The organism is Kosakonia sp. 1610 (assembly GCF_050435845.1).
Taxonomy (GTDB): domain Bacteria; phylum Pseudomonadota; class Gammaproteobacteria; order Enterobacterales; family Enterobacteriaceae; genus Kosakonia; species Kosakonia cowanii.
The window spans coordinates 115,344-173,014 of the sequence record NZ_JBNDKZ010000004.1 but is presented as its reverse complement, the minus strand read 5'-3'; the positions used below and the strand labels follow the sequence as shown (position 1 = coordinate 173,014).

General features: G+C 55.9%; 53 protein-coding genes, 1 tRNA gene, 1 other RNA gene and 3 pseudogenes (2 of these 58 cut by a window edge). 33 read left to right on the top strand and 25 right to left on the bottom strand.

What is annotated here, in order from left to right:
• The 6 genes from epd to ABIC80_RS13885 all read left to right on the top strand — a co-directional run.
• Window positions 1-230 carry the final stretch of an erythrose-4-phosphate dehydrogenase gene (gene epd / locus ABIC80_RS13910; RefSeq protein ID WP_429177526.1) on the top strand. It extends 790 nt beyond the left edge of the window, so 230 of the gene's 1,020 nt are visible here — the last part of the coding sequence; its start codon lies beyond the left edge, outside the window; the stop codon is at window positions 228-230.
• A 47-nt stretch (window positions 231-277) separates the two neighbouring features.
• Window positions 278-1,441, top strand: coding sequence for a phosphoglycerate kinase (gene pgk / locus ABIC80_RS13905; RefSeq protein WP_042718328.1), 1,164 nt, complete (start codon window positions 278-280; stop codon window positions 1,439-1,441).
• Between the two features lie 86 nt (window positions 1,442-1,527).
• Window positions 1,528-2,607, top strand: a complete 1,080-nt coding sequence (gene fbaA, locus ABIC80_RS13900) for a class II fructose-bisphosphate aldolase (protein WP_023480871.1) — start codon at window positions 1,528-1,530, stop codon at window positions 2,605-2,607.
• Window positions 2,608-2,795: 188 nt separating this feature from the next.
• Complete coding sequence (mscS, locus tag ABIC80_RS13895; RefSeq protein ID WP_200134943.1) at window positions 2,796-3,656, top strand: small-conductance mechanosensitive channel MscS; 861 nt, start codon at window positions 2,796-2,798, stop codon at window positions 3,654-3,656.
• A gap of 139 nt (window positions 3,657-3,795) precedes the next feature.
• The gene (gene argO, locus ABIC80_RS13890) at window positions 3,796-4,431 is read left to right on the top strand and encodes an arginine exporter ArgO (protein WP_042718324.1); all 636 of its coding nucleotides are present in this window, start codon (window positions 3,796-3,798) and stop codon (window positions 4,429-4,431) included.
• A 93-nt stretch (window positions 4,432-4,524) separates the two neighbouring features.
• Entirely contained in the window at window positions 4,525-5,283 is a 759-nt protein-coding gene (locus tag ABIC80_RS13885) for an oxidative stress defense protein (protein ID WP_023480810.1), read from the top strand.
• Window positions 5,284-5,322: 39 nt separating this feature from the next.
• On the opposite strand, the gene argP is transcribed toward ABIC80_RS13885, so the two are convergent.
• Complete coding sequence (gene argP, locus ABIC80_RS13880; RefSeq protein ID WP_023480875.1) at window positions 5,323-6,216, bottom strand: DNA-binding transcriptional regulator ArgP; 894 nt, start codon at window positions 6,214-6,216, stop codon at window positions 5,323-5,325.
• Window positions 6,217-6,378: 162 nt separating this feature from the next.
• Between argP and rpiA the strand changes: the two genes are divergently transcribed.
• Complete coding sequence (rpiA, locus tag ABIC80_RS13875; protein ID WP_023480899.1) at window positions 6,379-7,038, top strand: ribose-5-phosphate isomerase RpiA; 660 nt, start codon at window positions 6,379-6,381, stop codon at window positions 7,036-7,038.
• Between the two features lie 265 nt (window positions 7,039-7,303).
• Window positions 7,304-8,536 (top strand): phosphoglycerate dehydrogenase, encoded by a 1,233-nt coding sequence (gene serA, locus ABIC80_RS13870; protein WP_023480742.1) that lies wholly within the window; start codon window positions 7,304-7,306, stop codon window positions 8,534-8,536.
• A gap of 41 nt (window positions 8,537-8,577) precedes the next feature.
• Here the strand turns inward: serA and ABIC80_RS13865 are convergent, their stop codons facing one another.
• From ABIC80_RS13865 to zapA, 3 genes are all read right to left on the bottom strand, one after another.
• Window positions 8,578-9,174, bottom strand: a complete 597-nt coding sequence (locus ABIC80_RS13865; protein ID WP_429177524.1) for a 5-formyltetrahydrofolate cyclo-ligase — start codon at window positions 9,172-9,174, stop codon at window positions 8,578-8,580.
• Window positions 9,175-9,195: 21 nt separating this feature from the next.
• Window positions 9,196-9,379, bottom strand: a non-coding RNA gene (gene ssrS, locus ABIC80_RS13860) — 6S RNA.
• Window positions 9,380-9,421: 42 nt separating this feature from the next.
• The gene (gene zapA / locus ABIC80_RS13855) at window positions 9,422-9,751 is read right to left on the bottom strand and encodes a cell division protein ZapA (protein ID WP_429177522.1); all 330 of its coding nucleotides are present in this window, start codon (window positions 9,749-9,751) and stop codon (window positions 9,422-9,424) included.
• A gap of 227 nt (window positions 9,752-9,978) precedes the next feature.
• Here zapA and ABIC80_RS13850 point away from each other — a divergent pair, with 227 nt between their 5' ends.
• The 8 genes from ABIC80_RS13850 to ABIC80_RS13815 all read left to right on the top strand — a co-directional run bounded on the left by ABIC80_RS13850 (window position 9,979) and on the right by ABIC80_RS13815 (window position 20,025).
• Entirely contained in the window at window positions 9,979-10,557 is a 579-nt protein-coding gene (locus ABIC80_RS13850) for a YecA family protein (RefSeq protein WP_023480800.1), read from the top strand.
• A 26-nt stretch (window positions 10,558-10,583) separates the two neighbouring features.
• A complete protein-coding gene (gene pepP / locus ABIC80_RS13845; protein WP_200134947.1) occupies window positions 10,584-11,897 on the top strand; it encodes a Xaa-Pro aminopeptidase in 1,314 nt (437 codons plus the stop codon).
• Window positions 11,894-13,072 (top strand): 2-octaprenyl-6-methoxyphenyl hydroxylase, encoded by a 1,179-nt coding sequence (gene ubiH, locus ABIC80_RS13840; protein ID WP_429177520.1) that lies wholly within the window; start codon window positions 11,894-11,896, stop codon window positions 13,070-13,072. The genes pepP and ubiH overlap by 4 nt, the downstream gene beginning before the upstream one ends.
• A 10-nt stretch (window positions 13,073-13,082) precedes the next feature.
• Entirely contained in the window at window positions 13,083-14,285 is a 1,203-nt protein-coding gene (gene ubiI / locus ABIC80_RS13835; protein WP_128482141.1) for an FAD-dependent 2-octaprenylphenol hydroxylase, read from the top strand.
• A 422-nt stretch (window positions 14,286-14,707) separates the two neighbouring features.
• The gene (gene gcvT, locus ABIC80_RS13830) at window positions 14,708-15,802 is read left to right on the top strand and encodes a glycine cleavage system aminomethyltransferase GcvT (RefSeq protein WP_429177518.1); all 1,095 of its coding nucleotides are present in this window, start codon (window positions 14,708-14,710) and stop codon (window positions 15,800-15,802) included.
• 24 nt (window positions 15,803-15,826) lie between these two features.
• Window positions 15,827-16,216, top strand: coding sequence for a glycine cleavage system protein GcvH (gene gcvH, locus ABIC80_RS13825; protein WP_023481002.1), 390 nt, complete (start codon window positions 15,827-15,829; stop codon window positions 16,214-16,216).
• Between the two features lie 131 nt (window positions 16,217-16,347).
• Window positions 16,348-19,221, top strand: coding sequence for an aminomethyl-transferring glycine dehydrogenase (gcvP, locus tag ABIC80_RS13820; protein ID WP_429177516.1), 2,874 nt, complete (start codon window positions 16,348-16,350; stop codon window positions 19,219-19,221).
• A 60-nt stretch (window positions 19,222-19,281) separates the two neighbouring features.
• A complete protein-coding gene (locus ABIC80_RS13815; protein ID WP_429177514.1) occupies window positions 19,282-20,025 on the top strand; it encodes an SDR family oxidoreductase in 744 nt (247 codons plus the stop codon).
• A 214-nt stretch (window positions 20,026-20,239) separates the two neighbouring features.
• Here ABIC80_RS13815 and ABIC80_RS13810 read toward each other — a convergent pair whose 3' ends face one another.
• Together ABIC80_RS13810 and ABIC80_RS13805 are read right to left on the bottom strand one after the other, a co-directional pair.
• The gene (locus ABIC80_RS13810) at window positions 20,240-21,673 is read right to left on the bottom strand and encodes a 6-phospho-beta-glucosidase (RefSeq protein ID WP_270221491.1); all 1,434 of its coding nucleotides are present in this window, start codon (window positions 21,671-21,673) and stop codon (window positions 20,240-20,242) included.
• Between the two features lie 116 nt (window positions 21,674-21,789).
• Complete coding sequence (locus tag ABIC80_RS13805) at window positions 21,790-22,518, bottom strand: MurR/RpiR family transcriptional regulator (protein ID WP_429177640.1); 729 nt, start codon at window positions 22,516-22,518, stop codon at window positions 21,790-21,792.
• A 226-nt stretch (window positions 22,519-22,744) separates the two neighbouring features.
• Here ABIC80_RS13805 and trhA point away from each other — a divergent pair, with 226 nt between their 5' ends.
• Complete coding sequence (gene trhA / locus ABIC80_RS13800; RefSeq protein WP_263753980.1) at window positions 22,745-23,404, top strand: PAQR family membrane homeostasis protein TrhA; 660 nt, start codon at window positions 22,745-22,747, stop codon at window positions 23,402-23,404.
• A gap of 50 nt (window positions 23,405-23,454) precedes the next feature.
• Here trhA and ygfZ read toward each other — a convergent pair whose 3' ends face one another.
• The gene (gene ygfZ, locus ABIC80_RS13795) at window positions 23,455-24,435 is read right to left on the bottom strand and encodes a tRNA-modifying protein YgfZ (protein ID WP_200134952.1); all 981 of its coding nucleotides are present in this window, start codon (window positions 24,433-24,435) and stop codon (window positions 23,455-23,457) included.
• Between the two features lie 246 nt (window positions 24,436-24,681).
• Here ygfZ and sdhE point away from each other — a divergent pair, with 246 nt between their 5' ends.
• Window positions 24,682-24,948, top strand: coding sequence for an FAD assembly factor SdhE (gene sdhE / locus ABIC80_RS13790; protein ID WP_023480982.1), 267 nt, complete (start codon window positions 24,682-24,684; stop codon window positions 24,946-24,948).
• Entirely contained in the window at window positions 24,929-25,345 is a 417-nt protein-coding gene (locus tag ABIC80_RS13785; protein WP_042718300.1) for a protein YgfX, read from the top strand. Before sdhE ends, ABIC80_RS13785 begins: the two co-directional genes overlap by 20 nt.
• Before the next feature lie 17 nt (window positions 25,346-25,362).
• On the opposite strand, the gene fldB is transcribed toward ABIC80_RS13785, so the two are convergent.
• Window positions 25,363-25,884, bottom strand: a complete 522-nt coding sequence (fldB, locus tag ABIC80_RS13780; protein ID WP_429177512.1) for a flavodoxin FldB — start codon at window positions 25,882-25,884, stop codon at window positions 25,363-25,365.
• A 99-nt stretch (window positions 25,885-25,983) separates the two neighbouring features.
• Between fldB and xerD the strand changes: the two genes are divergently transcribed.
• The 11 genes and pseudogenes from xerD to ABIC80_RS13725 form a co-directional block, all read left to right on the top strand.
• Window positions 25,984-26,880, top strand: a complete 897-nt coding sequence (gene xerD / locus ABIC80_RS13775; protein WP_023480693.1) for a site-specific tyrosine recombinase XerD — start codon at window positions 25,984-25,986, stop codon at window positions 26,878-26,880.
• A 24-nt stretch (window positions 26,881-26,904) separates the two neighbouring features.
• On the top strand, window positions 26,905-27,615 hold the full coding sequence (dsbC, locus tag ABIC80_RS13770; RefSeq protein WP_042718296.1) for a bifunctional protein-disulfide isomerase/oxidoreductase DsbC: 711 nt from the start codon (window positions 26,905-26,907) through the stop codon (window positions 27,613-27,615).
• Between the two features lie 5 nt (window positions 27,616-27,620).
• Window positions 27,621-29,354, top strand: coding sequence for a single-stranded-DNA-specific exonuclease RecJ (gene recJ / locus ABIC80_RS13765; protein ID WP_124967330.1), 1,734 nt, complete (start codon window positions 27,621-27,623; stop codon window positions 29,352-29,354).
• 91 nt (window positions 29,355-29,445) lie between these two features.
• Window positions 29,446-30,544 (top strand): peptide chain release factor 2 gene (gene prfB, locus ABIC80_RS13760; protein WP_124967331.1). Its coding sequence is split into 2 segments (ribosomal slippage): window positions 29,446-29,520 and window positions 29,522-30,544, totalling 1,098 coding nucleotides; the frame shifts between segments, so codons are not numbered across the junction.
• A 9-nt stretch (window positions 30,545-30,553) separates the two neighbouring features.
• On the top strand, window positions 30,554-32,071 hold the full coding sequence (gene lysS, locus ABIC80_RS13755; protein ID WP_076769171.1) for a lysine--tRNA ligase: 1,518 nt from the start codon (window positions 30,554-30,556) through the stop codon (window positions 32,069-32,071).
• Between the two features lie 117 nt (window positions 32,072-32,188).
• On the top strand, window positions 32,189-32,920 hold the full coding sequence (actS, locus tag ABIC80_RS13750; protein WP_128482148.1) for an amidase activator ActS: 732 nt from the start codon (window positions 32,189-32,191) through the stop codon (window positions 32,918-32,920).
• Between the two features lie 92 nt (window positions 32,921-33,012).
• A tRNA-Gly gene (locus tag ABIC80_RS13745) sits at window positions 33,013-33,086 on the top strand.
• A 514-nt stretch (window positions 33,087-33,600) separates the two neighbouring features.
• Window positions 33,601-34,298 (top strand): annotated as a pseudogene (locus ABIC80_RS13740) (hypothetical protein).
• Window positions 34,298-34,726 carry a hypothetical protein gene (locus ABIC80_RS13735; protein ID WP_288882074.1) on the top strand — a complete coding sequence of 143 codons (429 nt, stop codon included), beginning with the start codon at window positions 34,298-34,300 and terminating at the stop codon, window positions 34,724-34,726. The pseudogene ABIC80_RS13740 and the gene ABIC80_RS13735 overlap by 1 nt, the downstream one beginning before the upstream one ends.
• Window positions 34,727-34,802: 76 nt before the next feature.
• Window positions 34,803-34,955 (top strand): hypothetical protein, encoded by a 153-nt coding sequence (locus ABIC80_RS13730; RefSeq protein ID WP_429177510.1) that lies wholly within the window; start codon window positions 34,803-34,805, stop codon window positions 34,953-34,955.
• A 36-nt stretch (window positions 34,956-34,991) separates the two neighbouring features.
• Window positions 34,992-35,213 (top strand): annotated as a pseudogene (locus ABIC80_RS13725) (recombinase family protein); the annotation flags it as partial.
• Between the two features lie 107 nt (window positions 35,214-35,320).
• Here the strand turns inward: ABIC80_RS13725 and ABIC80_RS13720 are convergent.
• The gene (locus ABIC80_RS13720) at window positions 35,321-36,337 is read right to left on the bottom strand and encodes a hypothetical protein (RefSeq protein WP_429177509.1); all 1,017 of its coding nucleotides are present in this window, start codon (window positions 36,335-36,337) and stop codon (window positions 35,321-35,323) included.
• A gap of 111 nt (window positions 36,338-36,448) precedes the next feature.
• Window positions 36,449-36,947, bottom strand: a pseudogene (locus ABIC80_RS13715) (hypothetical protein).
• A gap of 241 nt (window positions 36,948-37,188) precedes the next feature.
• Here ABIC80_RS13715 and ABIC80_RS13710 point away from each other — a divergent pair.
• Window positions 37,189-37,653, top strand: coding sequence for a helix-turn-helix domain-containing protein (locus ABIC80_RS13710; protein WP_429177507.1), 465 nt, complete (start codon window positions 37,189-37,191; stop codon window positions 37,651-37,653).
• 168 nt (window positions 37,654-37,821) lie between these two features.
• Window positions 37,822-38,583, top strand: coding sequence for a hypothetical protein (locus tag ABIC80_RS13705; protein WP_429177505.1), 762 nt, complete (start codon window positions 37,822-37,824; stop codon window positions 38,581-38,583).
• A gap of 302 nt (window positions 38,584-38,885) precedes the next feature.
• Here ABIC80_RS13705 and ABIC80_RS13700 read toward each other — a convergent pair whose 3' ends face one another.
• A complete protein-coding gene (locus ABIC80_RS13700; protein WP_420028319.1) occupies window positions 38,886-39,356 on the bottom strand; it encodes a hypothetical protein in 471 nt (156 codons plus the stop codon).
• A 47-nt stretch (window positions 39,357-39,403) separates the two neighbouring features.
• Window positions 39,404-39,727 carry an NIPSNAP family protein gene (locus ABIC80_RS13695; RefSeq protein WP_326899887.1) on the bottom strand — a complete coding sequence of 108 codons (324 nt, stop codon included), beginning with the start codon at window positions 39,725-39,727 and terminating at the stop codon, window positions 39,404-39,406.
• 140 nt (window positions 39,728-39,867) lie between these two features.
• On the opposite strand from ABIC80_RS13695, the gene ABIC80_RS13690 reads away from it, so the two are divergent.
• On the top strand, window positions 39,868-40,512 hold the full coding sequence (locus ABIC80_RS13690; protein WP_429177503.1) for a LysE family translocator: 645 nt from the start codon (window positions 39,868-39,870) through the stop codon (window positions 40,510-40,512).
• 60 nt (window positions 40,513-40,572) lie between these two features.
• Here ABIC80_RS13690 and ABIC80_RS13685 read toward each other — a convergent pair whose 3' ends face one another.
• The 13 genes from ABIC80_RS13685 to ABIC80_RS13625 form a co-directional block, all read right to left on the bottom strand.
• On the bottom strand, window positions 40,573-40,998 hold the full coding sequence (locus ABIC80_RS13685; protein ID WP_312199358.1) for an IrmA family protein: 426 nt from the start codon (window positions 40,996-40,998) through the stop codon (window positions 40,573-40,575).
• Window positions 40,999-41,013: 15 nt separating this feature from the next.
• Window positions 41,014-41,493 carry a hypothetical protein gene (locus tag ABIC80_RS13680; RefSeq protein WP_232045216.1) on the bottom strand — a complete coding sequence of 160 codons (480 nt, stop codon included), beginning with the start codon at window positions 41,491-41,493 and terminating at the stop codon, window positions 41,014-41,016.
• Window positions 41,494-41,541: 48 nt separating this feature from the next.
• Window positions 41,542-42,027 carry a hypothetical protein gene (locus ABIC80_RS13675; protein ID WP_429177501.1) on the bottom strand — a complete coding sequence of 162 codons (486 nt, stop codon included), beginning with the start codon at window positions 42,025-42,027 and terminating at the stop codon, window positions 41,542-41,544.
• A gap of 10 nt (window positions 42,028-42,037) precedes the next feature.
• The gene (locus ABIC80_RS13670; RefSeq protein ID WP_076769169.1) at window positions 42,038-42,745 is read right to left on the bottom strand and encodes a hypothetical protein; all 708 of its coding nucleotides are present in this window, start codon (window positions 42,743-42,745) and stop codon (window positions 42,038-42,040) included.
• A gap of 22 nt (window positions 42,746-42,767) precedes the next feature.
• Window positions 42,768-44,309, bottom strand: coding sequence for a formylglycine-generating enzyme family protein (locus ABIC80_RS13665; RefSeq protein WP_429177499.1), 1,542 nt, complete (start codon window positions 44,307-44,309; stop codon window positions 42,768-42,770).
• The gene (locus ABIC80_RS13660; protein WP_312277504.1) at window positions 44,299-45,531 is read right to left on the bottom strand and encodes an ABC transporter permease; all 1,233 of its coding nucleotides are present in this window, start codon (window positions 45,529-45,531) and stop codon (window positions 44,299-44,301) included. The genes ABIC80_RS13665 and ABIC80_RS13660 overlap by 11 nt, the downstream gene beginning before the upstream one ends.
• Window positions 45,512-46,198, bottom strand: coding sequence for an ABC transporter ATP-binding protein (locus ABIC80_RS13655; protein WP_233631612.1), 687 nt, complete (start codon window positions 46,196-46,198; stop codon window positions 45,512-45,514). Before ABIC80_RS13655 ends, ABIC80_RS13660 begins: the two co-directional genes overlap by 20 nt.
• The gene (locus ABIC80_RS13650) at window positions 46,198-48,150 is read right to left on the bottom strand and encodes a vWA domain-containing protein (protein WP_288882097.1); all 1,953 of its coding nucleotides are present in this window, start codon (window positions 48,148-48,150) and stop codon (window positions 46,198-46,200) included. The genes ABIC80_RS13655 and ABIC80_RS13650 overlap by 1 nt, the downstream gene beginning before the upstream one ends.
• Window positions 48,151-48,159: 9 nt before the next feature.
• The gene (locus tag ABIC80_RS13645; RefSeq protein WP_429177497.1) at window positions 48,160-49,152 is read right to left on the bottom strand and encodes a hypothetical protein; all 993 of its coding nucleotides are present in this window, start codon (window positions 49,150-49,152) and stop codon (window positions 48,160-48,162) included.
• Between the two features lie 6 nt (window positions 49,153-49,158).
• The gene (locus ABIC80_RS13640; protein ID WP_429177495.1) at window positions 49,159-51,825 is read right to left on the bottom strand and encodes a putative virulence factor; all 2,667 of its coding nucleotides are present in this window, start codon (window positions 51,823-51,825) and stop codon (window positions 49,159-49,161) included.
• Window positions 51,825-54,827 carry a virulence factor SrfB gene (locus ABIC80_RS13635; protein WP_346440133.1) on the bottom strand — a complete coding sequence of 1,001 codons (3,003 nt, stop codon included), beginning with the start codon at window positions 54,825-54,827 and terminating at the stop codon, window positions 51,825-51,827. The genes ABIC80_RS13640 and ABIC80_RS13635 overlap by 1 nt, the downstream gene beginning before the upstream one ends.
• On the bottom strand, window positions 54,828-56,225 hold the full coding sequence (locus ABIC80_RS13630; RefSeq protein ID WP_429177639.1) for an SrfA family protein: 1,398 nt from the start codon (window positions 56,223-56,225) through the stop codon (window positions 54,828-54,830).
• A 233-nt stretch (window positions 56,226-56,458) separates the two neighbouring features.
• Window positions 56,459-57,671, bottom strand: the 3' portion of a protein-coding gene (locus ABIC80_RS13625; protein ID WP_429177493.1) for a VWA domain-containing protein. It continues 68 nt past the right edge of the window; only the last 1,213 of its 1,281 coding nucleotides appear in the window; the start codon falls outside the window, past its right edge — the gene reads right to left on this strand; the stop codon is at window positions 56,459-56,461.

Here is a 57,671-nt window from a genome sequence, read left to right as displayed (position 1 = left end):
TGCAAAAAGCAGCGCAGGGAACATTTCATGGTATAGTTGACTATACGGAATTACCGTTGGTCTCAATTGATTTTAACCACGATCCGCACAGCGCCATTGTCGATGGCACGCAAACCCGGGTCAGTGGTTCGCACCTGATTAAAACCCTTGTGTGGTGCGACAACGAATGGGGCTTTGCTAACCGTATGCTCGACACAACGTTAGCAATAGCTGCAGTGAGTTTCAGGTAAGGCACGCGAGTGTCTACAAAACTTAAGAATCATCGAGAGGATTCACCATGTCTGTAATTAAGATGACCGATCTGGATCTGGCTGGTAAACGCGTTCTAATCCGTGCGGATTTGAACGTACCGGTTAAAGAAGGGAAAGTGACCAGCGATGCGCGTATCCGTGCTTCTCTGCCGACCATCGAACTGGCGCTGAAACAGGGCGCGAAAGTGATGGTAACGTCTCACCTGGGTCGCCCGACCGAAGGTGAATACAACGAAGAATTCTCTCTGCTTCCGGTAGTTAACTATCTGAAAGACAAACTCTCCAACCCGGTTCGCCTGGCAAAAGATTACCTGGATGGCGTAGAAATCGCTGCCGGTGAGCTGGTCGTGCTGGAAAACGTACGCTTCAACAAAGGCGAGAAAAAAGACGACGAAACGCTGGCGAAGAAATATGCCGCGCTGTGCGACATCTTTGTGATGGACGCCTTTGGTACTGCGCACCGCGCGCAGGCTTCTACTCACGGTGTCGGTAAATTTGCTGATGTCGCGTGTGCAGGTCCGCTGCTGGCAGAAGAGCTGGACGCGCTGGGTAAAGCGCTGAAAGAGCCGGCTCGCCCGATGGTGGCTATCGTTGGCGGTTCCAAAGTTTCCACCAAACTGACCGTGCTGGATTCCCTGTCCAAAATCGCTGACCAGCTGATTGTTGGCGGCGGTATCGCTAACACCTTCGTTGCGGCCCAGGGTCATAACGTTGGTAAATCCCTGTACGAAGCGGATCTGGTTGATGAAGCCAAACGTCTGCTGAGCACCTGTGATATCCCGGTTCCGACCGATGTGCGTGTGGCGACCGAGTTCTCTGAAACCGCTAACGCGACGCTGAAATCCGTTAATGACATCAAAGATGATGAGCAAATTCTGGATTTGGGCGATGTTTCCGCGCAGAAACTGGCTGAAATCCTGAAAAACGCCAAAACTATTCTGTGGAATGGTCCGGTTGGCGTCTTTGAGTTCCCGAACTTCCGTAAGGGTACTGAAATCGTGGCGAACGCCATCGCTGACAGCGACGCGTTCTCCATCGCAGGCGGCGGCGATACGCTGGCTGCTATCGATCTGTTCGGTATCGCTGACAAGATCTCCTACATCTCCACTGGCGGCGGCGCATTCCTCGAATTCGTGGAAGGCAAAGTTCTGCCGGCAGTAGCCATGCTCGAAGAGCGCGCTAAGCAGTAAGATCAGCAGGGCGGGGTTACCCGCCTTAATTTCAGCGCGCTATAAGGCACGCATTTTTCCAGGCCAAAGATACAGGACTACGTAACATGTCTAAAATTTTTGATTTCGTAAAACCTGGCGTGATCACCGGTGATGACGTTCAGAAAGTGTTCCAGGTAGCTAAAGAAAACAACTTCGCTCTGCCGGCAGTTAACTGCGTGGGCACTGACTCCATCAACGCCGTTCTGGAAGCCGCTGCGAAAGTTCGCGCACCGGTTATCGTACAGTTCTCCAACGGCGGCGCTGCGTTCATCGCGGGCAAAGGCGTGAAGACTGACGTTCCTCAGGGCGCAGCTATTCTGGGTGCTATCTCTGGCGCGCATCACGTTCACCAGATGGCAGAACACTACGGTGTGCCGGTTATTCTGCACACTGACCACTGCGCGAAAAAACTGCTGCCGTGGATCGACGGCCTGCTGGACGCCGGTGAAAAACACTTCGCTGCGACCGGCAAACCGCTGTTCTCTTCTCACATGATCGACCTGTCTGAAGAGTCTCTGGAAGAGAACATCGAGATCTGCTCTAAGTACCTGGAGCGCATGTCCAAAATGGGCATGACCCTTGAGATCGAACTGGGCTGCACCGGCGGTGAAGAAGATGGCGTCGACAACAGCCATATGGACGCATCTGCTCTCTACACCCAGCCGGAAGACGTGGACTACGCTTACACCAAGCTGAACGCCATCAGCCCGCGTTTCACCATCGCGGCTTCCTTCGGTAACGTTCACGGCGTTTACAAGCCGGGTAACGTTAAACTGACCCCGACTATCCTGCGCGACTCTCAGGAGTATGTTTCCAAGAAACATAACCTGCCGCACAACAGCCTGAACTTCGTGTTCCACGGCGGTTCCGGCTCTTCTGCTCAGGAAATCAAAGACTCCGTAAGCTACGGCGTTATCAAAATGAACATCGATACCGATACCCAATGGGCAACCTGGGAAGGTATTCTGAAGTACTACAAAGATAACGAAGGCTACCTGCAGAGCCAGCTGGGCAACCCGAAAGGCGAAGACCAGCCGAACAAGAAATACTACGATCCGCGCGTATGGCTGCGTGCAGCGCAGACCAGCATGGTGACGCGTCTGGAGCAGGCATTTAAAGAGCTGAACGCAGTAGACGTTCTGTAATTTACGCCGCTCTTTTCCGAAAAGGCCCGCACTTTGCGGGCCTTTTTTATTGCGAATTCAATAAGCTGCTATAGGTGCGAAAAGTTTAACTATTTGGCGAAAGCGCCTCTTTTTGTTTACCCTTTAGGGGGCTGTCCTTTTGGCAAGGGGCGTTTTTTCCGTTTTGGAACAATAGAAGGAAGCACAATATGGAAGATCTTCACGTTGTCGATAGCATCAACAACGCGGGCTCCTGGCTGGTAAATAACCAGGCGCTGCTGTTGAGCTATGCCGTAAATATCGTGGCGGCGATCGCCATCATCATCGTCGGTATGATTGTGGCGCGCGTTATTTCGAACGCCCTTAACCGGGTGATGCGTGCAAGACACATTGACGCCACCGTTGCGGACTTCCTCTCCGCGCTGGTGCGCTACGGTATTATCGCGTTTACCCTGATTGCCGCGCTGGGTCGCGTCGGCGTACAAACGGCGTCGGTGATCGCGGTGCTCGGTGCCGCTGGCCTGGCTATTGGTCTGGCACTGCAAGGATCGCTCTCGAACCTTGCGGCGGGCGTGCTGCTGGTGACCTTCCGTCCGTTCCGCTCTGGCGAGTATGTTGATCTCGGTGGCGTTGCCGGCACGGTATTGCAGGTGCAGATTTTCTCGACCACCCTGCGCACGCCGGATGGCCGTATTATCGTCATCCCGAACGGTAAAATCATCGCGGGCAACATCATTAACTTCTCCCGCGAGCCGGAGCGCCGTAACGAGCTGATTATCGGTGTGGCCTATGATTCGGATATCGACCAGGTCAAACGTATTCTGAACGAGATTATCCAGGCCGATGAGCGCATCATCAAAGATCGCGAGATGACAGTACGCCTCAACGAACTGGGCGCGTCATCGATCAACTTTGTGGTGCGTATCTGGAGTAAAAGTAGCGATCTGCAAAACGTCTACTGGGATGTACTGGAGACCATCAAGCGCCGTTTCGATGAGGAAGGGATTAGCTTCCCGTTCCCGCAAATGGATGTGAATTTAAAACGGGTTAAAGAGCAACCTGACGAGTAAGCACAAGGCCGACACTGTCGGCCTTTTTTATCGCTATCGCCATTAGCCTGGTTAATGGCAGATTAAAATTATCAATTTCACCTAATAATCCCCGCGCGTTATAGTCAGCTTCCTGCAATAAACTGAATGGAAATTTGACGTGTTATCTTATTATTTACAAGGGCTTATGCTGGGCGCTGCTTTAATTTTGCCGCTGGGGCCGCAAAACGCATTCGTCCTGAACCAGGGCATCCGCCGACAGTATCACCTCATGACGGCACTGCTCTGCACTCTGAGCGATGTTGCGCTGATCTGCGCCGGGGTATTCGGCGGCAGTGCGTTACTGATGCAGTCGCCGTGGCTGCTGGCGCTGGTGACCTGGGGCGGAGTACTTTTTCTGTTGTGGTACGGCTTTGGCGCGCTGAAAACCGCCTTTTCCCCTGATATCGATCTGGAAAATGCCGATGCGCTTCGCCAGGGGCGTGGGCAGATCATCGCCACCATGCTGGCCGTTACGTGGCTCAATCCCCATGTCTATCTCGATACCTTTGTGGTGCTCGGCAGTCTTGGCGGGCAGTTAGCGGAGATGCCGAAGCGCTGGTTCGCCCTCGGCACCATCAGCGCCTCTTTTCTCTGGTTCTTCAGCCTTGCGCTGCTGGCCGCCTGGCTCGCGCCGCGTTTGCGCACCGCCACGGCGCAGCGGGTTATCAATATTCTGGTCGGCCTGGTGATGTGGTTTATCGCGCTGAAACTGGCGGTGGAAGGTGTTAACCATTTGCAAGGATTATTCAGTTAAGGTAAGTCCGATGGACAATCAGGCGTAAGTGGCTAAGCTTGCTGCCAGGCGTCCGTCCAACGGGACGTAATTGAGTAACATGGAGGAGTACCTGTGAAACGTAAAGTGATAGCCCTGGCGGCGATGGTGGGTTTCAGCGCAATGGCGGTACAGGCCAGTGAATTGCCGGATGGCCCGCACATTGTCACAACGGGTACGGCAAGCGTGGATGCGACCCCGGATATCGCCACCCTGGCGATTGAAGTGAACGTCGCCGCGAAAGATGCGGCCTCAGCCAAGAAGCAGGCGGACGATCGCGTTGCGCAATACCTGAGCTTCCTGGAGCAAAACGGCATCGCCCGTAAAGATATCAACTCAGCGAACTTACGCACCCAGCCCGATTACGACTACCAGAATGGCAAAAGCATTCTGAAAGGCTATCGCGCTGTGCGCACCGTGGAAGTGACGTTGCGCGAGCTGGATAAGCTTAACTCACTGCTTGATGGCGCGCTGAAAGCGGGTCTGAACGAAATCCGCTCCGTCTCGCTGGGCGTTGCGCAATCGGAGTCCTTTAAGGATAAAGCCCGTAAAGCGGCGATTGATGACGCGACTCGCCAGGCGCAGCAGCTGGCTGCCGGTTTCAATGCCAAACTCGGCCCGGTTTACAGCGTTCGTTACCATGTCTCTAACTATCAGCCGAGCCCGATGGTGCGCATGATGAAGGCCGATGCGCCAGCAGAGTCTGCGGCGCAGGAGACCTACGAACAGCCGACCATCCAGTTTGACGATCAGGTCGATGTAGTCTTCCAGATTGAGCCTAATCAGGCGCAGCAACAGCAGCAGCAACCGCAGTCCACGCCAGCCGCGAAGTAACGCTGGCGTCCCTCTCCTCATTCGGGGAGAGGGGCTCTCTTAATCCTGTCGCAGTACCCGATGACCGAACGCCAGCAGCGCGTCGGTGACGTTGCGCATCATCCGGCTTTCCGGCGCAAAGCGGTGCCAGTAGAGCATACGGCGCTGCAGCAGGCCCGGCGTCAGGTCGATAAGCTCACCGCTCGCCAGCTCTTTCTCGATTTGCAGATGTGGGATCATGCAGCAGGTCGTTCCCTGGCGCGCCAGCTGCACAAAGGCTTCCGATGAGTTAACGATATGGCAGGGGACGCTGCCGGGCGGCAGATCGAAATATTGCTGCAAAAAGGCCTGATGCATATCGTCGAGATGGTCAAACGCCACCGCAGGCGCTTTCAGCAGCGCAGAGCGCGTTACGCCGTTGGGGAAGTAGCGTTCGGCAAACTCTTTTGAGCCAACAAACAGGTAATCGAGGGCGCCCAGTTTATCCACCAGGCAGCTTGGCAGCGCCTGTGGCTGAATACTCACCGCGCCAACCACTTCACCGCGACGCAGGCGCTCCTGGGTGCGGGTTTCATCTTCCACCTGCAAATTGAGGCGAATCGGGGAGTCGACCAGCACCGGCGCCAGCGCAGGCAGCAGCCAGGTTGCCAGACTGTCGGCGTTGACCGCAAGCGACAGCAGCAGCGGTGTGGAGCCGGTTTGCTCGTCGCCAAGCCACTCCTCTTCCAGTAGTTCAACCTGACGCAACAGCGCCAGCAGTTTTTGCCCCTGCTCGGTGGGGCGCGGCGGTACGGTACGCACCAGCAATGGCTGCCCGAACATGTTCTCCAGTTGCTTGATACGCTGTGACACGGCGGATTGAGTAATACAGAGCTTTTGCGCAGCACGCTCAAACCCACGCTCACGAATAACTGCATCAAGTGCCTGTAGTGTTCTGTAATCCGGACGTTTCATTGCTCGGGCAATCTCCTGAAAAATAGTCTTTCGCACTATGACATAAATTTCCCGTCGTGGCAGACGAAAATGGTTGTCGCGTATTGTGACACAGGTCACAGGGACTTTTCGGCAGAGCCTATTTATAATGCGCCTGAAATTTCACACCACAGGCGAACGACCATGACGCAGGATGAACTCAAAAAAGCAGTGGGCTGGGCAGCACTTCACTATGTTGAACCCGGCACCATTGTCGGCGTAGGCACCGGCTCCACCGCGGCACACTTTATTGACGCGCTGGGTACTATGAAAGGGCAGATTGAGGGCGCGGTTTCCAGCTCGGACGCTTCTACCGAGAAGCTGAAAAGCTTAGGCATTACCGTTTTCGATCTTAACGCTGTCGATCGCCTGGGGATCTACGTCGACGGCGCGGATGAGATTAACGATCAGATGCAGATGATCAAAGGCGGCGGCGCGGCGCTGACTCGTGAGAAGATCATCGCCTCAGTGGCGGATAAGTTTATCTGTATCGCGGATGCCTCCAAGCAGGTGCCGATCCTCGGCAAATTCCCGCTGCCGGTTGAAGTGATCCCGATGGCGCGCAGCGCGGTCGCGCGCACGCTGGTCAAGCTGGGCGGCCGCCCGGAGTATCGCCAGAATGTGGTGACGGATAACGGCAACGTCATCCTCGATGTCTATGGTCTGGAAATTCTCGATCCCATCGCGATGGAGAACACCATCAACAATATTCCCGGTGTGGTCACGGTGGGTTTATTCGCGAATCGTGGGGCTGACGTGGCGCTGATTGGCACCCCGGATGGCGTCAAAACCATCGTGAAATGATCTGACCGGGAGGCAGCGGTCTCCCGGTAAAAATCTGACATCGTTAAATTCGGTGATATCTGTCACGTTTTTCCCCTTCATCTCGCATCCCTGCCGCGAGCTTCTGCTTTTCCAGCATTTTTCTCTGCCATTTCCCGCTGGATGACATTTCTTCAGAGCGGCGACGCAAACGTTCATATTGCCGCGATAGTTTTTTTTGATATGTTGGCTAACGCGGTTTTCCTCCGCACAACATCACAGTCAGACATAAAACAGGGTCGGGTAAATGGCAAAGGTATCACTGGAGAAAGACAAGATTAAATTTCTGCTCGTCGAAGGGGTGCACCAGAAAGCGGTCGAAAGCCTCCGTGCGGCGGGTTATAACAACATCGAATTTCACAAGGGCGCACTGGACAGCGAGCAGTTGAAAGAGTCCATCCGCGACGCCCACTTCATTGGCCTGCGATCCCGTACTCAACTGACTGAAGATGTCATCGCCGCAGCGGAAAAGCTGGTCGCCATCGGCTGTTTCTGCATCGGCACCAACCAGGTGAACCTGGAAGCGGCAGCCAAACGCGGTGTGCCGGTCTTTAACGCCCCCTTCTCCAACACCCGTTCCGTGGCGGAGTTAGTGATCGGCGAACTGCTGCTGTTGATGCGCGGCATTCCGGAAGCGAACGCCAAAGCGCACCGCGGTATCTGGAACAAGCTGGCGGTCGGCTCCTATGAAGCGCGCGGCAAAAAGCTCGGCATCATTGGCTACGGCCACATTGGTACCCAGCTCGGTATTCTCGCTGAATCACTGGGGATGCACGTCTTCTTCTACGATATCGAGAACAAACTGCCGCTCGGCAACGCCACGCAGGTGCAGCATCTCTCCGATCTGCTCAACATGAGCGACGTGGTCAGCCTGCACGTGCCGGAAAACGCTTCAACGAAGAATATGATTGGCGAAGAGGAGCTGGCGCTGATGAAGCCGGGCGCACTGTTGATCAACGCCGCACGCGGCACGGTGGTTGATATCCCGGCGCTGTGCGATGCCCTGAAGCGTAAGCATCTGGCGGGCGCAGCGATTGACGTCTTCCCGACCGAACCGGCGACCAATAGCGATCCGTTCGACTCACCGCTCTGCGAGTTTGATAACGTTATTCTGACGCCGCACATCGGCGGTTCAACGCAGGAAGCGCAGGAGAACATCGGCCTGGAAGTTGCCGGTAAGCTGATTAAGTACTCCGATAACGGCTCAACGCTCTCGGCGGTAAACTTCCCGGAAGTCTCCCTGCCGCTGCACGGCGGTCGTCGTCTGCTGCATATCCATGAAAACCGCCCTGGCGTGCTGACGGCACTTAACCAGATTTTCGCCAGCCAGAACATCAACATTGCGGCGCAGTATCTGCAAACTACACCGCATATGGGCTATGTGGTGGTTGATATCGAAGCGGAAGAAGAGGTTGCGCAGACCGCGCTACAGAGCATGAAAGCGATTCCGGGCACCATTCGTTCCCGTCTGCTGTTCTAAGTTGCGTTAGTTGTTCCTCTCCCGTCCGGGAGGGGAACAACCTACCACTCCCACACCGTTGAAGGCGTGACCACCGCAGGCAGCGGAATATCCCACTCCTCTACAGGCAACTTCTCTACGCGCTGGCAATCATGGGCATAACCGACCGGCTGCACGCCATACGCGCGCCAGTTTTGCAGCGTTCTGTCGTAGAACCCGCCGCCCATGCCGAGGCGCTGCCCCTGTTCATCAAAGGCGACTAACGGCGTGATCAGCACGTCAAGCTGGCTTAGTGGAAGCACATCACGCACATCCAGTTTCGGCTCCTGAATTTTCAGACGATTGGTCACCAGTTCGCTGTGCGGATGGTAGTGCAAAAAGAGCAGATTGCCGGGACTGAAAGGGTGTAATACGGGAAGATAAACGCGTTTGCCGCTTCGCCACAGTTGTTCAATCAGCGGTTGTGTATCGAGTTCGCCGTCAAAGGAGAGAAACAGGGCAACGGTATGTGCCATCACAACAGGCGGCCAGGCCATCATGCGCAGTGCGGCTTGTTCAGCGAATTGGCGCTGCTGGGCGCTGGTGATTTCTCGTCGGCGTTGACGAATCTGTTTGCGGATTGCTTGTCGTGACGGAAGTGAATCGGGCAGTTGCGTCATGGTCGTTACTGGTAGAAGAGGGGAATCTCCGAGATGCCGCCGCAGGCTGTAACCCTTGAACCCTTGGTTCAAGGTGAATGTGTCGTCATGATTTTAAGGCTTCTCGGACGGACCGAGCATGCTCACCAACCATGGATCGCCACACTCTGTTGGTATGAAATATCGGCTCAGGGGACTGGCCCGCTTGCAAACATCTCAGAGAATTTTTTAACTTCACTGTCAATCTACCATAGTTGACCTTGAAGTATTATTCAAACTTCGGCCCCGGTCTTTCCGTTATGCGACCCTGATCAAGTAAAGCCTGTTCAATGGTCTGCTGTAATATCTTAATACGCTGCTCCATGCTGGCGGCGTAATCACGGGTTTTTGCCTTTTCCTGAGCAAGCTCGTAGCTGATATTCAGCGCGGCGATAAACACCAACTGCTCAGTATTTGTGACTCTAGTGCGAACCTTCAGATCTTGCAACCGCTGATTCAGATCTTCCGCAGCCTGATTCAGCGCATCTATCTGCTCAGGCGGGCAGTTCACGCGGAGTGAACGGCCAAAAATTTGGATATCGACGGGTTGTGCAGACATGCCACCTTCCTGCTGTTTGACTGCGCTCTGCCTTCGCATTCGAGCCCTGGGCTGCGAAGGGGCGACACTATAAGCGACCCTGGTCAGTACTTTCAACTATTTTACGTCTATACCTTAAGTAATCCGCGTACATGCAATGGCATGTAACGTGAACCATCACGGGTATATCACCAGGGTCCAAAGTGGTAGCATACCATGAATATTTCCCCCAACGACGACGAATGCGCATGTCTATACAGAACGAAATACCTGGTTACAAGGAAGTAGGCCAGTTACTCAACCAACAAGGCGTGGGATTGCATCCTGCTGAAATGCATGGGCTGATCGCGGGGATGCTCTGCGGCGGCAACAAAGACACCTCATGGCAGCCGCTGCTGCATGATTTAACCAACGAAGGGCTGGCCTTCGGCCACGAGCTTGCCCAGGCGCTGCGTGCAATGCATGCCGCCACCAGCGATTCGCTGGAAGATGATGGCTTTCTCTTTCAACTCTATCTGCCGGAAGGCGACGACGTCAGCGTCTTCGACCGCGCCGATGCGCTGGCAGGCTGGGTGAATCACTTCCTGCTGGGTCTTGGCGTCTCACAGCCGAAGCTCGACAAAGTGACCGGTGAAACCGGCGAAGCGATTGACGACCTGCGCAACATCGCGCAGCTGGGCTACGACGAAGACGAAGATCAGGAAGAGCTGGAGATGTCTCTGGAAGAGATTATCGAGTATGTCCGCGTTGCGGCGCTGCTCTGCCACGATACCTTCACGCGCCAGCAGCCGACCGCACCGGAAGTGCGTAAGCCCACACTACACTAATTAGTTTTTTACATGGAGGAGGTGTCATGACACAGCTTGAGTTTCTCCGTCGTCGCCAGGCTTTACTGGCGCAGATGGTTCCGGGTAGCGCGGCGTTGATCTTTGCCGCGCCGGAAGCGACCCGCAGCGCAGACAGTGAATACCCCTATCGCCAGAACAGCGATTTCTGGTATTTCACCGGTTTTAACGAGCCGGAAGCGGTGCTGGTGCTGATCAAAAGCGATGACACCCACAACCACAGCGTGCTCTTCAACCGCGTGCGCGACAAAACCGCTGAAATCTGGTTTGGTCGCCGCCTCGGCCAGGAGGCCGCGCCGGAGAAGCTCGGCGTCGATCGCGCGCTGGCGTTCCCGGAGATTGACGAGCATCTCTATCAGTTGCTCAATGGCCTCGATGCGGTCTATCACGCGCAGGGCGAATACGCTTACGCGGATACCATCCTCTTTGCTGCGCTCGACAAGCTGCGCAAAGGCTCGCGCCAGAATCTGAAAGCGCCCGCCACGCTGACCGACTGGCGGCCCATCGTGCATGAGATGCGCCTGTTTAAATCCGCTGAAGAGATTGAAGTGCTGCGCCGCGCGGGCGAAATTTCTGCGCTAGCCCATACCCGCGCGATGCAGGTGTGCCGCCCGGGCATGTTTGAGTATCAGTTGGAAGGCGAAATTCAGCATGAGTTCAACCGCCACGGCGCGCGCTTTCCCTCCTACAACACCATTGTGGGCGCGGGCGAAAACGGCTGCATCCTGCACTACACCGAGAACGAAAGCGAAATGCGCGCGGGCGATCTGGTGCTGATTGACGCGGGCTGCGAATACAAAGGCTATGCTGGCGATATCACCCGCACCTTCCCGGTCAGCGGCAAATTCACCCCTGCGCAGCGTGAGATTTACGACATTGTGCTCGCCTCGCTGGAACGCGCGCTTGAACTGTTCCGCCCCGGCACCTCCATTCAGGAAGTGACCGGCGAAGTGGTGCGCATCATGGTGAGCGGGCTGGTGAAGCTCGGCATTTTGCAGGGCGACGTTGAAGAGCTGGTTGCACAAAGCGCTCACCGCGCCTTCTTTATGCATGGCTTGAGCCACTGGCTGGGGCTGGATGTGCATGATGTCGGTGTTTATGGCCAGGATCGCTCCCGCGAGCTGGCGCCAGGCATGGTGCTTACCGTTGAGCCGGGGCTCTACATCGCGCCGGATGCCGATGTGCCGGAGAAGTATCGCGGTATCGGCATTCGCATCGAAGATGACATTGTCATCACCGACAACGGCAACGAAAACCTGACCGCCAGCGTAGTCAAAAAAGCCGATGAGATTGAAGCGCTGATGGCGAAGGCGCGCGCATGAGCGTGATCATCGTTGGCGGCGGCATGGCTGGCGCAACCCTTGCGCTGGCGATTTCACATCTGACACAGGGCAAGCTTGCCGTTCATCTGGTGGAAGCCAACGCGCCCGGCGCGCAGGATCATCCCGGTTTTGACGCACGTGCGATCGCGCTGGCGGCGGGCACCTGCCAGCAGCTGGCGCACATCGGCGTCTGGCAGGCGCTTGCCTCCTGCGCAACGCCCATCTCAACCGTACACGTCAGCGATCGCGGCCATGCCGGTTTCGTCACGCTGACGGCGGAAGAGTACCGGCTTGATGCGTTAGGCCATGTGGTTGAGCTGCACGATGTCGGTCAGCGGCTCTTTAAGCGGCTGCAAAACGCGCCGGGCGTTACGCTTCACTGCCCGGATCGCGTCGACCACTTTACCCGTAGTGAAGAGCAGGTGACGGTGACGCTGCAAAGCGGCAAGCAGCTCACCGGCGAACTGCTGGTGGCGGCAGACGGCTCGCGCTCATCGATTGCCGGGCAGCTCAATATCGACTGGCAGCAGTCGCCTTACGACCAGGCGGCGGTGATTGCCAATGTCACCACTTCCGTAGCCCATCAGGGGCGCGCCTTTGAGCGCTTTACTGAACATGGCCCGCTGGCGATGCTGCCGATGTCGCAGGGGCGCTCTTCGCTGGTGTGGTGTCACCCGCGTGAAAAACAGCAGCAGGTGGCGAGCTGGTCAGACGAACAGTTTTGCGATGAGCTGCAAAAAGCCTTCGGCTGGCGTCTTGGCCGCATCCTGCATGCCGGGAAGCGCAGCGTCTACCCGCTGGCGCTCTCCACTGCCAGCTCATCCGTCTCCCATCGCGCCGTGCTGGTGGGAAATGCGGCGCAGACGCTGCATCCCATTGCCGGGCAGGGCTTCAACCTTGGCATGCGCGATGTGATGACGCTGGCGGAAACCCTTTCGCACGCCTTTATCGAACAGAGTGATGTGGGAAGCTATCCGCTGTTGCTGCGTTATAACCAGCGTCGGCAGGCAGATAAAGCTGCCACCATCGGCGTGACGGATGGGCTGGTGCATCTCTTCGCCAACCGCTGGGCGCCGCTGGTCGTTGGGCGCAACCTCGGGTTGATGGCGATGGAACTATTTACCCCGGCGCGTGATGCGCTGGCGCAACGAACCCTCGGTTGGGTCGCCCGTTAAGGAGCTAAGAGTGCAGAGTGTTGATGTTGCGATTGTCGGCGGCGGCATGGTGGGTCTGGCATTAGCCTGCGGCCTGCAAGGGAGCGGGCTGCGCGTGGCGGTGCTGGAACAAACGGTTCCCGAGCCGCAGGCTGCGGATGCCCCTCCGGCGCTACGCGTCTCGGCGATTAACGCCGCCAGTGAAAAATTGCTGACGCACCTTGGCGTCTGGTCAAACATCGTTGCCGGGCCGGTCGGCTGCTATCACGGCATGGAAGTGTGGGAGAAAGACAGCTTCGGGCGCATCTCCTTTGACGATCTGAGCATGGGTTACAGCCATCTGGGCTACATCATTGAGAACACGCGCATTCACCACGCGTTGTGGGAGCAGGCGCAGCAGTGCAAAGATGTCACGCTGATTGCGCCAGCCGAGTTGCAGCAGGTCGCCTGGGGGGAGAACGAAGCGTTCCTGACCCTGAAAGAGGGCACTATGCTGACGGCGCGACTGGTGGTGGGTGCTGACGGCGCTAACTCGTGGCTGCGCAACCGTGCGGATATTCCGCTCACCTACTGGGATTATCACCATCACGCGCTGGTGGCGACGATCCGCACCGCCGAGCCGCACCAGGCTGTTGCGCGCCAGGTTTTCCATAATGATGGCATCCTCGCGTTTCTGCCGCTGAACGATCCGCATTTATGCTCGATCGTCTGGTCGCTTCCGCCAGAGCAGGCGAAGGCGATGCAGGAGAGCAGCGCTGAGGCGTTCAACCAGGCGCTGACCGTGGCCTTCGATAACCGCCTCGGTCTGTGCGAGCTGGAGAGCGAACGCCAGACTTACCCGTTAACCGGACGTTACGCGCGGCAGTTTGCCGGGCATCGGTTAGCGCTGGTGGGCGATGCGGCGCACACCATCCATCCTTTAGCAGGCCAGGGCGTTAACCTCGGTTTTATGGATGTGGCTGAGCTGATTGCTGAGCTGCGTCGTTTAAGCCGTGACGGCAAAGATATCGGTCAGCATCTGTACCTGCGCCGCTACGAGCGCAGCCGTAAACATAGCGCCGCGATGATGCTGGCGAGCATGCAGGGTTTCCGCGAACTGTTTGCCGGTGCGCATCCGGCGAAAAAGCTGCTGCGCGATATCGGGCTGAAACTGGCGGATACGCTTCCTGGCGTTAAACCGCAGTTATTGCGTCAGGCTTTAGGGCTTAACGATCTGCCAGAGTGGTTACGTTAACTGCGTCACACTTTCCCTTCCCGGCCCCGGGAAGGGAAGCTCCCCTCTCATTTGAAATATTCTAATTTCACCCTCATTCTCAGATTAGTTTTTCTCATGTCGTTAATTTTGGCTCACGCGCTTTTTTGCTTTTAACTGGCAGTAAATGCTAATTACCTGCCCAATAAGCGCGCAGAAGTGACCTCTTATCCGCGTGTTTCAGGGATTTTTCGCTATATTTCACTACAGTTATCTCAGGGCAATTTGGTCATAAGCTAATGTGATGACCGGTTTTTCCTTATGGTTAAGCGCACCTTTCGGTGATAAGTTCAGGCCAAAGAGAACGTTTGCGTCACCGCCTGTAACAGGGCATCGACACGCTTTTTGCCGCCGGAAAGGCGTTGCGAAAAACGTGATAGCTCAGCGTATTCGATGAGGAAAAGATGGCTCAGCAGACCCCTTTATTTGAACAACATACTCAATGCGGCGCCCGCATGGTCGACTTCCACGGCTGGATGATGCCCCTGCATTACGGCTCGCAGCTTGATGAGCACCACGCGGTGCGCACCGATGCTGGCATGTTTGATGTCTCTCACATGACCATCGTTGACCTGAAAGGCAGCCGGACCCGCGAATTTCTGCGCTATTTGCTGGCAAATGATGTAGCGAAGTTAACCAAGCCCGGCAAAGCGCTCTACAGCGGTATGCTTAATGCCTCGGGCGGCGTGATTGATGATTTGATCGTCTACTACTTCACCGAAGATTTCTTCCGCCTCGTTGTTAACTCCGCCACCCGCGAAAAAGACCTCTCCTGGATTTCCCAACACGCCGAACCTTATAGCATCGACATCACCGTGCGCGACGATCTCTCTCTGATCGCGGTGCAGGGCCCGCATGCGCAGGAGAAAGCCGCCAGCCTGTTTACCGACGCGCAGCGCGCAGCGGTCTCTGGCATGAAACCCTTCTTCGGCGTGGAAGCGGGCGACCTCTTTATTGCCACCACCGGTTACACCGGTGAAGCCGGGTATGAAATTGCCCTGCCGAATGAAAAAGCCGCCGACTTCTGGCAAGGCCTGCTGAATGCGGGCGTAAAACCCTGCGGGCTCGGCGCGCGCGATACGCTGCGCCTGGAAGCGGGCATGAACCTTTACGGGCAGGAGATGGATGAAGGCGTCTCGCCGCTGGCGGCCAACATGGGCTGGACCATCGCCTGGGAGCCGCAGGATCGCGACTTTATCGGACGTGATGCCCTTGAGCAGCAGCGCGAAAAAGGCACCGAGCAGCTGGTTGGCCTGGTGATGACCGAAAAAGGCGTATTGCGTAATGAACTGCCGGTGCACTTCACCGATGCGCAGGGCAATGTGCAGAAAGGGGTGATCACCAGCGGCAGCTTCTCGCCGACGCTTGGCTACAGCATTGCGCTGGCCCGCGTTCCGGCAGGGATCGGTGAGACCGCCGTAGTGCAGATCCGCAACCGCGAAATGCCGGTCAAAGTGACCAAACCTGTTTTTGTGCGCGCCGGCAAAGCGGTCGCGTAACGTTATTTTTCTGGAGAGAAAACAATGAGCAATGTACCAGGCGATCTGAAATACAGCAAAGAACACGAGTGGCTGCGTAAAGAAGCGGACGGCAGCTACACCGTTGGTATCACCGAGCATGCGCAAGAGCTGCTGGGCGATATGGTGTTTGTTGACCTGCCGGACGTCGGCACCACCGTTAGCGCTGGCGATGACTGCGCCGTGGCGGAGTCGGTAAAAGCGGCATCCGATATTTATGCACCGATTGGCGGTGAAATCGTTGCGGTCAACGACAGCCTGAATGACTCGCCGGAGCTGGTGAACAGCGCGCCGTATGGTGAAGGCTGGATCTTCAAAATCAAGGCCAACGATGAGGCAGAAGTCGAAGCGCTGTTAGACGCAACCGGCTACAGCGCCCTGTTAGAAGACGAATAATGGTGTGCCGGATGGCGCGACGCGTCTCCGGCCAACCTTTACGTCCATCAACAGGCCGGTGAAGCGTCACGCTTTCCGGCAAGCCAGATCTTCGTTTTATCTATTACCGCACGTTTCAGGAACCCTCGCTCATGACTCAGACTTTAAGCCAGCTTGAACATCACGCCGCGTTTATCGGCAGGCATATTGGCCCGGACACCACGCAACAGCAGGAGATGCTGAACAGCGTTGGTGCAGAATCGCTCGACGCGCTGATCGGGCAGATCGTGCCGAAAGATATTCAGCTCGCCGCACCGCCGCAGGTGGGGGAGTCCACCACCGAATATGCCGCGCTCGCTGAACTGAAAACCCTGGCCCGCCGTAACAAGCGCTTTAAGTCTTACATTGGCATGGGTTACACCGCCGTGCAGCTGCCGCCGGTGATCCTGCGTAATATGCTGGAGAACCCGGGCTGGTACACCGCTTACACTCCTTATCAGCCGGAAGTGTCGCAGGGGCGTCTTGAATCCCTGCTCAATTTCCAGCAGGTCACGCTCGATCTGACCGGCCTCGATATCGCCTCCGCTTCGCTGCTGGATGAAGCGACCGCCGCCGCTGAAGCGATGGCGATGGCAAAACGCGTCAGCAAACTGAAAGGCGCGAACCGCTTCTTCGTCGCGGCTGATATCCACCCGCAAACGCTGGATGTGGTGCGCACCCGTGCGGAAACCTTCGGCTTTGAGGTGATTGTCGATGAGGCAGAGAAAGCCCTCGATCACCAGGATCTCTTTGGCGTGCTGCTTCAACAGGTGGGCACCACCGGCGAAGTGCACAACTACAGCGCGCTGATTGCCGAGTTAAAATCACGCAAAATCGTGGTCAGCGTTGCCGCCGATCTGATGGCGCTGGTGCACCTGACCGCGCCGGGTAAACAGGGTGCCGATATTGTTTTCGGCTCCGCGCAGCGCTTCGGGGTGCCGATGGGCTACGGTGGCCCGCATGCCGCCTTCTTTGCCGCGAAAGATGAGTTCAAACGCTCGATGCCGGGGCGCATTATCGGCGTCTCCAAAGACGCGGCCGGTAACACGGCGTTGCGCATGGCGATGCAGACCCGCGAGCAGCATATTCGCCGTGAGAAAGCTAACTCCAATATTTGTACTTCGCAGGTGCTGCTGGCCAATATCGCCAGCCTCTATGCGGTGTTCCACGGCCCGGAAGGGCTGAAACGCATTGCCGGGCGCATCCATCGCCTGACCGACATTCTCGCTGCTGGCCTGCAGCGCGGCGGCCTGAAACTGCGTCACGCGCACTATTTCGACACGCTCTGCGTTGAAGTCGCGGATAAAGCCGCAGTGTTAGCGCGTGCGGAAGCCCATGAAATCAACCTGCGCAGCGACATTCTTAACGCCGTAGGCATTACGCTGGATGAAACCACCACCCGCGACGATGTGTTGGCGCTGTTCAGCGTTCTGCTCGGCGACGCACATGGCCTTGAGATCGACGCGCTGGATAAAGAGGTGGCCCTCGACAGCCGCTCTCTGCCGGCTGAAATGGTGCGTGACGATGCGATCCTTACACACCCGGTGTTCAATCGCTACCACAGCGAAACCGAGATGATGCGCTATATGCACTCGCTTGAGCGCAAAGATCTGGCGCTCAACCAGGCGATGATCCCGCTAGGCTCCTGCACCATGAAGCTTAACGCCGCAGCGGAGATGATCCCGATCACCTGGCCGGAATTTGCGGAACTGCACCCGTTCTGCCCGCCGGAGCAGGCGGAAGGTTATCACCAGATGATTGCGCAGCTCTCCGACTGGCTGGTGAAACTGACCGGTTACGATGCGCTCTGTATGCAGCCGAACTCCGGCGCACAGGGTGAATACGCCGGTCTGCTGGCGATCCGCCACTACCACGAAAGCCGCAATGAAGGGCATCGCGATATCTGCCTGATCCCAAGCTCTGCCCACGGTACCAACCCGGCTTCGGCGCAGATGGCGGGCATGCAGGTGGTGGTTGTAGCCTGCGATAAGAATGGCAACATCGATCTGGCCGATCTGCGTGCGAAAGCGGAGCAGGCGGGCGAAAACCTCTCCTGCATTATGGTGACCTACCCGTCAACGCACGGCGTCTATGAAGAGACGATCCGCGAAGTGTGCGAAGTGGTGCATCAGTTTGGCGGCCAGGTTTACCTTGATGGCGCGAACATGAATGCGCAGGTCGGCATTACCTCGCCGGGCTTTATTGGTGCCGATGTGTCGCACCTCAACCTGCATAAAACCTTCTGTATCCCGCACGGCGGCGGCGGCCCGGGCATGGGGCCGATTGGCGTCAAAGCGCATCTGGCACCGTTTGTTCCGGGCCACAGCGTGGTGCAAATTGAAGGCATGCTGACGCGTCAGGGCGCGGTTTCCGCCGCACCGTTTGGCAGTGCGTCGATCCTGCCGATCAGTTGGATGTATATCCGCATGATGGGCGCCGAAGGTCTGAAAAAGGCGAGCCAGGTGGCGATCCTCAACGCCAACTATATCGCCAGCCGCCTGAAAGAGGCCTTCCCGGTGCTCTACACCGGCCGTGATGGACGTGTGGCGCATGAGTGCATTCTCGATATTCGCCCGCTGAAAGAGGAGACCGGCATCAGCGAGCTGGATATCGCCAAGCGCCTGATTGACTACGGATTCCATGCGCCGACCATGTCCTTCCCGGTTGCCGGTACGCTGATGGTTGAACCGACAGAGTCTGAAAGCAAAGTCGAACTGGATCGCTTTATCGACGCGATGCTGGCGATCCGTGCTGAGATCGAGCGCGTGAAACAGGGCGAATGGGCGCTGGAGGATAACCCGCTGGTCAATGCGCCGCACACCCAGCATGAACTGGTGAGCGAGTGGAACCACGCCTACAGCCGCGAGCTGGCGGTCTTCCCGGCGGGCGCAGTCAATAAATACTGGCCGACCGTGAAACGTCTGGATGATGTTTATGGCGACCGGAATCTTTTCTGTTCCTGCGTGCCGATGAGCGAATATCAATAATCGCTTGATCACACTATCTTTTAAGGGCGCTTCGGCGCCCTTTCTATTTGGGAGAAAAGCATGGTAATTGCCTTAGTGAGCGGCGCAAGCCGTGGAATTGGTCGCGCCACCGCGCGGTTACTGGCGCAAGAGGGCTACACCGTGGCAGTCAATTATCATCGCCAGCGCGACGCCGCCGATGAGGTGGTGGCAGAGATCCTGGCCCGGGGCGGCAAGGCGTTTGCGGTGCAGGCGGATATCAGCGATGAAAGTCAGGTTGAGGCGATGTTTGCGCGTATTGACGAAGAGGGGCTGCCGCTGACCGCGCTGGTCAATAATGCCGGTATTCTGTTTCAGCAGAGCCGGGTAGAGGCACTGAGTGCGGCACGTATCAACCAGGTGCTGGCGACCAATGTGACGGGTTATTTCCTCTGCTGTCGCGAAGCGGTAAAGCGCATGTCGACGCAGCATGGCGGACAGGGCGGCGCGATTGTGAATGTTTCGTCAGCTGCGGCAAGGCTTGGATCGCCGGGAGAGTATGTTGATTATGCGGCGTCAAAAGGGGCGGTGGATACGTTAACCAGCGGTCTGTCGCTGGAGGTCGCAGCAAGCGGCATCCGCGTAAACGGCGTGCGTCCGGGGTTTATTTATACGGAGATGCATGCCAGCGGCGGCGAGCCGGGACGCGTCGATCGCGTCAGCAGCGCCATTCCAATGCAGCGCGGCGGGCAGCCGGAAGAGGTGGCGCAGGCGATTGCCTGGCTGTTAAGCGATAAAGCCTCCTATGTGACAGGAAGCTTTATCGATCTAGCCGGGGGAAAGTAGCGTTTTTATGCCTGATGGCGCTTCGCTTATCAGGCCTACGTATCGGAACCGTTGCAGGCCGGATAAGGCGCAGCCGCCATCCGGCAACGCCAAACGTGGTGCAATCCGTCGTAGGCCGGATAAGGCGCAGCCGCCATCCGGCAAAGCCAGGCGTGGTGCAAACCCGTCCCAGGCCGGATAAGGCGCAGCCGCCATCCGGCAACGCCTCAATCGATCACACGTTCTCGCCGTTGCTGGCGATCACTTCCTTGTACCAGTTAAAGCTCTTCTTGCGTGAGCGTGACATATCGCCGGTGCCGTCGTCGTGCTTGTTCACGTAGATAAAGCCGTAACGTTTGCTGTACTGTCCGGTGGTGAAGGAGACGCAGTCAATGCAGCCCCACGGGGTGTAACCCATCAGATCCACGCCATCATAGGTGACGGCTTCGACCATCTCTTTCACATGCGCGCGCAGATAATCGATGCGGTAATCATCGTTAATGCTGCCATCCTCTTCGACTTTGTCGTACGCGCCAAAGCCGTTTTCAACGATAAACAGCGGTTTCTGGTAGCGCTCATAGAGCTCGCAAAGAGCGTAGCGCAGGCCAACCGGGTCAATCTGCCAGCCCCAGTCGGAGGCTTTCACATGCGGGTTCGGCACGCTGCCCTGGAAACCGGAGAGCGCATCACCCGAGCCGCCTTCGGCTTTTACCGCATTGGTCATGTAGTAGCTGAAGCCCAGGTAGTCGCAGCACCCTTCGCGCAGGATCGCTTCATCACCGGCTTCCATTTTGATGTTAAAGCCGCGACGCTCCCACTCGTTAAGTACGTAGGAGGGGTAGTAACCGCGCAGCTGAACATCGGTAAAGACATAACGCTCGCGCATTGATTCCTGCGCATACATCACATCTTCAGGCTTACAGGAGAAGGGATAGAGCGGCACCATCGCCAGCATGCAGCCAATCTGCATCGACGGGTTAATGCGGTGACCAATCTTCACCGCCATCGCGCTGGCGACAAACTGGTGATGCAGCACCTGGTACATCGTCTCTTCCGGGTTTTCGTGCTCGGTATAGACCACGCCGGAGCAGCAGTAGCCGAACAGCGGCGCGCGCCAGTTGCGCTGGTTGTTGATCTCGTTGAAGGTCATCCAGTATTTGACCTTGTTCTTGTAGCGCTCAAACACCACTTCGGCGAAACGCACAAAGAAATCAACCACTTTACGGTTGGTCCAGCCGCCGTACTCCTGAACCAGGTGCAGCGGCATCTCAAAGTGAGAGAGGGTAATGACCGGCTCGATGTTGTACTTCAGCAGCTCATCGAACACATCGTCGTAGAACTTCAGACCCTCTTCATTGGGCTGCAACTCATCGCCCTGCGGGAAGATGCGGGTCCAGGCAATTGAAGTTCGGAAACATTTGAAGCCCATCTCGGCAAAGAGTTTGATGTCCTCTTTGTAATGACCATGAAAATCGACGGCTTCATGGTTCGGGTAATATTTTCCCGCTTCCACCTGCTGGGTGATTTCACGCGGGACGCCGTGTGCGCCGCCGGTCAGTACGTCGCAGATGCTCGGGCCTTTGCCGCCTTTATTCCAGCCGCCTTCTACCTGATGCGCGGCAACGGCGCCGCCCCACAAGAAATCTTTCGGTAAGGTCAATTTTTTCATCGTTGCTCTTCTCGTCATATTGGCTGCCAACGAGTCTAGCAAAGGGGAAATGAATGTCACGATATAACAAATTGCCGCTGCGGTAATTTGTTACACCGAAAAAACACCCTGTTTTTTTATGCTATTTTCTTCGCCAGTTTACGTCCCAGCGACTCGAGAATATAAACCACCGGGATTTGCGTCGTAATATCGTACCCGCCGGAAATACGCATTTGCGGCACGTGCCAGGAGATATTGTAATCCGCCAGTTTCGCCAGACGGGAATGTTCATGGCTGGTAATGGAGAGAACTTTGCAGTGATGCAAACTGAACTGGCTGGCAAAACGCAGGATCTCCTCAGTTTCGCCGGAGACAGAGAGCACAATTGCCAGCGCGTTTTTTGCCATATCGTTGGTCACCGGGAAATAGGGATCGTCAATATGGTTACTGAATTTGCCAATATTTGAGAAAAATCGTGCGCCATATTTAGCCAGCGCCCCCGAAGTGCCCGCTCCGACGAAGATAATACGCTCGGAGGATAATATGATGTCGACGGTGCTATCGAGTAATTTATCGAATTCGTCGTTATTAACGCTTTTAAAAAAGCTGATCACTTCGCTGGCACCGAAATTAGCCTGCGGCGGCTCGTTCTGCTCCAGATACAATTTAAAGCGCACGCGAAATTCCGAATACCCCTCGCAGTTAAGCTTGCGGCAAAAGCGCAGCACCGTGGTGGTCGAGACGCCCGCCGCGTAGGCCAGTTCGCGGATCGTCATGTACATCACTTTGTCGCGGTTTTTGACCACAAAGTTGTAGACCATCATCTCCAGGGTGTTGAGGCTGGCGATGGCGGAGTGGGTAAACATCGTCACGGCGGTGTCCTTTGCTGCTGATAATGTAGCCAGCCCTTAGCGGGCCTGCCTGCAAATGTGCCTCATGCTGCCACAACTGCGGCGCGCGCGCCCCGACTTTTAGCCGATCCGCAGGCAGTGGGGTATGGATAGGCGAAATATTTTAGCGTACAGGTGTGCACTGGAATTATTCTCAGTTACTCTAGTAGCGCAACGTTTTTGAGTTCTCCTGGAGTTACCTATGGTCAAAAAACCATTAATCGCACAGGGATATACACTGGCAGAGGAGATTGCCAACAGCATCAGCCACGGTATCGGGCTGGTGTTCGGGATTGTCGGGCTGGTGCTGCTGCTGGGACAGGCAGTTGACGCCCATGCCAGCACCCTTGCCATCACCAGTTACGCGCTTTACGGCGGCAGCATGATCCTGCTGTTTCTGGCGTCGACGCTCTACCACGCCATTCCGCATCCACGCGCCAAAATATGGCTGAAGAAATTTGACCACTGCGCCATCTATCTGCTGATTGCGGGTACCTACACGCCGTTCCTGCTGGTCGGCCTGGATTCACCGCTGGCACGCGGGCTGATGGTGGTGATCTGGGGCCTCGCGCTGCTGGGCATCCTGTTTAAGCTGACGATCGCGCACCGCTTTAAGGTGCTGTCACTGGTCACCTATCTGGCGATGGGTTGGCTCTCGCTGGTGGTGATTTACCAGCTTGCCACGCGTCTTTCACCGGGCGGCGTCACGCTGCTTGCCGTGGGCGGCCTGATCTACTCGCTTGGCGTCATTTTTTACGTCTGTAAACGTATTCCCTACAACCATGCCATCTGGCACGGCTTTGTCCTTGGCGGGAGCGTCTGCCACTTCCTCGCCATCTATCTTTACGTCGGCCAGATTTAAACCCTGCGTGGTGGCCGGGCGGGCAGATGCCTTGCCCGGCTCAGAACCGCTTACTCTTCGAGCGAGTAGGGCAGCGGCTCTATGCTCAACGTATTAGCATCCTCGCGCACGCGGAACACGCTGTCCGGCTCCATGTCATTATTCATCACCACCTGAACAATCACGCGCCCGTCATCCAGCTGTGCGGCAGCCAGTACGGTGCCGGTACGACGCCAGTTGTCGCCCATCTTACGCTCGAGATCTTCTCCCGCTTCCGGAACGCGGCTGGCGGTTCCTGCCAGGTACCACAGCGCGCGTTTATTGGCCCCGCGGAATTTTGCTCGCGCCACCATCTCCTGGCCGGTATAGCACCCTTTCTTAAAGCTGATGCCGCCCAGCGCCTGCAGGTTGGTCGCCTGCGGAATAAACTGCGCGACATTCGCTTCATCAATGACCGGCAGACCCGCTTCGATATTCAGTGCCAGCCACTGCTGGCTGTTATTGAGCTGGGCTTCGCCGCGCAGCTTCTCGGTGACCATTTCGGCCGTGGCGGCATCGGTCACTAACAGAAAGCGTTCGGCAGGGTGCGCAAACCACAGCAGCGTGGTTTCACCCTCCTGCACGACCTGATTTTCGCTCTCCGGCAGGGTGGAGAAAAGATTCGCCAGCGCGGCCCGCGCCTGGAAACCGGCTACACCAAGCAGAACGCGCTCGTCGTCCGCAGCGATAGTCACTTTGGAGAAGACGGCATACTTTTTCAGTTCGCGCAGCTGGGTTTCACGCACGCTGCGGCGCAACAGCCACGCGAACCCCTCTTTATCGTGGAACAACCGCATATTGCTCCACATTTTGCCTTTAGAATCACAGTGCGCCGCCAGCAGATGCTGATTGGCCGCCAGTGTCGAGACATCTGCCGTCACCTGGCCCTGCAGATACTTCTCGCTATCGGCCCCGGTAATGGTTGCCAGCGCCCAGTCATCGAGCGTCATAAGCGTCAGCGGCAGACGTGAAGAGGCGGTCGGCTGGCGCGGAGGAAAAGGAGTAAAAGCCATATTAATGTCCTGATTAGCTTAACGCTGTGTTGGGTGTTAATGGTAAAAGAGCCGGTGTCCATTGCAAGCGATAAAGCATGCGATTTGTGCCATTGTGATGGCCTTGCGAGATATTACGCAGCGGAATGAAATCGTTGCAGAGAAGGCGAATTATTCTGGAAGCCAGCCCGTGCAGTGAAATATTCCGCAAAAGATATATTAAAAACACGTTACAATGTGCCCATCATGCCGAACAGGGAGATACACATGGATATTACTAACAAGGCCCGTATTCACTGGGCGTGCCGTCGCGGAATGCGCGAGCTCGATATTTCCATCATGCCTTTTTTCGAACATGAGTACGATTCGCTAAGCGATGATGACAAGCGTCTCTTTGTCCGCCTGCTGGAAAATGACGATCCCGATTTATTTAACTGGCTTATGAACCACGGCAAGCCACAGGATGCGGAGTTGCAAAGAATGGTGCAGTTAATCCAGACACGGAATCGGGATCGTGGTCCTGTGGCAATCTGAGTTACGCGTCTCCTGGCGCGCACAGTGGCTCTCCTTATTGCTCCATGGATTCGTAGCCGCACTCATCTTGCTGATGCCCTGGCCGCTGAGCTACACGCCGGTATGGCTGCTGCTGCTTTCGCTGGTGGTGTTTGACTCCGTACGGAGCCAACGGCGCATCAACGCCTGTCATGGCGAGATTAAGCTGCTGATGGATTCCCGCCTGCGCTGGCAGGGCGAAGAGTGGGATATTGTCGGTACGCCCTGGATGCTGCGTAGCGGGATGATTCTGCGTTTGCGTCGCGAAGAAGATGGGCGTCGGCAGCATCTCTGGCTGGCATCAGACAGTATGGATGCGCAGGAGTGGCGCGATCTGCGCCGGATGATTTTACAAAAACCGGCGCAGGGACTGCACTAAAGGCAACGTCGCAGGGATCAGGCGAAGCGCTCTGCCATCTCCGTCAGGATCTGCTCGCACCAGGCTTCGAGGCGCGCGTCGCTCAGGTCATACTGGTTGGTCTCATCCAGCGCCAGGCCGACAAACAGCTGCCCGTCGGCAATAACCGGTTTGTTGCTGGTAAACTCGTAGCCTTCGGTTGGCCAGTAGCCGACGAAGCTAACGTCTTTCGGTGCCAGCTTGTCATGCAGCATGCCCAGCGCGTCGAGGAACCATTCGCCGTAGCCGAGCTGGTCGCCCATACCGTAGAGCGCCACAATTTTGCCATCAAGGTTGAGCGTGTCGAGCGTCTCCCAGACGGCCTCCCAGTCTTCCTGCAGTTCGCCAAAATCCCAGGTCGGAATGCCGAGGATCAGCGCATCATACTGCTCCATCAGGGCGGGAGCATCGTCTTTCAGGTTGTGTAGCGTGACCAGTTCCGGCCCGATAATGTCGCGAATCTTCTCCGCTGCCATTTCGGTGTAGCAGGTGCTGGAACCATAAAACAGACCAATATTCATAACGTAAACATCTCGGTTCTTGATGTGTCTTTGCACGCAGTGTACCAGAATCAGGTCTCAATCAGGCATAATGCAGCGATTGAGAGAAGGAGAGGGCGGATGGAAGAAGATCTCGCACGTATCGAACAATTTCTTGATGCGCTCTGGCTGGAGAACAACCTGGCGGAAAACACCCTCAGCGCCTATCGTCGCGATCTGAAGGGCGTCGTGGAGTGGCTTCATCATCGGGGCAGCAGTCTGGAGCGCGCGCAGAGCGATGAGCTACAAGCGCTGCTCGCCGAACGCGTCGAAGGGGGCTATAAAGCCACGAGTTCGGCGCGTCTGCTGAGCGCCGTGCGGCGTTTTTTCCAGTATCTCTACCGCGAAAAGCTGCGCCAGGATGACCCGAGCGCCCAGTTGGCCTCCCCTAAGCTGCCGCAGCGCCTGCCGAAAGACTTAAGCGAAACGCAGGTTGGGCGGTTGTTACAGGCACCGGTGGTTGACCAACCGCTGGAGTTACGCGATAAAGCCATGCTTGAGGTGTTGTATGCGACCGGTCTTCGCGTGACGGAGCTGGTGGGGCTGACGATGAGCGATATCAGCCTTCGCCAGGGCGTGCTGCGTGTTATTGGTAAAGGCAACAAAGAGCGCCTGGTGCCGCTGGGCGAAGAGGCGATCTACTGGGTTGAGCACTATCTTGAATATGGGCGTCCGTGGCTGCTGAACGGTGCTTCGATCGATGTGCTGTTCCCGAGCCAGCGCGGCCAGCAGATGACGCGCCAGACCTTCTGGCATCGCATCAAGCACTACGCGGTGCTTGCGGGGATCGACAGCGAAAAGCTCTCGCCCCACGTCCTGCGCCATGCTTTTGCCACGCATCTGCTCAACCACGGCGCGGATCTGCGCGTGGTACAGATGCTGCTGGGGCACCAGGATCTCTCGACAACGCAAATTTACACGCATGTCGCCACCGAGCGGCTGCGCAAGCTTCATCAACAGCACCACCCGCGGGCGTGAGTGCTGACAATCTAAGGATCTGTTATGAAAAAAGGTTTAATCATGTTCACCCTGCTGGCTGCGTTCACCGGCGCGGCCCATGCCGATGATGCGGCGATTAAGCAGTCGCTGGCGAAGCTGGGTGTACAGAGTTCCGACATCATGCCCGCTCCCGTTGCCGGAATGAAAGCCGTGATGACCAACAGCGGCGTGCTCTATGTCACCGAAGATGGCAAACATATTATTCAGGGGCCGATGTATGACGTCAGCGGCGCGCAGCCGGTCAATGTCACCAGCAAAATGCTGCTGCCGCATCTCAACGCGCTGGAAAAAGAGATGATTGTCTACAAAGCGCCGCAAGAGAAGCACGTCATCACCGTCTTTACCGACATCACCTGCGGCTACTGCCAGAAGCTGCACAGCGAAATGGCCGACTACAACGCACTGGGTATTACCGTGCGTTACCTCGCCTTCCCGCGCCAGGGCGTGCCGAGCGAGGTGGAAAAAGAGATGAAGGCGATTTGGTGCGCGAAAGATCCGAAGAAAGCCTTTGATGATGCAATGGCAGGCAAAGGCGTTAAGCCTGCCAGCTGCGATATCAGCATCGCTAACCACTACGCGCTGGGCGTGCAGTTTGGCGTAAACGGTACGCCAGCCATTGTGCTGAACGATGGCTACGTTGTGCCGGGCTACCAGGCACCCGCCGAGATGAAAGCCTTCCTCGACCAGCACCAGAAAGCGACGGGCGGTAAGTAATTCCCGTGAAAGCTGAGATACAACTTCGCCGCCGTGAGGTGGATGACGCGGCAGTGCTGGCGGATTCGCTCCCGCCGCTGCTGCGTCGCTTATATGCCAGCCGCGGCGTGAAGAGCGACCGCGATCTGGAACGCAGCGTAAAAGGGATGCTTCCCTGGCAGCAGCTGACCGGCATCGATGATGCGGTTACGCACCTCTACAACGCCATGCGCGAAGGGCTGCGCATTATCGTGGTCGGGGATTTTGACGCCGACGGCGCAACCAGCACCGCGCTGAGCGTGCTGGCGCTGCGCTCGTTGGGCTGCGACAACGTCAGCTACCTGGTGCCGAACCGCTTTGATGATGGCTACGGCCTCAGCCCGGAAGTGGTCGATCAGGCCCATGCCCGCGGCGCGCAGCTGATCCTGACCGTGGATAACGGCATCTCCTCCCATGCGGGCGTTGCCCGTGCGCATGAATTGGGTATTCCGGTTGTCGTTACCGATCACCACCTGCCCGGCGACACGCTGCCCGAGGCCGAGGCGATTGTTAACCCCAACCTGCGCGACTGTGACTTCCCGTCGAAATCTTTGGCAGGCGTTGGCGTTGCCTTCTATCTGATGCTGGCGCTGCGCGCCTTCCTGCGCGACAACGGCTGGTTTGAGGCGCGCGGCATCGCGATGCCAAACCTTGCTGAGCTGCTCGATTTGGTGGCGCTGGGCACGGTGGCGGACGTCGTTCCGCTGGATGCCAATAACCGTATTTTGACCTGGCAGGGGCTGAGCCGTATTCGTGCCGGCCGCTGTCGACCGGGTATTAAAGCGCTGCTGGAGATTGCCAACCGCGAGGCGCACAAACTGGCGGCAAGCGATCTCGGTTTCGCACTCGGCCCGCGCCTCAATGCCGCCGGGCGTCTGGATGATATGTCCGTCGGCGTAGCGCTGCTGTTGTGCGACAACCTCGGCGAAGCGCGCCAACTGGCAAGCGATCTCGACGCGCTCAACCAGACGCGCAAAGAGATTGAACAGGGCATGCAGGCGGAAGCGCTGACCCTGTGCGAGCAGCTTGAGCGCAGCAGTGAGACGCTGCCCGGCGGGCTGGCGATGTACCATCCCGAGTGGCATCAGGGCGTGGTCGGTATTCTGGCTTCGCGCATTAAAGAGCGCTTTCATCGCCCGGTAATTGCTTTTGCGCCCGCCGGTGAAGGCGTGCTGAAAGGCTCCGGGCGCTCCATTCAGGGGCTGCATATGCGCGATGCGCTGGAGCGGCTCGACACGCTCTACCCCGGCATGATGCTGAAGTTCGGCGGCCACGCGATGGCGGCCGGATTAACGCTTGAAGAGGCCAATTTTGACGCCTTCCAGCAGCGCTTTGGCGATCTGGTCACCGAGTGGCTCGACCCGGCGCTGTTGCAGGGCGAAATTCTCTCCGACGGGCCGCTTAGCGCCCAGGAGATGACGCTTGAAGTGGCAGAGATGCTGCGCGAGGCGGGCCCGTGGGGGCAGATGTTCCCGGAACCGATGTTCGACGGCGAGTTTCGCCTGTTGCAGCAGCGGCTGGTGGGCGAGCGGCATTTAAAAGTGATGCTGGAGCCAGTTGGCGGCGGTCCGCTGCTCGACGGGATCGCCTTTAACGTTGATACCGCCATCTGGCCGGACAACGGCGTACGGCAGGTGAAAATCGCTTATAAACTCGATGTTAACGAGTTTCGCGGCAACCGTAGCGTGCAGCTGATCATCGAAAACCTCTGGCCACTTTAGCGCCACTATTCGCTACAAATAAGGGCATAGATCCGGTAGAATCTCGCCCTTATCACCGCTTTTTGACAAGTCCAATAAAAGAAAACAGACCATGTTTGAAATTAATCCGGTAAAAAATCGCATTCAGGACCTCACGGAGCGCTCCGACGTTCTTAGGGGGTATCTTTGACTATGACGCCAAGAAAGAGCGTCTGGAAGAAGTAAACGCCGAGCTGGAACAGCCGGACGTATGGAATGAACCAGAGCGCGCACAGGCGCTCGGCAAAGAGCGCTCCTCGCTCGAAGCTATCGTTGAGACGCTGGATCAGATGCGCCAGGGGCTGGAAGATGTTGCGGGCCTGCTGGAACTGGCCGTTGAAGCCGACGATGAAGAGACCTTCAACGAGGCCGTCGCCGAGCTGGACGGGCTGGAAGAGAAGCTGGCGCAGCTTGAATTCCGCCGCATGTTCTCCGGCGAGTACGACAGCGCCGACTGCTACCTCGATATTCAGGCTGGCTCCGGCGGTACCGAAGCGCAGGACTGGGCCAGCATGCTGACGCGCATGTATCTGCGCTGGGCCGAAGCACGCGGCTTCAAAACCGAAATCATCGAAGAGTCCGAAGGTGAAGTGGCGGGGATCAAATCCGTTACCATCAAGATCATTGGTGATTACGCCTACGGCTGGCTTCGTACCGAAACCGGCGTGCACCGTCTGGTGCGTAAAAGCCCGTTTGACTCCGGCGGCCGTCGCCACACCTCGTTCAGCTCCGCGTTTGTCTACCCGGAAGTGGATGACGATATCGATATCGAAATCAACCCGGCTGACCTGCGTATCGACGTTTACCGTGCCTCCGGCGCGGGCGGTCAGCACGTTAACCGTACTGAATCCGCGGTGCGTATTACCCACATTCCGACCGGGTTGGTCACGCAGTGCCAGAATGACCGCTCTCAGCATAAAAACAAAGACCAGGCCATGAAGCAGATGAAAGCGAAGCTTTATGAACTGGAGATGCAGAAAAAAAATGCCGAGAAGCAGGCGATGGAAGATACCAAGTCCGACATCGGCTGGGGCAGCCAGATCCGTTCTTATGTCCTGGATGACTCCCGCATCAAAGATCTGCGCACCGGGGTTGAAACCCGCAACACGCAGGCGGTGCTGGACGGCAGCCTGGATCAATTTATTGAAGCAAGTTTGAAAGCAGGGCTATGAGGAACCAACATGTCTGAACAACAAGCACAGGGCGCTGACGCGGCAGTCGATCTTAATAATGAACTGAAAACCCGCCGTGAGAAGCTGGCGCTGTTGCGCGAGCAGGGCGTTCCGTTCCCGAACGACTTCCGTCGTGACCAGACCTCTGACAAGCTGCACGCCGAATTCGACGGCAAAGAGAATGAAGAGCTGGAAGCGCTCGGCATCGAAGTTGCCGTTGCGGGTCGTATGATGACGCGCCGCATTATGGGCAAAGCCTCCTTTGTCACGTTGCAGGATGTGGGCGGTCGTATTCAGCTCTATGTTTCCCGCGACGATCTGGCGGAAGGCATCTACAACGAGCAGTTCAAAAAATGGGATCTCGGCGATATCCTCGGCGCGCGCGGCAAGCTGTTCAAGACCAAGACCGGCGAGCTGTCGATCCACTGCACCGAGCTGCGTCTGCTGACCAAAGCCCTGCGCCCGTTGCCGGACAAGTTTCACGGCCTGCAGGATCAGGAAGCGCGCTATCGTCAGCGCTACCTCGATCTGATCGCTAACGAAGAGTCGCGCAACACCTTCAAAATTCGCTCCCGCATCATGGCCGGCATTCGCCAGTTCATGGTCAACCGCGACTTTATGGAAGTGGAAACGCCGATGATGCAGGTGATCCCGGGCGGTGCCTCTGCGCGTCCGTTTATCACCCATCACAACGCGCTCGATCTCGACATGTACCTGCGTATCGCGCCGGAGCTTTATCTCAAGCGTCTGGTGGTCGGCGGCTTCGATCGCGTGTTCGAAATCAACCGTAACTTCCGTAACGAAGGCATCTCCGTACGCCATAACCCAGAGTTCACCATGATGGAGCTCTATATGGCGTATGCGGATTACAAAGATTTGATCGAGCTGACCGAATCCCTGTTCCGCACGCTGGCGCAGGATATTCTCGGCACCACCGAGGTGCCTTACGGCGAGCAGGTGTTCGACTTCGGTAAGCCGTTCGAGAAGCTGACCATGCGCGAAGCGATCAAGAAGTACCGTCCGGAAACCGAGATGGGCGATCTGGATAACTTCGACAGCGCGAAAGCGATTGCTGAAAGCATCGGTATCAAAGTTGAGAAGAGCTGGGGTCTGGGCCGTATCGTGACCGAGATCTTTGAAGAAGTGGCTGAAGCGCACCTGATTCAGCCGACCTTCATCACCGAATACCCGGCAGAGGTCTCTCCGCTGGCGCGCCGTAACGACGACAACCCGGAAATCACCGACCGCTTTGAGTTCTTTATCGGCGGCCGTGAAATCGGTAACGGCTTTAGCGAGCTGAACGATGCCGAAGATCAGGCCAAGCGCTTCGCCGACCAGGTAGCAGCGAAAGACGCGGGCGATGACGAAGCGATGTTCTATGACGAAGACTATGTCACCGCGCTGGAGCATGGTCTGCCGCCGACAGCGGGTCTGGGCATCGGTATCGACCGTATGGTAATGCTGTTTACCAACAGCCACACCATCCGCGACGTGATCCTCTTCCCGGCGATGCGTCCGGTTAAATAACCGCTAATCGCCAGAAGCCCCGACGTTCACGCGCCGGGGCTTTTTTATTGCCCTGTGAAAGGGTTGGCATCCCACGTATGGCTGCTATGATATGTCGCCAGTTAATTTATTCGAGGAATGGTTTTGCGCGCAGGACGCCTGATGAGAAACCCATTTTGCATGGTCATATGCCTGGCATTTTCGCTGCTACTGGCGGGCTGTGCGGGGAATAATTCGACCGGAAGCTACGCAGGCGCGACCTACACGGTCAAGCGCGGCGATACCCTGTACCGCATTTCGCGCATCACCGGCACCAGTGTAAAAGAGCTGGCGAGCATGAACGGCATTTCGCCGCCCTACACCATCGAAGTGGGGCAACGGCTGAAGGTGAAAGGGGCGTCGAAAGGCTCCTCCTCCGGCAAGCTGGCGAAAGCGCGGCCTTCTTCGTCGGTGCCGCAAGCCTCCTGGCCGCCCGTTGGGCAGCGCTGCTGGCGCTGGCCGACCAGCGGGAAAGTGATCCTCACCTATTCCAACTCTGATGGCGGTAATAAAGGTATTGATATCGCCGGGTCGCGCGGGCAGCCGATCTACGCCGCCGGTGCCGGGAAAGTGGTCTATGTCGGCAGCCAGCTACGCGGCTATGGCAACCTGATCATGATTAAGCACAGCGAAGATTACATCACCGCCTATGCGCACAATGAGACGCTGCTGGTGAATAACGGCCAGAGCGTTAAATCCGGGCAGAAGATTGCCACCATGGGCAGCAGCGATGCCGACTCCGTGCGCCTGCACTTCCAGCTGCGCTATCGCGCGACGGCCATCGATCCGCTGCGCTACTTACCGCCGCAGGGCAGCGTACCGAAGTGTTAATCTGCGCGCTAACAGGCGAGAAATTAACCTGTTAGCGCATCGGTGGGTTGTCAGACGCGATGTAAGGTCTATAATGCCTGAGCACTTCAAAAGCGGGCGTAGTTCAATGGTAGAACGAGAGCTTCCCAAGCTCTATACGAGGGTTCGATTCCCTTCGCCCGCTCCAGTCCTTTAAAAGTCTTATGACTCAACGAGTTAGATCTAAGGCAATGTGACCAAAGCACCGCTATTTACCCTGATAGTTGCCGCGATTTTTTGAACGGTGAACAGGGCGTTTAGCAAAGCGCTGGCGGTCGTTCCACTGGTCATCCCGCGATAGCCCAACATGAACAGAAAGCCGCACACACGGCACGATTCCCTGAGACTTACAGCGAGGCGCATTTCGCCCGATGCTCCTTTATGCCACGCGTCGAGATGATGTTGCAGGGGATAAACAGGTTTATGGTGATTTCGTACCTGCGAACGATATGCAGGCTCTGTCTCTGTCTGGCTCACGGTTCCTTAGCGATACACGAGCGCCCTGATAAACCCCGCTGTCTGATATAACCCTGATGATGTCGCTGCGCTCCGCTTGATGTTGTATCACCAATCGGGCATTAGGCTTGCTTTTCCTGCCGTCTGGACTGGCTTAAAAATAGGCTATAACATTGGCAACATAAATCTATCAAGGAGATGGAAAAATGAGCACCAGAGCGGAGATAAAGGATGGGGAGCAGTTTGACGTTTTGCGCAGGGGATCGTTTATACTGAGGTGCTTGGCTGGGTTGACATGGGGCATGCTCGTGGTAGTGATATCATGGAGCTTAAAAGCCAGTTTATCGCGGGGGAGCGTAGCGGTAAGCCTTCCTACATAGTGATGTATCGGCAGGATATGCACTTTGTGAAATTCAATTCACAATTCGGCGTAGGCAAGTTCTCTCGTTGGGAGATTAAACGTGGCCGGAGTACCGAAGACATTAACAGAATCATGCTGGCGATGATGATGAACACAGCAGCTCGATTTGAAGGCTTACAAAGCCTACGAGCTTTCTCTTGGTACACTGATAGTGGCTTTAGTGGTGAAGACTTGGTTTCTGATCTGTTCGGATTCCATCGAGCTATCATGCCGGGACGGTACGGCTACCGCCTTAAACCTGTCAGTTATGATGCCGCTGTTCGTCGCTGGGATCATTACGGTGCTATTGGTTCCCATAAAAATCATGGTTTCCGTCCGATTCTGTTCCCTGACCCGGAAGATCCGTGTGTGCGTCACCAGCCGTATACGGTGAACCTACCGCATTTTATGACATGTCTGAGGCCGTGGGACGATCTTACCTCTGGTGTTGTCAAAGTTATTACAGACAATGGAATGTCACTTGGTTACACAAAGGTGAAGTGATGATTCGTAAATTCTTTAAATGGAGCGTCTTGGTATTAATTACGGTTGTTATCCTCTGCTGGCTATTTGTCTATTTTGTTGCATCCGGTATCAATGAAGCTACCACATACACTGAAAATGATTATTTCAATTATCACTCCCTGACTGATAAAGATATTGAAAAGGCTCCGCGTATATCGAACGATTATTACTTTGAATCGCACCCCGGAGATGGATACGCCCCGTCAAGCACGATCATTTTTAGGGGAGTATCTGACGTCGGGGTATTGAGGGCTTATTTGACTAAGCTGGGCTACACCAGACAGAAAGGCGGTTCGAAGGAGGCGGAGATATGGATGAAGCCTGAGCAGATGAATAGTGATCTCTTTTACCTGCGCTTTGATGCTGCTACTGGTGAAGCAGAACTAACTAAGGAACTGAATAACTGAATGTCCGCTACTGGTTGAACCGACCCGGCATGATTGATAGTCTGAGATTAATCCTAATACTAAAATCGGGCCGGACATGGGCTACGGCAAAAAAAAATACGCAGGGAAGCGCCAGAATGTCGAACTCCAGCAGCGGTTGGATGAGCTGGAGTTGACACCAGAGCAACGGGCTTTTATCGAATCCATGATGGAGGATGAAGAAAGCACCGATACTGAACCTCACCGGTAGGGGGATGATGACCAGCCGTAAGCTCTGAATCCTTTTATGCTGGCAGCGGTTGCGGAGATGGATCGTGATCTGCTGATTGAGCGGACCCAAGCGGGTTTGTCGCGGTCAAAAGTCGAAGGGAAGAAGCTGGGAAGACCGTCCAAAGTCGCCACAGAAGCCCGTAGATCGATTATCGAGAAAAAGAATATTGGAACCAGTGTCAGTGCTTTAGCGCGTAAATACGGCGTTTCTAGAGCAACGATAGTGGCTATTGTTTGAGTTATTGAATGGGTTATTTTATGTGGCTGCTAGCTGACAGCTATTGCAATAAGTAATCGATAGCCGTCAGCGATTGTTTAAGTTAACTCTAAAATTTGATGTGAATTTTAAACAGGTTTGCTAAATTCTATATGCACCGTATAAATTTCGTCTTCCTCATTATTAAGTGTCACTCCTGCACTTGCCGAACCATTAAACAGATTGGCACCAATTCCTGCTTTCCCCTCTTGGCTTGAAGAAAAAACAGTTTTCTTTTTCAGTTCTAACTCTGCACTAAGACATCCACCGTTTTCTCTTGCAAATACAATTGCCTCCCATGAAGGCTCAAATGATAACCAACTAAACTGTGACCTATCTATTTGCGTGTCTTGCTTCCATTCACGTTCAGATAATTTAATTACTCGTTTATTTGTATCAATTCCTATAGAGGCTGAATTAGTTGATATTTCGGCCTCGCCTGAACCGTAAGGAATGCCACCCTCCAGTTTTGCTCTTACTGAATTTGATTTTTTTTCTAAGCTTTCTTTATGAAATTCAATCTTGGTTGCACCTAGGGTTACAAATACTCTAACCATTTCGGCTTCACGTTCTTGTAGTAAAATATCATCAAGGTTATCACTTGGGATGTATAAGTTTTTTTTAGTTTCGTTATATTCTGAAAGTGGATGCCTAATATATGCTAAGTTAACTTGAGGGTGCCCAGGTTGAAAATGGTAATTTTTATGCGCTGCCATTTCTGGTGTTATGCTTATACGTTTTAAATATTTATCAAATGAATTTGCTGATTGTTTAAGGTTGACTGCTGAAATATCACCTTCATCTTTTTTTGAGAATAATTGATATAATGAGTATGCGGCTGGAGCTGCGTTAACGAGGACTGCAATAGGCAATGGGAGTAATCGGGCTGCTATAGCAAGTGATAAACTTGCAAATTGATTATTTAAAATATTATTTTCTTTGTCTTCTATTTCTTTTCGGTTTTTTATCGCTGAGGCGTTTTTGCTATTCCTTGCCGTTTTTTCAAGTTCAATTTCTTCTCCGTTAGTAATTAAAGTGGTGATAATATCTTCAGTGGAGTTCTCATCAAATAGTTCTTCTTCTACAATGAATATTAAATTTTGCATGCCTTGCTTCCTATCATAATAAATGTGAGTGCTTGTGTTTTAGGAGACTACCTTTTTTATATCGATAACTCCATATGCATATTGACCTCCTAAAGTCAAATCTGCTTCAAATTATTCAAAGGAGGCCGCGATAACGTCCCCAGTGTTGGCGTTGAAAATACAACAGTATTGCAGTGGGGTCTGCATTCCCAGCCTGTTGATTGCCTTAGCCCGTTGTCCAAATGCCTGCATCGTTCTCTTTGTCTCATCGTGCCATAGGTAAGTGTTGAAAACTGATTGCGCTTCGCTTTCCTGCCACACATGGCGAAAATTCGCTTTCTCATCCATTACCTGTTTGCACCCCTTGACCGGGTTGTGGTGCGTTTTCGCATAGCATTCCGGGCTGTTACCTGAACATAAGGCATTTTGTTTTGTTAGCGGTTGTTCTGCACCTACAGCGGAAAAGGCGCATACGCCCAGCACCAATGAGAGAGTGCCCAGAGCCCCCCCATGCAATTGCGCGAAGCGTGCTGATCTGCCGTTTTGATACAACATGAGCGACCACATTATAGCTGGCCCAGCTAAGCGCGGCTCCCGCTGCAATCGGTAATAAAAAGTCTGCTCCCGCCATGATTCCCTCACTTTCCAAACCACATCGCGCCTGATAGCGAACGCTGGTGATGCCCAACCGATGACGATCATCATACTTATCGGGTTTTAAATGTCCCTATTGGTGTTTTTTTTTGAATCAACAAGGATTGTCATGATACAGGCGATGAATGCGAGTGACTAAGCTCGCTGACGTGAGGATGGATTCAAAATGTCTCATAGGGAGCGTGGCCTTACAGTGGTCAAAATTGCACATTCAGTGCATGAAAAAATCTCTGAGAATACAGTTTGGCGAGCGGGTAAAAGAACTGCGCATTGCCACCGGAATGAGCCAGGAAGCGTTTGCTGATCGGTGTGGATTCGCACGTAGCTATATGAGCCGCATTGAACGCGGTGGTTCTAATGCGTCTCTGGATGCGGTTGAGGTGCTGGCTAACGCTCTCAATGTTGAGCCGTGGCAGTTGTTAGCGTCTGACTCATCAGAAGATAACGATCCGGAACTGTTGGTTCCATACGCAGCCGATGGTTCCTGTTTTCACTCCGGTTTGGCGAGCACCCGTGATGGCTCGTTTGGCGTAGGTGATAAAGCGGCTCAGAAGCGTTTTGGCACGTTTTCTGAAGCTCTTGAGTATCTCCGTAGCATGGAGACAGCAAAATGGCGTAGGCCCAATGCCAGTGGCAACTGGGGCATTGTGTCAGCGGTGCGTTGGGACAAACTGAGAAAGTAGCGTCAGGTATAAGTTTATAAATTCTGGATTCTGTATGAATGAACAGTATATATAGACGATTGACTGTCCCCGGTTGAACATACTTCTTGCTTCTGGAAGGGCGAAAAAACCTCGAAATACAGGTGCGTTACATAGGCGTTCCGTATCACTTTAAGATAAAGAGAGACCATGACACAGCCAACTTTTAGAAGAGTCCAAAAAAGAAACCCTCATCAGTTATCTGTTGATCAACATATCCATGCGGCACACTGTATAAAAAAGTTTGCCAACGCAAACAACAAGATTTCCGTTTTTGATAAATCAGTTTCGCAATGGGTGCAGCGTAAGCCAGATGCCGCGATTTTTTGTGCAAAAAGAGCTTGGGATCAACGTGCTGAAAAAGGTTATATGAATAGTATAGAAACCGCATTTTTTGAGGTGATCGATAGTATTGATACCACCATCATAAATAGAAATCATGACGCTATAACTCGTTATTTCCATTTGTGGCGCCTTAGAGGGTCTGCAAGAGATGATGAGAAAAAAGATTTACTACTTAATGGTGTTACAGGAGGGGGGTTAACTATCGATCAGCAAGAGATTGTGGAAAGTAAGCACGCAATATTTATTGCAGAAGGTGGAGAACTTTCGCATCACTTCGCTAAAGGTATTGAGATACAAATGATGATCGATAAAGCTAGCCATTTCATGAAACCAATAAGATGGGGATTATGGACGGCTGCTAAGGGGGAGTTTTTAGCTGCTGATTACTATCCTGGAGATAGTGATGGTTTAACGCCTTTTATTCCAGTGTCTCCTCAGCATGTGTTCTTTGCTAATACTCCAGATACTAAGATCAATGTTCATAAAGTACGTGAGTTAAATCGTATTTCTGTTGCATCTTCAAAGAACTATTACTTTTGCCGGAGTCTCGAAAACTGTCCGCTTTGAGGGATGGCATTGTAAGAAAGTTGTAGTTCCCCCTACAAAAATCTCCTACAATGCATCAAGTTTTTGTTAATAAATCCATGGGATTACGAGATCTTTGGAGCGGGGGTGATTTCCCTTCGCCCGCTCCAGCATTTTCTCTCTCTTCATTTCCCTGCTTTCTGCAACGCATCCTTCACGTTTATATAATGACGCTTATTGCGGCCAGATTTTATTGCCGTTACAGCGGGCGGGTAAAGCGAAGCGTCGCGGCACCAGCACCGCCAGGCAGCACGTCGCCCGTCAGCACTGATGCCGGAAAGCGATTAATTATGTGTGGTGTCCTGGCCGCCGAAGATATTGGAACGGCTGCTGGAAGAGCTGCCATCACTGTTTTTCGTATCCTGACCGTCGAAGATATTCGCGCGACTGCTGGAGGAGCTACCATCGCTATTTTGCGTGTCCTGGCCGTCAAAGATATTGGCGCGGCTGCTGGAAGAGCTACCGTCGCTGTTTTTCGTATCCTGGCCGCCAAAGATATTGGCTCTGCTGCTTGAGGTTCTTCCGTCGCTATATTTCGTGTCCTGCCCACCAAAAATGTTGGAGCGGCTGCTGGATGTTGTGCCATCGTCATAGCGGCAATCCTCTCCGCCAAAAATGTTAGACCGGCAGCTGTCCGCCATCGCGCTATTCAGCGAGCCGGCAAACAGAAAAAAACCTAAAAACAGTGCCCTGGTATTCATAGCGTCTCTCTGAAAAGTGAGCTTATCTGCGGATATGGGAATCTGAATCAGCACGAATTATGCCTGACACCGCCCGGATGTCATTCCCCTGGCTCTGGTAGTTATCGCAGCCCTTCCACACCTTCCGGCGACAGCGTCATAACCGTTTTCAGGCTCGTTTCAATGCTGCTCACAATCGCCTCTCGCGGGCCACTGCGCCACGCATCGCTGGCATAAAAGGCCTCCAGCACCGCAGCCATACTTTCCGGGCTGGCAAAAGCGCGGATCAGGCAGTAGCAATCGGGATCGTGCAATGAGTTGCCAAACCTCACGACATCAATGCCGTGGCGCTGATGCAGGGGAACGCTGATCTCCTGCATGATGGCGTGAAACGCCGCGCCGCTTCCCGGACGCAAGGTGTATTGTAATATTTCAACCGTCTTCACAATTTTCATCCCTATTAAGTGCCATCAGAGGTCAGTTATGAAAAGCATAACTATTCTTCTGGCGGCATAACTATTCATTCCAGGTATGGATTACTGCCTCATTCCGATGTTAACTTATGCTTCTGAATAGGGAGGGAGTGATGCTGGATATTACACATTTTGGGCTGTTTGCCCTGTCAGTTTTTCTGTTATCGGTGACGCCAGGGCCGGACATGGCTTATGTCATCGGGCAAAGCGTGGCTAACGGGCGTCGCGCCGGGGTGATCTCCGCGGCGGGGGTGGCGTTGGGCAGTTGTACGCATGCCGTGGCCAGCGCCGTCGGGTTAACGGCGCTGATCACCGCCTCACCGCTGATGTTTACGGTAATTAAATACCTCGGCGCAGCCTACCTGCTCTACCTCGGCAGTAAGATGATCCTCGGCACATTCGCCAAACCGCGCGTTGAGGGCGAGGAGAGTGCGCCCAGCAAAGCGAAAGCGACCACCCGCACGCTGCTCTCCCGTGGGTTTATCACCACGCTCACCAACCCGAAAGTGCTGCTCTTCTTTATCTCATTCTTCCCGCAGTTCGTGGTGGCGGATGGCAATCAGCATGCTGCCTCATTTCTTATTCTTGGCTTCGCTTACGCGCTAATTGCGTTCCTGACCGATATCACTTTCGCCCTGCTGGCAGGCAGTGCGGCGGGCGCGGTTTCGCAAAACAGGGGCCTGCAAAAGCTGCTCGACCGCATTGTCGGCACCACGTTTATTGCGCTAGGTATTCGGCTGGCGCTCACGAAGCGCTAAGGGTTAGAACAAAAAAAGCGCGCCGTTATTGCTTACCGGCGCGCTTTTTTTCTGTCGGAGTTACTTATCTCGTGGCGCCGTCACGATGGTAAATGGCGTGAAGTGGCGCGGCGTGATAAGCGAAAGAGGTAACCGCTTCTGCACGCCGTTGTCGACCTCAGCGAGTGAAGTAATGCGGATGCTTAACGTATCATCGCAATAGTGCTCCCCTTCAGCAGAGGTTGACTGATAACGCGTGGCCTCTGAGGTGCCAAAGGGCGCAACGACTAAGTGATCCACGCTCACGACTTCCTGGCGTGCGTTAACCAGTTCAATACCAATATCCAGCTGGCCGACCGGCTCCGTGCCGCTATCGAGAGTAAAAGTTGCGCTGCACATCCCCTGGTTAGCCCATACCGTATCCGAGTGCCAAATCTCAATGGCCAGCGCGGGTTTTAGCATCACAAAAGGCAGTAAAAACGGCCACAAATAACGGCGTGAGATCATCTGTTCCGTCCACTGTTAATCGGCATAGCCGTAGGTATCGTCATCGCCGGTATCGCTCTCTTTCACAAGATTTTCACCGCGATAATTCGTGTTCAAAAAGCCGCCGTTAGTGCATTCGCGCTTCATAATGCGTTTTTTGCCCTGGTAAACTTTCAGGCCGGTGAACTCCCATCCTCTGCCCATCCCGCTATAGACCACATAACTGAAGTTGCCGTTAATAAAGCGGTAGTAGAGGGAGCCGCCCCCAGCGAAGGTCATCTCACCAACGCGGACCTGGGTTTTATCACCTTCAATGCGCGGTAGAGTCATCTCGACTTGCTCAATAGAGCCGTAATAGTAAGTCGGGACGTTATCCTTCAGGCGAATAACAACGCCTTTCTCATTCGGCAAATCACAGTTAAATATCAAATCCGGGTCGGGGATTTCCGCCTGCGCATAGGTTGCTACGGACATTGCTGCGAGCAATATCGCAATCATAGAGATGCGTTTCATCATGGGTTCCTGATAGTGTCATCCCGCCGACGCAGCGCCGGCGGGCGAAGTTTATTGCGTCGCTAAGGTTTGCTGAAGTTCCGACAGCTGACCCTGCAATTTCTGCAGCTCCATCTGTTTTTCCATCTCGGAAGCTGAAGGGCGGTTTTGCGCCTCTTTCATCTTCTTCTCAAGCGCGGCGATCTGTTTTTGCATATCGGCCCGGCCTGCGTTTTTCTGCTTCAGCTGCGCAATCAGGTTATTCATCGAACGTTGCAGCGCCTGCTGTGATTTACGCTTGCTGGCGACGCTGGCATTGCTCTGCTGCTTCTCCTGTTCAATCGCCGCATAGACCGCGTTGAACTCCTTGTTTAACTGCTGCTCATGTTGCAGGGTCTGCTGCTTCTGCTCAACGCGCTTATCCCAGGTGCCGGAGTAGTTACAGTTAAATTTGGTAATAATGCTGACGTCGCCGGCGGTCGGGTCACAATCACGCGCATTTGTCGCGCAGCCAGCCAGTAACAGCGCGCTCAACATCATTAAAATCTTCTTATGCATAGCGTGATCCTCAGCTAACTTTCAGTGCGGTACGTTGGGTATAGAGGCTGTCGAGTTCACCCTGCAACGAGCCAATTTGATCGCGCATCTGCGCAATTTCAGCGTCGAGCTTCTTGGTATCGCCGCCGGTTCTGTGCATATCAGAGGAGATATCCTGCCACTGCTGCTGATGTTTTTTCATATCGGTCAGCGTGTTACGCAGATAAGCGATGTTGGCATCGACGCCTTTAACCTGCTGTTGCAGCGCATCTTTCTTCACTTTCCTTGCGGCAATGTCCTTCTCAAGCTTCGCCAGCGTCAGCTTGTCGCTGGCAATAACCGATTTCGCCACGTTAGTCGCATTCTGGATGCGGGTGTTTTCCGCCTGGATATCGCGAATGGAGGCATTCAACTGCTCCTCCTGCGAGGCATATTTTTTACGCTGGTTATCAAGGTAGGCGTTAGCACCAACCCCGACGCCGCAGCCTGCCACCGCGGCAGCAATCATGCACACCGCTTTATTGCTTGAGTTACTTGCCGCGCAGGCCAGCGCGCCGAGCAGCGCGCCGCCAGCACAGGCCATGACGCCCGATTTATTAAAAAACTCGACGTCCTGGTTATTGGCTAAACGGGGATCGACACTCCCACTGCCGCCCATACCGCCCGAACTCTGGCAACCCGCCAGCACCACAATCAACCCAGCCACTACTGCTGTACGTAACCGTTTAAAAGCAACCATCACCACTCTCTCCTGAATGTCCTTAATTATTTTTTTTACAAGCGCTCAGCCACGCATCGCGCGCCACTTTGCCATCTTTCCAGTAGCCCTGAAGATTGCCCCAGTAGGTATTCAGGTAACCGTTTAGATTGGTTTTACCGCGCGCCGCCATCTGTTGCTGAACGACGGTCATCTGCGGATCGATCAGGCTCTTGTTATAGGTCGTGCCCATATCCACCAGCGTGTCGGCGTAATAGCTGGTGATAAACTCCAGCGCTTTTTTATGCTGATCGAGCTGCTCCTGGCGACGCGAACAGTTGGCATCCAGCTGGCTCCCGGCGGCACACGTTTTGCTATAAAGCTGGTTAAGGCGATCGAGAAACTCGCCGTCATCTTTCATCTTGGTGCACAAAAAGGCGCCCAGCTGCAAAGAGGTGCGGATCGCCTGGTCGCGTTGCTCATCCCGCAGCTGGCTATTGGCTCGCAGTTCATTACGCAGCGACTCCAGCTCCTTTTTCACACCTTCATCCTGCACTTTGGCGGAGATGGCATTCAGGTTCTGTAATGAGTCCGCGCCTTCGCCCGGTTTCTTCGCCGCTTTGCTCTCGGTACCCAGCGCCTGCCACTCTTTTTCAATCTCTTTGATGCGATCCCGCGATGTGAGGGTGGTTGAGACCAGAACTAAGCGCATGCCAGTCGCCTTGCTGCTGTTTTCACCTTGCGCGGTGTAATAGGGCTCTTCCCCGCGCAGCGAACTGCGAATATCGGCCTGCGGCGTTAAGTAGCTGCCGCCGCGCACGATATAGCCGCCCGCTTTGCCATGCAGGCGGTCAAGTTTATTTAAGCGAAACGGCTCAAACATCATTTCGCCAACGTTGCCGAGCATATCGTGCAGACCCAGCGGGTTCGGTTTAAGCAGGCCGGTAAGCTGAAGTTTGTTATTTGCTGACTGCGCCCCCGCGAACCAGACATAGCCATTCAGGCCTTCCGGCATCGGGAAGTGGCGATCGCGAAACTCCGCCGACGAGACAGACAGCCCGCCGCGCGCGGCAAACTCCCATTCGGTTTCCGTCGGCAGACGTAAAAAGCCCGGCTGCTTATCATCCTGCGGCAGTGCGTCCGGCTTCTCTTTTCGCAGCCACAGGTTGTATTTATCGGCAATCGACATGGCGTCCATCCAGCCGATATTGACCTTCGGCAGACGACCTTTGATATCGGGTTTGGCGCAATCACCGGAGAGTGCGCGATACTGCAAATCCGTCAGCTCATATTTGGCCATCAGGTAGTAACGGCCTTTCTCTTTCTTCTCTTGCGGGAAGCTACCGGCGATATGGTCCGGGCGTGACTGTTCGATATAGCCCCACTCGTTGCCCTCTTCGCCAAGCGTAATGCTGTAATCGGCTAACGGCTTATCCAGAGGAATAGCAACCTTACGAAACGCCATTGCGCCATCGCAGGGCAGCGGCAGGATCACATCATCGGCCAAGGGTTTTGGGTTCCAGAACTTCTCATCCCACGTTGCGTTTGCCGCGCAGGAAAAGCCTAACCCGGCCGCAGCCAGCGTCAGTAACAGGTTAAATTTCACGTAAACTCTCCGCAGGTTCGATCTTTAACGCCCGCAGCGCGCCAATCGCGGCAACGCCCAGCGCCACGGCCAGCACGCTCAGGAAGGCGGCGGCAAAGTGGCCAGGATCAAGGTGACAAACAAAAGCGCTTTCGGGGAGATTAGCGCCCAGAAGGTGGTTAAACAGCGCGCTGCCCGCGCCATAAATCAACAGGCCAGCAATAAACGCAACGCCCGTCAGGCAGAGCGCCTGGATCATGATAAACAGCGTCACCGCCTGGCGGCGAAAACCGAGCAGGCGCAGCACTGCCATATCTTTGCGTTTACGATCGATATTGGCGATAAACGCGCCAATAAGCGACGCAATGCAGCCCGAGGCCGAGATCCAGGCGATTACCGCGAAAATCACCCCCAGCACGCGATCGATGGCGCGCACCGCTTCAATCTGCGCGGCCTGGGTTATCGCTTCGATATGTTGCGACTCAAGCCATTGCGCCAGGGGGGCAACATCATCCAGCGTGGCGGCATAGAGCCGTGCGCGCGCAAAGTTATGCCGCTCGCGCGCGTTTTCACCGTCGGTAACGCCGAGCAGCGGCACCTGGAAACCGTCGCGATAATCTTCCAGCGCCACCAGCAGAGGCAGGTCGACAAACAGCGCAGGGCGTGCAAAGCGCGCCTCGTCGAGAATGGCACCGACGCTGACGGAGAGCGATGTGCGCTGGTTCTGCCCGTCGCGTTTACGGCTGACAAACAGCCGGAACGTGTCGCCCGCTTTCACGTCGAGCTTACGGGCAGCGCTGTTGCTCAGTACCACGGTGCTGCCGTGCGGCAGCACTCCGCTCTCACGCAGCAGCGGATCGCCTTTCGCGGAAGGGATCACCTCTGCACCAGCGGCAAAATGTTGCCCGTCGCGCACCAGGTCTGCCTGGGTATTCAGCGATCGCGTAAGCGGTATTGAGAAGCCAACTTCCGGGCGTGCCGCGAGCGCGTTGAGCCACGCAAGATCGTAGTTACCGTTGCCGGTCATCCGCACTTCCCGCGTGCGTGGATCGTCAAGCAGATCGTGGCGCAGCTGGCTGACGATACCGTTTTTTAAGCCAAACAAGAGAAGTAGCGGGGCGATCACCGCGATCAGCGAGAAGACAATACAGAGCGCCACTTTTCGATCGTGGATCAGATCGCGCAGCGCCATATTCAGTAGTAGCCCCATCCTGGGGCGAGTTTCAGGCAGGCTGGAAGACACTTTGCCCCTCCTGCATCACGGCGCGATAACAGCGCAGATTGCACTCGCTCACCCGCTGCCAGTCATGGCTGACGATCACCGCCGCCATCTCCATTGCCCGCACCATTTCAATCATTAGCGCAAACAGGCGGCTGGCGTTATCGGGATCGAGCGCAGCGGTTGGCTCATCTGCCAGCAGCAGGCGCGGCTGGTGGGCGATAGCGCGCACAAACGCCACGCGCTGACGCTCGCCAATCGACAGGCGGGAAGGCAGCTGATGCAGCAGCGGGGCAATGCCGAGCCGATCAATCGCGGTCTTAAGCCACGGCGATTGCACCGTTTGCCCGACCAGCCGACGGGTGAGGGTGATGTTCTCCTGCACCGTCAGCCACGGCAGCAGCCCGCCGTGCTGGAGCACAAAGCCGAGATCCCGCGCGCGAATACCCGACAGCGCGGCTTCATCATTCGCGAGCAGCGCCGGGGTAAGATCCCGCTCGCCGAGGCGATACTCCGACAGCTGTTCCGGGCGCAGGATCGCGCCCATCATCTCCAGCAGGGTGCTCTTACCGCAGCCGCTGGGGCCGGTAAGCGCAACTACTTCACCGGGCGCCAGCGTCAGCTCCGGTAGCGAGACCCGGTAGCCCTGCGTGCCGCCGCGGCGGATCGCCATTTCGCGTATGTGTAGCATTACGGCAGGTTTTCCAGCGGCACAGGGTAGACGTTGTCACGCGGATCGCTGTCCGGTGCCAGCGAGATCCAGCGGTCAACATCCTGGTTATAGCGCTGGTAGTAGTTCAGCTTGGTATTGAGACGGCGAATAAACCGCTCCTGCTCAAGGCCATCCCAGCTCTTCCAGGTCTCTTCATCAAGGCTCAGTACTTCACTCAGGTACGGCAACCCTTCAATGTATTCACCCAGCAGACCCAATTCACCCAGACGTGTGGCGTTTTTGCTTTTCGCCTGGTTCGGATCGTTGCCCATCGTTGCGGCCAGCGAACGCAGGCTGGCGAACATATCGTCTGGCGAGATCAACCCTTCGTTGGCGGCATTGACGATCTTCTTCATCACATCACTCAGATCGCTCAGCTCGCTTTTGGTCAGCAGGACACGCACTTCAGTGGCGGGAATGTTCTGGTTCACCAAATCGCGATCGCTGATCCAGGATTTAAACACCGGCGGTGCCTGGGTCCCCTGTTTTTCACCGAGATAGGCAAGGCGCATCGCTTTGCTCAGCTTATCCGCATCGCTCAGCAGCGGGTCGGCTTTCTTACCGGCATACTCTTCGCTGGCGCCCAGCGCGCTGCCCGCCGTCTCTTCGCCGCTCCAGGCGGTTTTGATCTGGCCAGTGATGGCGTTCGCCAGGCTATCGACCATGGTGCCGAAGTTGTTCACATCGCCGGAGTCGATCGGGTAGTAGAGCGGTTTATGCAGGAACGGGTTGAGCGTCAGATCCTGATACTGCGCCTCGGCAGCAGCATGGTTTTTCTTACCGCTCGGGGTTTTGAGATGCAGGGTATAAAGCGCCACACCACGATAGGCCGCTTCCTGGCGAACCTGTGCGGCATCAAGATGTGTAGAGGAGAGGTTATCTCCGCCCTCCAGCGCGCCGGCGTCGGTAATCAGGATCACGTAACGTGCGCCAAACTGCGTCCAGTCGACCTTATCAAGCGCCGTCATCACACCGCCATAAGCATCCTCATCCACTTTGCTGCTGGAGACCGTGGCTTGCTTCAGATCGTGTACTTTGGCGAGGAAATCTTTGCCATCTTTCACCGTATTGGGGTCAACATACATCTTGCTGTCATACTCCAGCCCCGGCACGGCTTTGACATTAGAGCGGAAGGCCACCAGCCCGAACTTCACCTGATCCTGGAGGTGCTCCTTTTCAATGCGCTGATAGATCTTATCGATCGCCTCTTTAGTGCGGTCGATATAGGGGCCCATCGAAATGGTGGAGTCGATTACAAACACCACCGACGCCGAAAAGCCCTTCATCATGTTCTTCTCGTCAGCCGCTTTTGCCGCTTTCTCCGGCGCTTTTTCACTGACCGAGGCAACATTAAGCACGCGCACCTGGAAACCGCTGTCGGTAAAGACATCGTCAGAGCCTAACACTGGCAGCAGGTAGAAGTTTTTCTGCTGATCGACCATGTAATCCGGCTCTTTCGCCAGCACCTGCGGCACGGGTTTATTGCTCTTCAGATTGGCCAATAACGGATCGAGCGCGGCAGCCGGTTTAGGGTTATTCAGCAACGATTCGACGTCGCTCTTATCGCGGAAAAAGAGCATCGGGTGGCGACCCGCCGGGTTGGTAAACGCCAGCGTGAGCTGCATCTTCCAGTCGACGGTACAGGCGGCTTTAAGCCAGCCGGAAACATGACCGAAGCTATCCGGCCCGACCTGCAGCCACTCATCCTGGCCCTGCTTGCTGCGCTGATAAACGTAGAAGCGGCTAAACGCCGGCTGCTCTTTACCGGCCTCGCCCGCTTTCGGTGCCAGCTGGCAGCCCGGGTAGGTGAGAACACGCTGATAAAGGCTATGTTTCCCCTCCTGCAGCAGCGGTTTTTGATCGGCGGCGTGCGCGCCCATGGTGGCGGCCGTTAAGCACAGAAATCCGCCCAGCCAGACTCTCGTTTTCATCCTTTAATCCTATTTTTTCAGCTCGGCAAGACGGGCTTTCGCCCCGCTGTTTTGTGAGTCCTGGTTGACCACAATCTCGTACCAATAGATTGCGGTTTGCGCATCCGGGCTAAAGCAACCCCCGCTCTGCGCGGTTTTCGGGTCATACTCTTCGGCATAACGCATCGCCATCTGGGTATCGCCAGACTGCGCTTTATAGGCGTACAAGCGTTGCGCGACATCACACTGCTTCGCCGCTTTTGCTTTCGCGATCACCTCCAGCAGTTGCGCACTGCTTGGCTGGCTGCGCAGGCACCCTTTCACAAATGCCAGTTCATTGCCTTTGGTCATCAGATCGTCGCCGCACGGGCCGCTGGCTTTCGCCGCGGCCGCAGGGGCTGCCGCAGGTGGCGGTGTCTCTTCGGCTGGCGCTTCGGGGCTACGCATAAACCACCATGCCGCAGCGGCGGCGGCGATCAGCAGTAGAAGCACCACCAGTGCAATAATCAGCCCTTTACCTCTCTTCGCTTTTGGCTCCTCGACAGGCTGCGGTGCAGGCGCCTCAGAAACCACCGGTGCGGGTTCCGGTACCGGTGGCGGCGTTGGCTCAACGGTAGGTGGCGTCGGCGGGGTGTCATTCAGGGAACGGGTGTTGACCGGCAGCGGGTTCTCGCCGCCCGCCTGAGAGCTGAGCAAGCCTTCGCTGATCATCAGGATCCCCATATCGCGCGAGGCGTCATCTTTGATGGCGATGCGATAGGCTGCCTGGCGGTTGGCCAGCAGGGGATCAACCAGCGACGGGCCGACCTGCACGGTGGGCACGCCCTCGTCAAGGGTGAGCGTCGGCAGCGCCAGAAAGACTTCCGCGCTGCTCCAGCCGCCATCGTTGTCGAGATAGAGCGAATCCTGGTTACGCAGCACCGAGATCATCACGCCATCCATGCCCCCTTTCCACGCTTTCAACAGTAGTTGCGCATAGCCCGGGATGACGGGCTGAAGGGCTTTAAGTTCGGGTTTGATCACCTGCTATTACTCCTGTGAAGTCTGAATCTGACGGATGATGGCGCCCAGTTTTTCGTTCTGCGCCACGCTGATCTCCCGACCGGCCGAATGGCCCGCATTCTCGGTAATCATCGACTCCAGCCCCACCAGCCAGTCGATAATGAACATGGCGGTGTAGTTCAGTTGTTGCGGCGTTAAACGCGCCAGACGCTCGTCGTCTTTCCACACCACGCTGTCGCACTGAGAGGGGCGGGTGAAAATGTGCTGCTCCGGCATATTCAAGCGTGTCGGGCGTTTCGCTGCGGGCATCTCGAGGTACCCAAGCCAGGTAATAAAATCGCCCATCACATGCAGGATGCGCGACACCTGGCGGTCCACCATCTGCTCCAGCAGCACGCCTGCCTGCTCGGTATTGGTCATCACCTCAACGAGCTTCTCTTCGATGCGCAGACGGAGCAGGGCGGTAATCAGTTCATCGGCCAGCGCGTCGATAATCGGGCGCGGTAAATTGATGTAGTTGAGCAACGCCGGGCTTTCCGACAAGCCACGCAGATGGTTGATCCAGTGCTGTACGCTCTGATGCGCGAAGGCAATTTCGTGGCTATAGGTCGTTGCCGCAGGTGCTTCAGCCCCAAAGGCAGCGCCAACACCGATATCGAAGATATCCAGCTCTTCAGGCGTCTCTTCCTGCACCGGCAACGTGGTTTGTTGCAGATAGAGCGCCTGCAAATCGCGGCGCGTCGGCACCAGGCGCAGCAATAGCTCGCCGTGCATACCGCTGCGTTTTTTCAGCACATCCAGAATGTCGCGGGCAATCTGCGCCTTTTTCGCCGCATCCTCTTCGCCGTCTGGCTGATACCAGTTGCCTAAACCGCCCTCGATCAGCTCATCGCGGATCTCCTGCAACTGCTCGGCAATGCGCTCGAGCTTCACTTCCGGACGCGCAACGGTCGAGAGGTAATCAGCCATGCGGCGCATCCCGCCGTCGTTAAGCTCGAGCATCGCGTCCCAGGCTTCATCCGGCGAGGCGATATAGCGGTTAACCGCTTCATCTTCAAGGAAGGTTTTGCGCATCAACTGGAGCTGCGGCAGGTTCTCTTCGCTAAACGCCGCTTCGTTACCGTCGCTAATACGAATAAACGGCGTCTGCTGGCGCGGCTTGCGCACAAGGAAGGTGTTGTTAAACGCCTGTCCGCGCTGCCACTCCTGCATCCATTTGTACTGACCGAAACGCTCGGTCATCGCCATTTTGATCATCCCGCCCAGCCCCCAGGACTGTCGCAGGATTGCCTCCTCTTGCGACAGCCCCTGGCTGATGCGCAGATCGAACATGGTCAGCGCCCAAATTAGCCCTGGCAGACGGCGGCCGCGCGCCTCGGCGTCGGCACCCTGGGTGTAGCGGATCCACTCATCGAGCACGCCGCCCACCTCTTTCACATCCGACTGCTTGGTCGAGGCTGTACAGACCACCAGGACGTTCATCTCCTGGTTTTCGGTATAGCGCTCAAAGAGATAAGCGACTTTGCCACGTAAAATCAGCTGCGCCAGCGGGTTGCTCTCTTCGCTATTAACCGCGCGGCGAATATCATCCATCGACTCAACGCCGAGGCGCCCGCGATAACCGGGGAAATCGAGCAGATCGACGGTCTCAAACAGCGGCTCGCGGGTCGAGGCGACCAGCGGGATATGCAACTCAACGGTTAATGCCGTTAATTCTGCCAGCGAGAGGGTGACGGGCGCTGCGGCCTGGCCCTCTACCACCGGACAGACCTCAATGCGGATATCGGTCTCTTTATTCAGCCGCTCCAGCATGTCGACATTCATAATGCTGTCGCGCTGCACCAGCAGGCCATTCTCTTCACTGACCAGCGTGCTTAACGGTGCCCACACTTCCTGCGCGCCGCCCAGCCGATGCAGGGTTTGCGCAAAACGGATATAGGCTTCGGTCAGCTCTGCCACCTCGCCCCATAACACCGAGAAGAGCTGGCCGCGATCCTCCGGCGTCAGCCACGGCGCCAGCGTAATCGCCTGCGGCCAGTAGTGCAGCGCTAAGCGGCTCTGGCTTTTTTCCGCATGGCGGCTCAGGTAATCCCACAGCGAGACGACATCATCTTCACTGATGCCCGCCACGCGGGTTGGGCGACGGCGTTTGGTCAGCGAGGCCAGCAGATCGTTGATGCGCCCTTCGTCATACTGCCAGTCAAATTTTTCCTGGTTAAAATCATGGATAAAGGCGTTGGCGAGAATTTTGCCCATCTCGATTTCGCTAAACAGTTGCAGCGTCACCGGCCAGCGCTCGTCGCCGCCAACCTGACGGCGGCTAAAGCGCGTCACCAGGCCGGTTGCCTCTTTGCCGCCGCCCGGCGGGTTGATGTGGGTCAGAAAATCGAGCTGTTTACCGCCGAGGCGGGTCTCCAGCTTGCCGTTTTCACCCGCCGCCAGCGCGGAAATCAGGTAGGATTTGCCCGCCTGCGACAGGCCAAAGAAGCCGATGGTCATCGGTTTAGCCGCTGCCAGCGCCAGACGGCGCGCCTTGTTACGGCTGCGGCGGAGGTTAATCATCAGACGGTCGGCTTCGGTATTAAGACGCGGCGCATCCTGGCGCACCGCATTGATCCACTCAATCGCTTCACCGGCACCGCGTTCAACGCCCTGCCAGCCCTGGATAATTTGCTTCGAATTGATGCTGTTCATTAGCTCTTAATGCTCCCGCTATCCAGCCAGTACTGGCTTTCGCCCATGCCATTGCCAACCATCGTGTTTAACTGGAAGGTCACATCCTTGCGGCTGTAGTTTCGTCTGGCGTTCTCCATCTCCAGCGATTCAATACGGAAACGCTCCGGGCTCACAGCCTCTTCGCCGTTTCGCGCGCGGCCCTGTTCCGCCATCAGCTCAATACGCATCACCGCATCGCCGGCAAGTTCGCTGGCAAGGTTCGGATTGTTGATTTTCAGGGTATAGAGCGACGAGGCCGGCCACCGCTCGTTATCCAGCTGGCGGAAACCGATACGCACTTCACCGCGCGCCTCAAATGGCTGGCCCTGAGGGAGCTGGAAGTCAGCGGCATCGAGGTCGATATCGCTGTAAAAGACGTTGCTGTCTTTAATGACGTTGTTGCCATCCAGCATGCCGAGGTAGCGGATCGTCGAGTAGGCGGTAAAGTTTGCCGCGCGGAAATAGAAGTTGTTGAGACGCGACTTCTCCGCCAGCAGGCAGAGCATCGCGCCGACCACCGCGGTGGATTTCGGATCGTCAATGCACCCTTTTTTGTTGAAGGGATACCAGCCGCCGGTTTCATACCCGTGCAGCGGCAGAACCCGCGTCGGCGGCACCGGCTGGAGCTGGCGAATCAGCGCCTGGATGCCCGGCAGGCGTGAAGGGCGTCCCGTTAACAGCAGCACATCGCAGTTGTAGTGCCAGAGCACTTCACACAGGGCGCGCAGGCTATGGCAGATGTTCATCCGGCCGCTGCGTGGATCGATAAACTCATTATGCAGACGGGCGAGATCGACCTCTAACGGCACATCGAGCAGTGAGAAGGGCGCTTCATTCGCCAGTTGGCCGGTGCGCACCACGTCGTTAACGTAATCCTGCACTTTGGCGGTAGGCGTAGTGCCGGTGAGCAGTTCGCGGAAGGTATAGTTGAGGACTTCGCGGCCACTCTCCGGCTTGTACTCTTCATAGCGATGAAGAATGGCCAGCGCCAGCGGTGAGAAGATTTGCAGCGTCAACTGCTGGCGCAGCACCTGCTTGCCCGCTTCGATCGCTTCGCTGCCGAACAGCTGCGACATCATCGACTCTGCCGCGATATCGCTGTGGCCGACTTTCATCATCGCCGCTTTTACGGCTGGCTGGAGATAGAGACGGATGACATCCAGCAGAATGTCGTCGCCCGCCACTTTGAAGCCTTCACGGAAGAGCTGTTTCGGTGTAATACGCACGTTAATGCCTTTACCGTCATCCAGCGTATAGCGGGTGATCACCAGATCGGTGGTGCCGCCGCCAATGTCGATGGAGGCGATCTTCAGGCTGCGTTGTTCCCCTTCCGCCTGCTGATTATCGGGGCGACGGGTGGCGGCAAAAAACTCATCGGTGCGGCCACCGAAATTGGTCTGCGTTTCGTTATAGAGATAGACCAGCTGTCCGCAGGTCGCTTCATCCCACTTCACATGAACGCCGGGGTGCGGCTGCTTCGCATTGCCGCTCTCTTCGCCGTCGTAATCCATCTCTTCCCACTCCAGCGATTTCCACACCAGGCGGATAGCGTCATGCATGCAGGCTTCAAAAATGGCGCGCTCTGGTTTCGGCATCGCCGGCGGTACGGTCAGGATCACGTTGCGTAAACGACGCGGATGGCTGGCGTGACTCATCTTCAGGCGCTGCGCCGGGCTGTTGATCTGCATTAACGCCTGGCTCAGCACTTCTGAGAGCATCATGGTCATCAATGAACTGCGGCTGTAAACCGGCGAGAAGACCGGCATCCGCTCATCTTCATTGAGGCGAATCAACAGCTTGCCATGATCGTTGAGCATATAGAGCAGCGGTGCGGCGGTTGCCAGCGGTTCACGATCCGATTTGACAAACGCCTGGCTGAAACGCCAGCCCGGAGAGTAGGGCTGATCGTCCCACAGATAGCGCTTCGGGCTGGAGAGGCCGGTTGAGCCTTCGGTGCCTAAACGCTGCGCCGCCATGCGGAAAGCCTCACCGCCGACACGGCCGATGGTCGGCCAGGTAAAGGCGTCGCTGCGCCCGCTTTTCGACGAGAAGTCCTGCTTGCCAAACTCCGCCTGCGCGAACTCCAGTCGGCTCTCAAACGGCTCGTTATAGACAAACTGCGGCTGGCTCAGATCGCGCAATTGCAGCTGATAAAGCTGGGAGAGTCCTTTGTTATCCGCCGCATGCTCCTCAATTAGCACGCCGCAGCTGCGTGAGTTGCCAATATCCAGCACCAGGTCGACGGGGATCGCGGTATCACGAATTTTCACGTCATTGAGTTGTACTTCTGGAATGGCGATGGTCTTTTTCAGCACCTCGAGCAGGTTAAGGAAGTGCGCCTGATGCTCTTTCAGCCCCAGCTTCTCTTCGGTGTCTTCAGGGTGCTGACGCAGCACAGCGTGTGCCTGCCTGGTATAGATATCGTTCAGCCACTCCTCAATCCATGGAAGAGTCAGGAAGTCGCCCATCTGGTGCGGTAAGCAGGCCAGCGCAAAACCGGCCCCGGAACGGACATCATCTTCGCCGGGTGCCAGATATTGTGTATGTTCGCGGTCGGGAAAGATTTTGGTATCGAAAATCAGCGTTGCACGCCAGGTGTTGCCTTTCTCGTCCGGCTCCGGCAGTTGATGAAACTGCACGCGCGACCAGTTAGTCGGCCCGTGAGAAAAGCCGCCCGGTGGGTTGAAGCGAAAGAAGGGCAGCGGCAACCAGATCCCTGCATAAAGGCTCAGGGAATCTTCAATCGCCAGCGCATACTCCGGCTCGGCGTTGCGTGGCGTTTCGCCGTCTGGCGTCGGGACCTGAAACTTGTCGTCACGCTCGTTGTAGATAAGGCGCAGCACCGCACCTTCGCCCTGCTGGCGCAGAAACTCGCCGTAGGCTTTACGCGCGGGCAGGGAGAAAGCGAAGTCGAGGAACTGAATCCCGCTGTCACGGATAAGTTTGACCTGTTTTTTAAAATCAGTGAGCTCAGCCAGCATTTAGTTACTTGCCTCCTGCTTCATCGAAAGGGGGAAAAGGGTACTGGTGCCGTAGCTGCCTTTACAGTCGGCAACGCTCTTAGCACCGGGCGCACAGACGATCTCCGGCATCTGGTAAACCGAGCCATCGGTACATTGCGCTTCACCCTGGTTATTAATGGCCAGCTTGCCGGCCTGGATGGCGGCATTGACCGCGCCGCGGCAGGAGACGCCATCGCCGCGCACCATCTGCACTTCACCTTTGCCATCTTTAATCTGGTAGTTGAGGCTCAGCGGCTTGCCGGTACGCTGATCCTGGATGCCTGCGCCTGCGCGCCATTGGCCATTAAGAAAATCGGTACGCCCCTGCGCCAGCGCTTCCGGCGGCAGGCTTAACGGGTTTTTCGCCTCCACCGGCGCGGTAGCGTTGCCCGCAGTAGCGTTGGGTTCCGCCAGCGCCGGGTCGTTCACCTGCGCCTCTGGCGTCACGGGCTCAACGCCAGCTTGCGCAGGCTCGCTGCCTGTTTCAGGCGCGACCGGCACGGCGGGATCGTTAAGGGCGGCGGCGTTTTCCGGGGCAGCTGTGGCACGCTCTTCATCACTCAACGTGCCGATGCCCGTCGTGCTGCCGCTCACCACTGGCGCAGTAACGCCTTCGGTAGTGCCAACAAAACGTTCAGAGGAGGTGACGGGGAGGGTGGCGCCATTCTCCGCAACCGGAAGGTGCGCATCAGGCAGTGCCGGTTGCTCAACGCTAAAGCCAGGAATGGTTACGCCGGGTACGCAGCCGCGCAGCAGCCACAGCAGCAGAAGTGCTAAAAGAAGCAGCGGTAACAGCCAACATAACCACGCGGGCAGGATCCACCATCCGCGACGCTTCGGCGGCGTTACCACCGGCTCGTTGATCGGCGGCGCGCTGCGCTGCGGGGCCGCGGGCGTAACGGGTTTCGGCGGACGTAAGCAATCCAGCGGATCGATCCGTGCCTGATGGCGGGCGTTGACGAATCCCCAGAAGCTGATCACCGGCTTGCCGTTGACCAGCCAGACATGCTCGGGATCGGGAAATTGCAGGGTTTTTTCCAGCAACTTACCAAACAGCTGCTGCTCCGGCTGGTTGCTCTGGGCGAAATCCTGGCTGAGCTGGCGCAACGTGGCCTGCGTGGTTTCCAGCTGCGCCAGGGCGCTTTGACGTTCGCTCTCCGTGGCCGCTGACCAGGGAATGACATCGCCGGGAAAAGGGGCATACCAGTCAATACGTTCGCCGTGTTCACTAATTTGCGGAATGGCGAGCACATCGGCCGCCGCGCCCTGTTTGCGCAGGCGAAGCGTTTCGCGCAACTGCAGCGCAGAAATATGGACAGCCTGCCCGTTTTCGCCCATCGACTGATATTTATTGAGCTTGTCACTGCACAGAAACATCTCTTTCACGTTGGCAGGTCCTGTGTTTTCTAAAAGATAAAAATGAGCAGAATTAACCCTTGCTACGCTATTTCAGCGAGGTTTAAATTGCTCATCTCAGCATGGGAAAATGCGAAAACGGTAAAGCGTTATCGGCGTTAAGCGCATTTTATTTAGCACTAAGGGAAATTTTTCGCGGCCATTTATTGCGCCAAAAAAATACCAGCGTGCCTAATAGTTTCTCCTGGTGAATATTATTCGCAGCCCTCAGGAATATATTCTTGCATCGCCTTTTTCATGATCTGCTTAAATTCCCGGGTATTGTTTACAGCAAAAACTTTGCCGCCGGTGCTGCTGGCAATACAATTTCCTGCGCCGGTGCTCATAATATCGACGACATTCACCTGCAGGCGCGGTTTACTCTTTTTCAGCTCGCGGGCAACCTGGCAGGGATCGCCGCCGCAGGTTTCATCTCCGTCAGAGACCAGCAAAATGATCGCATCGCGGTTCACGCCATCCACCTTTTTGCCCGCCAGCGCTAAGGCTTCGGCGAGAGGCGTTTTACCGACCGGTTGAATACCTTCAATCCGCTTTTTCAGCGCCGATCGCTGGGCAAAGGGGAAGCTGGGCGACAGGGAGACCTGACGGCAGTTTTCCGCCGCCACCAGGCTGATGTTCATATCGCGCGGGATAGTGTCAATAATGCCTTTGGCCGCGTTACGCGCCAGCGAGATACGGCGCGGTTCACGTTCGATATTCTCGACATATTTCCCCTGGTTCCAGCTGACCAACTCATCCTGCGTGGCATCCATGGTGATGGCCATCGAACCGGAGGCGTCCATAATCACCACCATTTCAGGGGCTTGCTGTTGGGTTCGCTGCGCCGGGCAGACCGCTTTGGTGGGTTTTACCGGCGCTTGCGGCGCAGGTGCCGTTTCAGGTTTCACCGGCTCGCCGGGCGTTACAGCTGGTGGCGCGGGCGTGACGGGTGCTGCTGTTTCGTGCAGTGGCGAACAGCGTGACAACAGCAACAGAATCAGGGCGATAAGCAGTGCCAGAAGTAAAAGCCATGGCCACCAGCGACGGCTTGAGACGGCAGCGGCAGTGGTTGCGGCAGCAGCGGCGCGGGGCGTGCCCTCCGCAGGCGGAACAATCACCGGGTGACCGTCAATTACCCACACCTGCTCAGGTGCAGGAGAGTGACTGGCCGCCTGTAGCAGGCGCAGCATTGTTTCTGGTTCGCTCCCGCTTTGCGCCAGCTTCTGATGCAGTGCCCGAACGCTGTCGAGACGCTGTTCCAGCACGGCGCAGGCGCGGCTCTGCTCGGTTTCACTCAGATCGAGTAAGCGGCGCGGCTGACCATTAATATCGCTATACCACTCAACGGCACCATCATCGGCGATAACCGGGCGGGCATATAAATTTTGGATAGAGGCGGGTAAATAGGTTTCGAGGAGCGTACGAAAA

Bases quoted from the DNA above. Each gene is read 5' to 3' on its own strand.
- argP (WP_023480875.1), bottom strand. From the start codon at position 6,216: ATGAAACGTCCGGATTACAGAACACTACAGGCACTTGATGCAGTTATT.
- ABIC80_RS13685 (WP_312199358.1), bottom strand. From the start codon at position 40,998: ATGATCTCACGCCGTTATTTGTGGCCGTTTTTACTGCCTTTTGTGATG.
- ABIC80_RS13670 (WP_076769169.1), bottom strand. From the start codon at position 42,745: ATGGTTGCTTTTAAACGGTTACGTACAGCAGTAGTGGCTGGGTTGATT.
- ABIC80_RS13810 (WP_270221491.1), bottom strand. From the start codon at position 21,673: ATGAAAAAATTGACCTTACCGAAAGATTTCTTGTGGGGCGGCGCCGTT.
- ABIC80_RS13865 (WP_429177524.1), bottom strand. From the start codon at position 9,174: ATGACGCAACTGCCCGATTCACTTCCGTCACGACAAGCAATCCGCAAA.
- gcvP (WP_429177516.1), top strand. From the start codon at position 16,348: ATGACTCAGACTTTAAGCCAGCTTGAACATCACGCCGCGTTTATCGGC.
- sdhE (WP_023480982.1), top strand. From the start codon at position 24,682: ATGGATATTACTAACAAGGCCCGTATTCACTGGGCGTGCCGTCGCGGA.
- dsbC (WP_042718296.1), top strand. From the start codon at position 26,905: ATGAAAAAAGGTTTAATCATGTTCACCCTGCTGGCTGCGTTCACCGGC.
- serA (WP_023480742.1), top strand. From the start codon at position 7,304: ATGGCAAAGGTATCACTGGAGAAAGACAAGATTAAATTTCTGCTCGTC.
- rpiA (WP_023480899.1), top strand. From the start codon at position 6,379: ATGACGCAGGATGAACTCAAAAAAGCAGTGGGCTGGGCAGCACTTCAC.
- ABIC80_RS13655 (WP_233631612.1), bottom strand. From the start codon at position 46,198: ATGCTACACATACGCGAAATGGCGATCCGCCGCGGCGGCACGCAGGGC.
- pgk (WP_042718328.1), top strand. From the start codon at position 278: ATGTCTGTAATTAAGATGACCGATCTGGATCTGGCTGGTAAACGCGTT.
- ygfZ (WP_200134952.1), bottom strand. From the start codon at position 24,435: ATGGCTTTTACTCCTTTTCCTCCGCGCCAGCCGACCGCCTCTTCACGT.
- fldB (WP_429177512.1), bottom strand. From the start codon at position 25,884: ATGAATATTGGTCTGTTTTATGGTTCCAGCACCTGCTACACCGAAATG.
- ABIC80_RS13640 (WP_429177495.1), bottom strand. From the start codon at position 51,825: ATGAACAGCATCAATTCGAAGCAAATTATCCAGGGCTGGCAGGGCGTT.
- fbaA (WP_023480871.1), top strand. From the start codon at position 1,528: ATGTCTAAAATTTTTGATTTCGTAAAACCTGGCGTGATCACCGGTGAT.
- ABIC80_RS13680 (WP_232045216.1), bottom strand. From the start codon at position 41,493: ATGATGAAACGCATCTCTATGATTGCGATATTGCTCGCAGCAATGTCC.
- ABIC80_RS13690 (WP_429177503.1), top strand. From the start codon at position 39,868: ATGCTGGATATTACACATTTTGGGCTGTTTGCCCTGTCAGTTTTTCTG.
- ABIC80_RS13635 (WP_346440133.1), bottom strand. From the start codon at position 54,827: ATGCTGGCTGAGCTCACTGATTTTAAAAAACAGGTCAAACTTATCCGT.
- trhA (WP_263753980.1), top strand. From the start codon at position 22,745: ATGGTCAAAAAACCATTAATCGCACAGGGATATACACTGGCAGAGGAG.
- pepP (WP_200134947.1), top strand. From the start codon at position 10,584: ATGACACAGCTTGAGTTTCTCCGTCGTCGCCAGGCTTTACTGGCGCAG.
- ABIC80_RS13675 (WP_429177501.1), bottom strand. From the start codon at position 42,027: ATGCATAAGAAGATTTTAATGATGTTGAGCGCGCTGTTACTGGCTGGC.
- ABIC80_RS13730 (WP_429177510.1), top strand. From the start codon at position 34,803: ATGGGCTACGGCAAAAAAAAATACGCAGGGAAGCGCCAGAATGTCGAA.
- zapA (WP_429177522.1), bottom strand. From the start codon at position 9,751: ATGTCTGCACAACCCGTCGATATCCAAATTTTTGGCCGTTCACTCCGC.
- ABIC80_RS13705 (WP_429177505.1), top strand. From the start codon at position 37,822: ATGACACAGCCAACTTTTAGAAGAGTCCAAAAAAGAAACCCTCATCAG.
- lysS (WP_076769171.1), top strand. From the start codon at position 30,554: ATGTCTGAACAACAAGCACAGGGCGCTGACGCGGCAGTCGATCTTAAT.
- ABIC80_RS13815 (WP_429177514.1), top strand. From the start codon at position 19,282: ATGGTAATTGCCTTAGTGAGCGGCGCAAGCCGTGGAATTGGTCGCGCC.
- xerD (WP_023480693.1), top strand. From the start codon at position 25,984: ATGGAAGAAGATCTCGCACGTATCGAACAATTTCTTGATGCGCTCTGG.
- ubiH (WP_429177520.1), top strand. From the start codon at position 11,894: ATGAGCGTGATCATCGTTGGCGGCGGCATGGCTGGCGCAACCCTTGCG.
- mscS (WP_200134943.1), top strand. From the start codon at position 2,796: ATGGAAGATCTTCACGTTGTCGATAGCATCAACAACGCGGGCTCCTGG.
- ABIC80_RS13805 (WP_429177640.1), bottom strand. From the start codon at position 22,518: ATGTTTACCCACTCCGCCATCGCCAGCCTCAACACCCTGGAGATGATG.
- ABIC80_RS13720 (WP_429177509.1), bottom strand. From the start codon at position 36,337: ATGCAAAATTTAATATTCATTGTAGAAGAAGAACTATTTGATGAGAAC.
- gcvT (WP_429177518.1), top strand. From the start codon at position 14,708: ATGGCTCAGCAGACCCCTTTATTTGAACAACATACTCAATGCGGCGCC.
- actS (WP_128482148.1), top strand. From the start codon at position 32,189: ATGGTTTTGCGCGCAGGACGCCTGATGAGAAACCCATTTTGCATGGTC.
- ABIC80_RS13735 (WP_288882074.1), top strand. From the start codon at position 34,298: ATGATTCGTAAATTCTTTAAATGGAGCGTCTTGGTATTAATTACGGTT.
- ABIC80_RS13650 (WP_288882097.1), bottom strand. From the start codon at position 48,150: ATGAAAACGAGAGTCTGGCTGGGCGGATTTCTGTGCTTAACGGCCGCC.
- ABIC80_RS13850 (WP_023480800.1), top strand. From the start codon at position 9,979: ATGTCTATACAGAACGAAATACCTGGTTACAAGGAAGTAGGCCAGTTA.
- gcvH (WP_023481002.1), top strand. From the start codon at position 15,827: ATGAGCAATGTACCAGGCGATCTGAAATACAGCAAAGAACACGAGTGG.
- ABIC80_RS13630 (WP_429177639.1), bottom strand. From the start codon at position 56,225: ATGTTTCTGTGCAGTGACAAGCTCAATAAATATCAGTCGATGGGCGAA.
- ABIC80_RS13710 (WP_429177507.1), top strand. From the start codon at position 37,189: ATGAAAAAATCTCTGAGAATACAGTTTGGCGAGCGGGTAAAAGAACTG.